A 57,671-nucleotide genomic window follows, 5' to 3' on the forward strand; every position below is an offset into this window, starting at 1 on the left:
GGGGATTCGGCGGGCGGTTCCGCCAAGCAGGCGCGCGATCGCGAATATCAGGCGATCATGCCGCTCAAAGGTAAGATCCTTAACACCTGGGAAGTCTCTTCCGATGAAGTGCTGGCCTCGCAAGAGGTGCATGATATTTCCGTGGCGATCGGTATCGATCCGGACAGCGACGATCTGAGTCAGCTGCGCTACGGCAAGATCTGTATCCTGGCGGATGCGGACTCCGATGGTTTGCATATCGCTACTCTGCTTTGCGCGCTGTTTGTCAGACATTTCCGCGCGCTGGTGAAGAATGGTCATGTCTACGTCGCGCTACCGCCGCTATACCGTATCGATTTGGGTAAAGAGGTCTATTACGCGCTGACGGAAGAAGAGAAGGCGGGCGTACTGGAACAACTGAAGCGTAAGAAAGGCAAGCCGAACGTACAGCGTTTCAAAGGCCTGGGTGAAATGAACCCGATGCAGTTACGCGAAACCACGCTTGATCCAAATACTCGCCGCCTGGTGCAGCTCACCATTAGCGATGAAGACGATCAGCGTACTAACGCGATGATGGATATGCTGCTGGCGAAGAAACGTTCTGAAGATCGACGCAACTGGCTACAGGAAAAAGGCGATCTCGCGGATCTCGACGTGTAACGGTTGTTGCACGCTTTATCCGGTCTGCATGCCGCAGGCCGGATAAGCGAATCCGACATGACGCCGCAGCCTGATGGCGACACTTGCGCATCGCATCAGGGCGACGTCAGACGAGGGTAATAACTTAAACGCCGGATTCCAGAATACGAATATTCATTTCCAGCACATCGTCTTTTACCGCGTCGCTGTAGGCTTTCATATGCGGGGTTTGCAGATGCGCCTCAAGGTGCGCAACGCTTTCCCACTGTTCAATCATCACGATCGAGTCAGGCGCCAGAGTCTGAAAACTCACGCCCGCGGCATGATCCACCATCGGCGCGTAACCGTGGCACCCCTCTTCTTTAAGAACGGTTGGAATAATTTTCGCAAACTGGTCGAGGACGGCCTGACGGTGATGTTGGCCCGGACGCGTGCGAATTTCGGCAATGACGGTAAGCATGGTTAACTCCTTCTAATTCCAGGATGACCAGTTAAGCAAAAATTTCGCTCAGATGCTTGCGATATTCTGCGGTATAGCGCGGAACATCCGGCATTTTAATCACGTCGTTGGCAATAAACGTTGGCAGCGCGTCCATGCCCAGGAACTGGTTGGCTTTATGGAATGGCAGATAGACGCCATCTACACCTACGCCGTGGAAAAACTGATCTTTTTCGGTAAATGCTTCCATCGGCGCGTTCCACGTCAGTGACAGCATATATTTTTTCCCCTGCACCAGACCGCCGGAACCGTACTTTTTAGCGGCATCGGAACGCGTGCGGCCATCGCTGGCATAGAGCGTGCCGTGACCTTCGGTAAAGACATCATCCATATATTTTTTTACGGTCCATGGCGCGCCCATCCACCAGCCAGGCATCTGCCAAATCACCACGTCAGCCCAGACGAAATTCTGCACCTCTTCTTTAATGTCATAGTCGCTGTCGGCGCGGACGATCTTAACCTGATGACCCAGATCGCGCAGCAGCCCATCGGCAACTTCGGTCAGGGTGTCATTCAACTGGCCGTTGGAGTGCGCGAATTTTTTCGCCCCGTTGATAATCAGGATGTTACTCATTTTGTGTCCTCAAGAAATGCGTTTGCTGCTGATTCTACGCTCACGGGCGGTACGGTGAAATTAGCAAAATGTGCAAAGTCTTTTGCGTTTTTGGCAAAAGTCTCTGCTACCAGCGTACTACGGCCTCAAATCCACCTTCCGCGGCGTTGCCAAACGACACCGTCATGCCGTGCAGCGTAGCGATGCGACGGACGATTGATAATCCCAGACCGCTGCCGGTCACACTTTGGCCTGGCGGGCGATAAAAACGCTCGCCGATATGCGTCAGAATCTCTGGCGCTACGCCGGGGCCATTATCTCTGACGGTGAAGCTGCGGGCATGTAAGGTAACATCGACGACGCTGCCCTGCGGACTGTAGCGAATCGCATTATCCAGCAGGTTACGCACTAACAGGCTTAAGAGTAGCGGCTGGCCGGTACGTATGACGTCATGGGCGTTAAGCTGTAAACGCACGTCGATATTCGCCTGCTGCGCCGGATGATAAATATCCATTACCGCGGACTGCAGCAGCTCTTCCAGCGAAATCTCCGCTACATCCTGCAAATTATTGAGCGAGTCGAGGCGCGACAACGTCAGTAGCTGATCGACCAGCCGTGTGGCGCGATCGATCCCCGCATGGAGCTGGGTCAGCGCTTTATCACGCGATAGCGGATCGTCGCCCGAGAGCTGCGCCACCTCGGTTTGTACTTTCAGCGCGGCCAGCGGGCTGCGCAATTCATGGGCGGCGTCGGAGGTAAATCGCCGTTCGCGCACCATCATTGAGTGGATGCGGCTAAAAAGCTGATTAAGCGCTTCGACCAGTGGGCGAACCTCGCTCGGTACGCCTTTGGCGTCGAGCGGTGTTTCCGATTCCGGCGACCGGAAGCGTAGCGCCTGCGCCAGTTTTTTCAACGGTCTGAGCTCGCGGTGAAGCAGGAGTAATAAAATCAGCAGCATGAAGGGAAGGGCGATCAGCCACGGCGTTAATTGCGCCGCCACGATCGCCAGCGCCATATCTTCGCGGTAATCCCACTCCTGACCGACGACGATACGATACTTGCCGTCCGCCGAGTTCAACCACAAAAAACGCCAGAGGTCGTTGTCATCCTTCAGATAGCCATTGTCGAAACCTTCCCGGCGATAGCGATACGGAATATCCTGGCCGTTGTCGCCATCATGCAGCAACATTTTGCCGTCAGCGGAAAAGATGGCGAACGCCAGCGCATCGTCATCGATATGCCCATGTTTTAATTTCTTTGGCGTATGCGCCATGCGCTGCGGGGCGTTGATCTCGTTAAGATCGAGGGTGCTAAGCCGTCTGGCGAACAACATCAACTGTGTGTCAAACAGCTCGTCGACATTATCCGTCGTCTTTCTCCAGGCCACAAAACTGGAAATTGCCCAAGTGATGGAGACCAGAATCAGGAAAATAAGCGTCAGCCTGACGCGCAGGCTGAGACGTTGCGTCAATTTCATGCGTCACCCAGGGTGTAGCCGATGCCGTGTACGGTGCGAATAAATTCGCTGCCGAGCTTGCGGCGTAAATGATGAACATGGACTTCCACTGCATTGCTGGACACGTCGTCATCCCAGTTATACAGCTTCTCTTCAATAAGCTTGCGCGGTAGCACGCGACCTTTGTTGCGCAGTAAGAGTTCCAGCAACGCGAACTCTTTTGGTTTTAGGGCCAGCGGTTCGCCGGCAAGCGTCGCGACGAGATTGCCTGGATTGAGCGTCACCTGGCCGTGGCGCAATTCGCTACTGGCCTGACCGCTGGCGCGGCGTACCAGCGCCTCCAGACGGGCGGCGACCTCAATGAGCGCGAAAGGTTTACATAAATAGTCATCGGCGCCCAGACGTAGCCCCTCGACGCGCTCTGCTAACGCGTCGCGCGCCGTCAGGATCAGTACCGGTTCCTGTTTACCCTTTTCGCGCCATTCGCGCAAAATATCCCGTCCGTCCATTCCTGGCAGCGTTAAATCTAAAATGACCGCATCATAAGGCGCGCTGTAAAGCGCCTCTTTCCCCGGACGTCCCTCGGTAAACCAGTCGACGCTGAAACCCATTTTACTCAGACCTGCTTTTATGCCATCGCCAATAAGTGTGTCATCTTCTACCAGTAAAATTCGCATCTGTTCTTCCTTGCGGTAACTCGCGTTGCCGTCAGTTAACCTTGTCGCCGCAGGCGATGTACAGAAAAAAAGAATCTTTTTTTGCCTTAAGAAGTTGTTAAGGATTACCTTATTAAATGGATCTGAAACGACATGAAAGGGAAAAGTAATCATGAAAAAATTAGCTGCAATCGTTGCCGTTATGGCACTGTGTTCTACCCCGGTTCTGGCGGCTCAGCAGGGCGGTTTCTCCGGCCCGTCGGCGACGCAAACGCAAGGCGGCGGATTTGTCGGCCCGAACGGCAGCAGCACGACGGTAGAGAGCGCTAAATCGCTGCGTGACGATGCGTGGGTAACGCTGCGCGGGAATATCGTCGAGCGCATTTCCGACGACCTGTATGTGTTTAAAGATGCGACCGGTACTATCAATGTGGATATTGACCACAAGCGCTGGAACGGCCTGACCGTAACCCCGCAGGATACCGTTGAAATTCAGGGTGAAGTGGATAAAGACTGGAACTCTGTCGAAATCGACGTAAAACAGATTCGTAAAGTGAATCCGTAATCCCACATTGCGCAAGATCGGTCAGGATTCACAGCCGCCCGGTGGGCAGAATAGGCCACAAGGAGGCAGTGATGAATGACCTGATCAGCGCGGCTTATTCCGAACGTCTGCGGCGCATTTGCGACCACATTGAGCGTCATCTGGATGAGCCTCTGTCGATTGAGGCGTTAAGCCGGATGGCGCACAGCTCGCCGTTTCATTTTCACCGGCAGTTTACTGCCTGGAGCGGGCTTCCGCTCTATCGCTATATCCAGTGGCTGCGTTTGCGCCGGGCGTCATGGCGGCTGGCGTTTAACCCGCAAGATAAAGTTATCGATATCGCGCTGGATGCCGGATTTCAGAATCCGGAGTCGTTCACACGTGCTTTCAAAACCGCGTTTGGTCAAAGCCCGCGCCGGTTTCGGCAATCGCCGGACTGGCTGGTCTGGCACCAACGCGTTCCTAAACTTGCGTTACAGGAGCAGCATGTCATGGACGTAAAAATCGTTGAATTTCCACCTACCCGCGTCGCGATGCTGACGCATCTGGGGCATCCGGATAAGGTCAACGCCAGCGCGGCGAAATTTATTGCATGGCGGCGCGAAACGGGGCAGTCGCCGATTGCCAGCAGTCAAACTTTTGGTATTGCCTGGCACGACCCGCAGACGACGCCGCCGGATCAATTCCGCTTTGATATCTGCGGCAGCGTCCACCAGCCGATAGCCGAAAATGACGTTGGTGTGGTGAATAGCGAGATTCCTGGCGGGCGCTGCGCGGTGGTACGCCATCAGGGATCGCTCGACAGCCTCCCGGAGAGCGTGTGGTATTTATTCCGCGAATGGCTACCGGCCAGCGGCGAGACGCTGCGCGATTTTCCGGTCTTCTTCCAGTACCTGAATTTCGTCAATGAGGTGGCGGAACATGAGCTGCTGACGGATATCTATCTGCCGCTTCGTTAACTTCCTCGTCACCTGGCTCACGGTTTGTGACTCAGACCGTGAGATAGGGTATTATCTGCGGCAATATTGCCGTCCGAACGGTCAGCATGCAGATTGAGGATCCCCTGTTAATGAGCGATATGGCAGAGCGCCTTGCGCTACATGAATTTACGGAAAACGCCTACTTAAACTACTCCATGTACGTGATCATGGATCGTGCGTTGCCGTTTATTGGCGACGGCCTGAAGCCGGTACAGCGCCGCATCGTCTATGCGATGTCAGAGCTGGGGCTGAACGCCAGCGCTAAATTTAAAAAATCCGCCCGTACCGTCGGTGACGTACTGGGTAAGTATCATCCGCACGGCGACAGCGCCTGCTATGAAGCCATGGTGCTGATGGCGCAGCCGTTCTCTTACCGTTACCCGCTGGTCGATGGCCAGGGGAACTGGGGCGCGCCGGATGATCCGAAGTCATTCGCGGCGATGCGTTATACCGAATCCCGCCTGTCCAAATACGCCGAGCTGCTGTTAAGCGAACTCGGTCAGGGGACGGCGGACTGGGTGCCAAACTTCGACGGCACGATGCAGGAACCGAAAATGTTACCGGCGCGTCTGCCGAACATCCTGCTGAACGGCACCACCGGTATAGCGGTGGGGATGGCAACAGATATCCCGCCGCACAACCTGCGCGAAGTGGCGAAAGCGGCGATTACGCTGATTGAGCAGCCGAAAACGACGCTGGATCAGTTGCTGGATATCGTCCAGGGGCCGGATTACCCGACCGAAGCGGAGATCATTACCCCACGTGCGGAAATTCGTAAAATTTACGAAAACGGGCGGGGCTCCGTGCGTATGCGCGCGGTATGGACCAAAGAAGACGGCGCCGTGGTGATCACCGCGCTGCCGCATCAGGTGTCTGGCGCGAAAGTGCTGGAGCAGATTGCTGCGCAGATGCGTAATAAAAAACTGCCGATGGTGGACGATCTGCGCGATGAATCAGATCACGAAAACCCGACGCGTTTAGTGATTGTGCCACGCTCCAACCGTGTGGATATGGAACAGGTGATGAACCATCTGTTCGCCACCACCGATCTGGAAAAAAGCTACCGTATTAACCTGAACATGATCGGTCTGGATGGTCGTCCGGCGGTGAAAAACCTGCTGGAGATCCTCACCGAGTGGCTGGCGTTCCGCCGCGACACGGTGCGCCGTCGTCTGAACTATCGTCTGGAGAAAGTGCTTAAGCGCCTGCATATCCTCGAAGGTTTGCTGGTGGCGTTTCTCAACATCGATGAAGTGATCGAGATTATCCGTAACGAGGATGAGCCGAAACCCGCGCTGATGTCGCGTTTCGGCATCAGCGAAACCCAGGCGGAAGCGATTCTCGAACTGAAACTGCGTCATCTCGCCAAACTGGAAGAGATGAAAATTCGCGGTGAGCAGGACGAGCTGGAAAAAGAGCGTGACCAGTTGCAGGGCATTCTCGCGTCCGAACGCAAAATGAATACCTTGCTGAAAAAAGAGCTACAGGCAGATTCCGACGCCTATGGCGACGATCGCCGTTCTCCGCTGCGTGAGCGCGAAGAAGCTAAAGCGATGAGCGAACACGATATGCTGCCGTCCGAACCGGTGACTATCGTACTGTCGCAGATGGGCTGGGTGCGCAGCGCCAAAGGTCATGATATTGATGCGCCGGGGCTTAACTATAAAGCGGGCGACAGCTTTAAAGCCGCGGTGAAAGGTAAGAGCAATCAACCGGTGGTGTTTATTGATACCACCGGGCGCAGCTATGCTATTGATCCCATTACGCTTCCGTCGGCGCGTGGGCAGGGCGAGCCGCTGACCGGCAAACTCACGCTGCCGCCGGGGGCGACCGTAGAGCATATGCTGATGGAAGGCGATGACCAGAAACTGCTGATGGCGTCGGATGCGGGCTACGGCTTCGTTTGTACGTTTAACGATCTGGTTGCCCGTAACCGTGCCGGTAAGGCGTTGATTACACTGCCGGAAAATGCGCACGTCATGCCGCCGCTGGTGATTGAAGACGAGCACGATATGCTGCTGGCGATTACCCAGGCCGGACGGATGTTGATGTTCCCGGTAGACTCTCTGCCGCAGCTGTCGAAAGGCAAAGGGAATAAGATCATTAATATCCCCTCTGCGGAAGCGGCGAAAGGCGATGATGGACTGGCGCACCTGTACGTGCTGCCGCCACAAAGCACTCTGACTATCCATGTCGGGAAGCGCAAAATCAAACTGCGCCCTGAAGAGTTACAAAAGGTGGTCGGCGAACGCGGACGCCGTGGCACATTAATGCGCGGCCTGCAGCGTATCGATCGCATTGAGATTGATTCGCCGCATCGCGTAAGTCATGGCGACAGCGAAGAGTAAGAGAGGGGCGCCCGTAGGCCGGACAAGGCATCTAAGCCGCCATCCGGCGCTCTGCCGTTGCCGGATGACGACGCAGTAGCGTCTTATCCGGCCTACGGTTTCAGATCGGATTAACATTAAAATTTCCCGTAAAACCGTTGTTTATTCGTGCATTGCGATTAACAATACGTTTTTCCAGAGAGCCACACTTACCAAAATCCTAACCTGAATTTCAGGTGACGTAGAATGCCGGGCTCTTAGGCCTTCAGAGGTTGTTATGCTATATATTTTTCGTCTTATTGTTACCGTTATTTACTCCATTCTGGTCTGTGTTTTCGGTTCTATTTACTGCCTTTTCAGTCCACGTAACCCAAAACACGTGGCGACGTTTGGACATATGTTCGGTCGTCTGGCCCCGCTGTTTGGCCTGAAAGTGGAGTGCCGCAAACCCGCCGATGCGGAAAACTATGGCAATGCTATCTATATTGCTAACCATCAGAATAATTATGATATGGTCACGGCGGCGAATATTGTGCAGCCGCCAACGGTGACGGTGGGGAAAAAAAGCCTGCTTTGGATCCCGTTTTTTGGGCAACTGTACTGGCTGACCGGTAATCTGTTGATTGACCGTAATAACCGCGCCAAAGCGCATAGCACCATTGCGGCAGTGGTTAACCATTTTAAAAAGCGCCGTATTTCTATCTGGATGTTCCCTGAAGGTACGCGTAGCCGGGGACGCGGTCTGCTGCCGTTTAAAACCGGCGCGTTTCATGCGGCTATCGCGGCTGGTGTGCCGATCATTCCTGTCTGCGTTTCCAACACCTCTAACAAAGTCAATCTAAACCGCCTGAACAACGGACTGGTTATTGTGGAAATGCTGCCGCCAGTCGACGTCAGCGAATATGGTAAAGATCAGGTTCGCGAGCTGGCGGCCCACTGCCGTGCGTTAATGGAGCAAAAAATCGCGGAACTTGATAAAGAGGTTGCGGAACGTGAAGCGACCGGTAAGGTTTAAGCAGTCTTACTCTGTTATTGTAGAAATCATTTTTTCAGGCACAACTCTTTAGCCTGTTTTACATGGAGCTTATATGTCATTCAGTCGGCGTCAGTTTCTTCAGGCATCGGGAATCGCACTATGTGCAGGCGCGATTCCCCTCAGGGCGAATGCTGCCGGTCAGCAACAGCCGTTGCCTGTTCCGCCGTTGCTGGAGTCCCGTCGCGGGCAGCCGTTGTTTATGACGCTACAGCGAGCGCACTGGTCCTTTACGCAAGGCACGCGCGCGCCGGTCTGGGGAGTGAACGGTCGTTATCTGGGGCCGACAATCCGCGTCTGGAAAGGTGATGACGTTAAACTCATCTATAGCAACCGCCTGGCGGAAAATGTCTCCATGACGGTTGCTGGTTTACTGGTGCCGGGGCCGCTGATGGGTGGCCCGGCACGTATGATGTCGCCGAACGCGGACTGGGCGCCGGTGTTGCCGATTCGTCAGAGCGCCGCGACGCTGTGGTATCACGCTAACACGCCTAACCGCACTGCGCAGCAGGTGTATAACGGCCTGGCCGGAATGTGGCTGGTCGAAGACGACATTAGTAAAACGCTGCCCATTCCGAACCATTACGGCGTGGATGATTTTCCCGTCATTATCCAGGATAAACGGCTGGATAACTTTGGGACGCCGGAGTACAGCGAACCGGGAAGCGGTGGTTTTGTCGGCGATACGCTGCTGGTGAACGGCGCGCAAAGCCCCTATGTCGAAGTGTCCCGCGGCTGGGTGCGGTTACGGTTGTTGAACGCCTCGAACTCGCGGCGCTATCAGCTTCAGATGAGCGATGGCCGGGCGCTGCATGTGATTTCAGGCGATCAGGGCTTTTTACCTGCGCCGGTTTCCGTCAAACAGTTGTCACTGGCGCCCGGCGAGCGACGTGAAATCCTGGTTGATATGACCAACGGCGACGAAGTCTCGATCACCTGCGGGGAAGCGGCCAGCATAGTCGATCGGATTCGCGGTTTCTTTGAGCCTTCCAGTATTCTGGTTTCTACCCTGGTGCTGACGTTACGGCCAACCGGATTGCTGCCGCTGGTGACCGATAATCTGCCGATGCGTCTGTTGCCGACGGAGATCATGAGCGGCGCGCCTGTCCGCAGTCGGGACATCAGTCTTGGCGACGATCCGGGGATTAACGGCCAACTGTGGGATGTGAATCGCATTGATATTACCGCCCAACAAGGCACCTGGGAGCGCTGGACGGTACGTGCCGATATGCCGCAGTCGTTCCATATTGAGGGCGTCTCTTTCCTGATTCGTAACGTCAACGGCGCTATGCCGTTCCCGGAAGATAGAGGCTGGAAAGATACCGTCTGGGTGGATGGGCAAGTCGAACTGCTGGTCTATTACGGTCAGCCGTCCTGGCCGCACTTCCCGTTCTATTTCAACAGCCAGACGCTGGAAATGGCTGACCGCGGCTCGATTGGGCAAATGCTGGTGAATCCGGCGTCGTAAAGGCGAACCAGGGATATTCGATGAGAATCAATGAAGAGGGATGGCGGCTACTGACGTTCTGGATGTTTACTACAGGCGGCTATCTTATTCTGCTCTTCGTTGTTATTTGCCTGGCTTTTTTGTTCCAAACGCCTCGTCGCGTGTTGCTGTGGATGGCTTTGCCATAGATTGCGCTGGTTCTTTTGCTATGGTTTGCTGCGGATGATGAAACGCTTTTCTTCCCGATTGGCGCAGGGTGGATGCTGGGGCTCAGTTTATTGCTGGCGCTACTGGTTAGCCACCGATTACGCCAACCACACCATCTTTGGGCCGGGTGCCATGTGGTCGTATTGCTGCTGTTGTTGGCGCACATGGGGGATATTCTCGATAGGCATCATCGGCGCGATGCCTATCAGGCACAGCAGGTGGCGGAAGAAACGCTGTTACGAAAAATCGATACGACTGATGACCGCGTTTTTTTAAATCATTTGATGTCGCAAGCCATGCAGCCGCAAAACGCAGGGGATTGGGGGACGAATAGGCGGATTGAGCATCTCGCAAAACGCATTTCCCCTTTTGATATTGCGGACGGAACTGAAAAAATTTGGTTGGTTTTGGCCATCGACCGGCTTAATCGTCCTGCTGTTGGGGCGTTTTCCTCTTGGTTTATTGGCGATTCTGTACAGGCAAAGCAATATCGGCATCAGCTCTTACAAAACAATCCATTATTGGACCTACTGAATCGTGTTTTTAATGATAGTACGGCTGATGAACAAACTTTTCTGCAACAACAACTTTTGGCGCGAGATATTTGTACCAGTTTGATTAGCGTCGTGCCGGAATTATTGACGGACGAACTGTATGCACAAGCCGTTGCCTTTGATAATAGCAACAAACCGGAACCTTTCTCATGGCAGTTTGAATTTGATGTGTTTTATCATCGGAAAAAATAGCGGGCAATAATGAATTTGGGAAACGGATGGAGTTTGTTGTTGATGATAATATCCACCGTGCCGGGCAATATATACAATCATTGTATTCACTATAGTTATTATTGCGTTTAGCTCGCTGTGTTATCGGAAAATAGGACCGAGGAATTTGAACTCAGTAATGAGCATGGAAAGTAAGGATACTTTATGGGTGAATCATTTGCGTGGATGATGTGGGATTCAGTAATATTGATGAGCGCGTGGGGTATTTATGGCGTTGTATTATTGAGGTTAATTGTCGGCGCATTTGATTCTTTGCGCTATCGGCGGGTTTTCTTGCGTGTTGTTCTTCCGCAGGTGAGCGTTGTCTGTGTAGTGTGAGGAGGATTATTCTGGATTGATTCAAAAGATATTTATATCGTATATTTATTGATATCAGGATTGCTGCCCTCGATAATAATTGCTATTTTTTCTAGTCGAGAGTCTCCATTTTTTATACTGGGAACTATCGTGTCCCATACTATTTTTTTGTTCGTTTTCGTTTATGTGATGGACGGCCCGCGATTATGGCACCACATTGGTGAAGACTGGGATAACTATAAAATTACCCGACTGTTTGAGCGCGCGAAGGGGGATGTTCAGGTTTTGCAGGATGCATCTTGTTATCAATTGGCAAGTGTTTTGAATCTGGCTGCAGAACACCGCGATACACCGGAAAATTTATTGCGTTATCTGGCTAAAATACGAGGTATTTCGCCATTTTTGGCAGCGGCAGAATCTTGCCCTGAAGCGGCGATCCCGAACGCCGAATTTCTTTATACGCCATTTGCTACCGCTCTTCGCCAACATAACGTACCGATAGTACGCTTTTTTAGCCAGCAACTGGTGGGCGAGACATCTTCCGCCAGAGAGAATCGCAATATTGTTGCTCGTAAAGAAAATCCACTGCTGACGCTTTATAAATCTAACTATATATCACAGTATCGCGAGCAGTACAGACTAGAAATTAGTCAGCTATTGCTGAATATTATGCCAGAACTGTTGAATGATACTGTCTATATTTATCCCATTATCCAACGTAACACTGAGTTGGTTGCTTATTTTTGGCAGAAACATCCGCCCACTATTCCTCTGCGCAGGCTCGAAGCGATGGTGTTGTTAGCCAAAACGGAATCGCTAATAAGCGAGGTAACCCATAATCCAGAAATATTGATCACACCGCCGATTGAGAGGTGGGATCGTGAAAACCTACTCACTTTCATACTGAGCAATGGCGATCTGGTAATGATTCAGTCGCTTATTGATGCAAACGTAGTGGACTGGAAACGAGCAATGGAAGACGGAAATAATGAGCCTCTGCATCAGGCCATATTACGACTGCGTGGTGGAGCGTTAGAGAACGCATTGCTGATACAGATCATTAAGGCGATGCAAGCGCAGAAAGCGTTATCCAACGAGCAAATCGCCCACTATCTTCCCTGGACACCGACGTTTCCTGCCGCTTTTTTACAGGCTGGGCTTTCCTGTGAGCAATTGCGTGAGGTGTTGAATGCATCAGTAGCGGGGAGTGAACAAGTACTACACGATACGCGACAAAGGCTGAATGCGCTGTGTCCAGTAAAGGAATAGTAAATGGATTATATTAATCGATGGCTTGGCTCTGAACTGCTGACGTTTTGTATTCTACCGTGGGGGTATGCCGCTGCGGTGGCATCACTACTGATCCTGATGTTTTCCAAAAAACGCAGCCGACAGATTTTGCTGTGGGTATTACTACCACAGTGGGCATTCGTGGTATTGCTGTTACTCACGTTGCAGTACACCCAGTTGTTGAGCCAAACAGGCACGGTATGGATGTTGATGCTCCTGTTGCCGATTCTGAGTTGGGCGGGCTTGCTGCCCGCGCTGCTGGTGGGAACCTGGCTGCGCAAGCCGTGGCCCGCATGGCTACTGTGTCATATTGTGTTCATTGGGGTACTGTGCCCGGTGATGCCGGAGCTGTGGCGTGCTATTAGCCATCAATGGCAACAGCAAAATATTGCGCAGTTGCTCAGGCAGGTTCAGTCTGGCGACTTGGGTCAGTTAGAGAGCATTCATGATAACAGTATGTTGGAACAGACACTGGTTCAGGCGGTAAAAGCGCCAGGCATATCAGAAAAAAACTTGCGCGATCTGACTGCACGTGTGGCATCGCCTTTTAGGTTCTCGCGGGAAGATGGCTATTTCGTCAATGCGCCATTTTTTGCAGCTTTTGAGAGTGGCAATATCACTGCGGTGCGTATTTTTAGCGAGCAGCTCACGGGCGACTCCCCGCAGACGCAGGCAAATCGCACCATCGTACGGCGGCAAAATCCGTTGGAGTATCTCCCCACGCCCCGTTTTAAACCTGAGGGATTTCGCCAGACTTTTTTTGAGATGGCCGACATTCTGCTACGGGTCATGCCCGATCTCCTCACCGATGAAGCCTATTCGGGGGCGATACAGCTTCAGGATAAAGAGACACTGGCCTTTTTCTGGCAGCGGCGTGAAGCGCAAAATCCGCTGTATCGCGCATATTATTTCTTGTTGCAGGGGCAAACTAAAGCGCTGCTTGCCCAGATAAAACTGACGCCGCAGGTGCTGGGGCAGTCGGTCTATCCGAATAAAAATCTGCTGGCGTCGCTGTTTATTGATGCGGATGGCGAGACGCTGCGTGCGTTGGTGAAAGGGCAGATGCTGAACTGGCAGCACATCCCTCAGGATAAGTTGACGGACGGCTGGAATTTCCTGATTTCACGCACATTGCATACAGCCTCGAAAGAGGACGCGCTGCCGCCGGATATTCTGGCGGGGATACTGCAAAGTATGCAACAGCAACATACGGCGTTGTCGGAAGCCCTTATTGTCGCCAGCCTTGATTACCAGGATGAAAGGCATAGCCTGATGACTGCCTACCGGATGGCCTGGTTGGACTGTAACAAGCTTAACGCAATGATCGATAAGGTGTATCCACCAGAAGATACGCGGCGTACCAATGTGCGTATAAAATTAGCACAGCAGTGCGCCGATTTAGACTGATATGCCGTGCTCTGATAATTAAAATTACATTGATTGTTAAGAGAGATACAGGGAGTGGTAAATAATGAAAAAATGTTTTTTATTTATATTTATGTGCCTGTTTATCTTCTCAGCTAATGCGGAACTAAAATTCCGCCCTGAGATCGAAAATAAAAAAATCTATTTTCAGGGCAAGGTCACAGACTACACGCTTAATGACTTTATCTTTTTCGGTGACAGTCGCGAACCCTTTTATGGCAGCGAAAACGATGATTATACCGCCACTGCAGATGAGTGGCTCGGGTTTTACGCTGAGTTGCCCGACGTTCGAAAATGGCAGCGCGTTGTTCCTGACGATTTTTCTATGATGAGTGGCGCGCCGTGGTGTGACATCCAGTTTTTTGAACAAGAGAATGACCATTCGGTGATTACTGGAAGTGAGCATACGCGCTGTATCGATTTTCTCGTGACGCCTAAAAGGAAAGGACTCATTCCCATGGGGACGAAGGGAACTCTGTTGGATTACGGCAGCTATCTTGCTTTTGCACCGCAGATAGAGCACATCACGCTGGAAGGCCGATTTCCTGAAGCCTCGCGGACCTGGCTTCAGGTAAGAAGCGTGCAAACCAGCGCAACCTCGATAGCCGATCTTAAAATTATGCTTAATGAGATTTATGCTCGTCACGGTTATATTTTCAGACCGGGCGGTGAGATGGATCGGTACTTCCGACAGCAGCCGTGGTATCGCCCACGCTATGCGAACGTTGATTACCTCATTACCGAGACAGAGCATCGTAATATCAAACTCCTCAAAGAGCTGCTTTCTCCTGAGTCACAGCGTAAAAAGGCGCTGTATATTCAGAACACAACCGATTTTTGTGAGGCGCTGAAAGCGAATAATATCAAATATGTCATGGACAATACGGCAGAATACCTTACGACTGGTGCAGATCAGCCAATCAATTTAGAAAAAGTATGGCAAAAATACAGAGACTTAATGATCAATGGCGGCGGAAACTGTCAACGCGATATCGAGAGCTATAAGCGCTACTCCTTTTTATACAGCGAACCTTTAGGTATTTATTACAATTCCACTTTTGAGTTTGATGAAAAGAAAGGGAAATATGTTCTCGCTTATGTGAACTTTGATTCTTCCTGCAACAAAGAGGGTGACACGATTGAACTGGAAGGTATGATGGTCAAACGCGAGCACGTCATTGAAGATAATCAAGGCCAACACTCGGATAAAGATCTCGAATTAAAAACAATAAACCTTCAGTGTGTGGCAGGGGCCATGATGGACCAACCTGACTGGGATCGCTATGTCCAGCTCATTCTTCCGCCTGAAAAATACAATTATTATCAACGGTTTATAGGGAAGAAAATCACCCTGCGAGGGAAAGTCATGATTGCAGAATCCATGTATCATGTCACGCCGGTACTGTTGAATTTGCTCGAAGAACAAAATCCTATTATCAAAGTAGCAGATATGCCTGCTCGTCCATAAGTACGATAACCGACGGGGCAGGCAATCGGCCCCGCTACAGAGTGCAGCCTCACCAATCAATTCGATTTCTCTTCCATTCCAGCTTATAATCCCCGACCTTTGATTATTTTTTTGCCAATCGTTTTGGAAGCAATATGAGCGCTATCTCCCTGATCCAACCGGATCGCGACCTTTTCTCCTGGCCGCAGTACTGGGCCGCCTGTTTTGGGCCGGCGCCGTTTTTGCCGATGTCACGTGAAGAGATGGATCAACTTGGCTGGGATAGCTGCGACATCATTCTGGTGACGGGCGACGCGTATGTCGATCATCCGAGCTTCGGCATGGCGATTTGCGGCCGTATGCTGGAAGCGCAGGGCTTCCGCGTGGGGATCATCGCCCAGCCGGACTGGAACAGCAAAGACGACTTTATGCGTCTGGGTAAACCGAACCTGTTCTTCGGCGTCACCGCTGGCAACATGGACTCGATGATCAACCGTTACACCGCTGACCGTAAGCTGCGCCACGATGACGCCTACACCCCGGATAACGTCGCGGGCAAACGCCCGGACCGCGCCACGCTGGTCTATACCCAGCGTTGCAAAGAAGCGTGGAAAGATGTCCCGGTGATCCTTGGCGGCATTGAGGCCAGTCTGCGCCGTACCGCGCATTACGACTACTGGTCTGATACTGTGCGTCGTTCAGTGTTAGTCGATTCCAAAGCCGACATGCTGATGTTTGGCAACGGCGAGCGTCCGCTGGTGGAAGTGGCGCACCGTCTGGCAATGGGCGAAACCATCGATCAGATTCGCGATGTGCGTAACACTGCGATTATGGTTAAAGAAGCTCTGCCTGGCTGGAGCGGCGTCGACTCCACTCGTCTGGACACGCCGGGTAAAATCGATCCAATTCCCCATCCCTATGGCGAAGACCTGCCGTGCGCCGACAACAAACCCGTCGCGCCGAAAAAGCAAGAAGCCAAGGCGATTACCGTGCAGCCGCCGCGTCCGAAGCCGTGGGAAAAAACCTATATCCTGCTGCCATCCTTTGAAAAGGTGAAAGGCGACAAGGTGCTGTACGCCCATGCGTCGCGTATTCTGCATCACGAAACTAACCCTGGCTGCGCGCGGGCGCTGATGCAAAAACACGGCGACCGCTATGTCTGGATCAACCCGCCCGCCATACCGCTCTCCACTGAAGAGATGGATAGCGTGTTTGCGCTGCCGTATCAGCGTGTGCCGCACCCGGCTTACGGCAATGCCCGTATTCCGGCCTATGAGATGATCCGCTTTTCGATCAATATCATGCGCGGCTGCTTTGGCGGCTGCTCTTTCTGCTCGATCACTGAACATGAAGGGCGCATCATTCAGAGCCGCTCGGAAGACTCTATTATCAACGAGATCGAAGCGATCCGCGACACGGTGCCGGGGTTTACCGGCGTGATCTCCGATCTGGGCGGTCCTACCGCGAACATGTATATGCTGCGCTGTAAGTCGCCGCGTGCGGAGCAGACCTGTCGTCGCCTGTCATGCGTCTATCCGGATATCTGTCCGCATATGGATACTGACCATACGCCGACGATCAATCTTTATCGCCGTGCCCGTGAGCTGAAAGGCATTAAGAAAATCTTAATTGCCTCCGGCGTGCGCTACGACATCGCCGTAGAGGATCCTCGCTATATTAAAGAGCTGGCGAGCCATCATGTGGGCGGCTATCTGAAGATTGCGCCGGAGCATACTGAAGAAGGGCCGCTGTCGAAAATGATGAAGCCGGGGATGGGCAGCTACGATCGCTTTAAAGAGTTATTTGACCTTTACTCTAAACAGGCCGGAAAAGAGCAGTATCTGATCCCGTATTTTATCTCTGCGCATCCGGGCACGCGGGACGAGGATATGGTGAATCTGGCGCTGTGGCTCAAGCGCCACCGCTTCCGTTTGGATCAGGTGCAGAACTTCTACCCGTCGCCGTTGGCGAATTCGACCACCATGTATTACACCGGCAAAAACCCGCTGGGTAAAATTGGTTATAAGAGTGAAGATGTGGTGGTGCCGAAGGGAGACAGGCAACGTCGCCTGCATAAGGCGCTGCTGCGTTATCACGATCCGGCGAACTGGCCGCTGATTCGTCAGGCGCTGGAAGCGATGGGCAAAAAGCACCTGATTGGCGGTCGCCGTGAGTGTCTGGTGCCTGCGCCGACCATTGAAGAGATGCGCGAAGCGCGTCGCCAGAACCGCAACACGCGCCCGGCGTTGACCAAGCATACGCCGGTGGAACATCAGCGGCAGGGGCTTGCCGCTAATAAGAAGCGCGGGAAAGGCGCAGGGCGTTAAACGGTTTTACAGGTACCCTGTCAGGCTGGATAAGGCGAAGCCGCGATCCAGCGATTATTTTGCCTGATGGCGCTGTGTTTATCAGGCCCACAGATCGACCCAGGCCGAACACCATCCGGCAGAAGTGCTCCGTATTTATGCCTCACGAATTCTGGCCGCCAGCGCGGCCAGTTTTTCATCATCAGCCCGTTCATGATCGTGTGACGACAGATATCCTTCATACTGTTCGAAAAATTTATTCTGCCGCGATTCAATCGGTTTCCAGTGGGCTAAATCGCCAGTACCGTGCATGGGGCTTAATTTACTGTGCACATGGTCTACGCCGAAACCTTCGAAGAACATTCCCGTACGACTGACATCCGGGAAAGCCTTATCCAGTTTCTTAGCCACTTTTTGGGTCGCCAGCATCAGGTCCGCTAACGCCTGCGGCGGTAGATCGAACGCGTAGCTGGGGTAATGTTTTTTCGGGATCACTACGGTAAACCCATCGGTATTCGGAAAAATCGACAAAAAAGCCAGGTGATGCTCATCTTCCCAAACTTTATGACAAGGTGCTTTACCTTCAACTATTTGACAGAAAATGCAGGTCATTCCATTTCTCCGTTAACCGAGGGGGTTATCGATGCGTTAAGCGTTTAATACAACCCTAACACTTTCCACCATGCGAGGCCGACTGTCAAAAAGACCGCCTGGTTAAAGAGGCTGATAATAAATCCCGTTCGCCACCAGACGCCCGTCGGTACATAGCCGGCGCCAAAAAGAATGGGGCCGCGTGCGTGGGTATACTGCGTAAGAGAGCAGTACAGGCTGCTGGTAAACGCCAGCATGAGCGCCATCGGCACCGCCGGTATATTCAGATGCAGGCCGACACCCAGAAACACCGCATACAGCGCGGCGATTTGCGCGTTGCCGCTGGCGAAAAAATAGTGGGTATAAAAATAGGCTGCGTTAAGCAGCAGCAGGATGATTATCCAACTGGTTCCATGCATCGTACTGCCGATGCTGTCGCCAATCAGGTTGCCAAACCAACTGGTGAATCCTAGTTTCTTCAACTGGTTAGCCATCATCAGCAGCGCGGCAAACCAAATCAACGTATCCCAGGCGCCTTTTTCGCTTTTAACGTCTTCCCAGGTGAGCACGCCGCTCAGTAATAAAATAGAGAGACCGACAAAAGAGGCCGTCGTGGCATCCACGCCGAGCGAGCTGCCAAAAATCCATAGCACCAGCAACACGCCGACGGTCGCCAGCATCAGCCACTCGCCGCGCGTCATACTGCCCATTTGCGCCAGCTCTTTGCGCGCCAAATCCGGCGCATCCGGCGTATGTTTAATTTCCGGACGCGTCAGCCAGTAGACCAGCAGCGGGACGATAAGAAAAGAGACCAGGCAAGGCAGGAGCGCGGCGATAAACCAGCTTCCCCAGCTCAACGTAACGCCGGCGTTCGCCGCCAGTTTTACCGCCAGCAGGTTACCCGTATAACCGGTCATAAACAGTGCGGCAGTGACGTCGTTAACATTGCCAATACAGGTGATCAGAAAGGTGCCGATTTTGCTGCGAGACTCATCTTCCGGATGTGAATCAAAGCTGCGCGCCAGCGAGTCGGCGATCGGGTAAATCACGCCGCCGCAGCGCGCGGTGTTACTGGGCATCGCGGGGGAGAGGATCAGATCGGCAAACGCCAGACCATAAGCCAGACCCAGCGTTCGTTTACCTAACAGACGGATCATTTGTAGGGCGATACGCCGACCCAGCCCGGTTTTGATAAACCCACGGGCAATCATAAAGGCGACGACGATAAGCCAGATCAGCGAACTGTTCAGCTCGCTCAAGGCCGTGGTAATCGCGCCGCTGGCCGTTTTGTCGCCGGCAGCATAGGCGAGCGCAAAGACGGTGATGCCAATAATACCGACCGCGCCAATAGGCAGCACTTTCGCCACGATAGAGGCGATCGTCGCGACAAAAATAATCGCGGAATGCCAGGCCGGCGCGCTTAACCCGGAAGGGGGCGTTAGCTGCCACAGTCCGGCGGCGATAACCAGAATAAGAATTAATGGGAGCCATTTGACGCCCTGAGATTTTTTTTCCGCCACAATCACACATCCATAAATATTTTATATACATTAAGTAAATTGATAATAATTATGAATAAATATTCATAAAATCAGAATAATTCTGCACTTGTGTGTGGGGGAAATATACTGTTAAATGCGCGTAATTGTTTCTTAATATTTCTAAATGAAAAAAAGCCCGACGACATCGTCGGGCATGGCGTGCGATAAATCCGGCTTAACCGCCGAACTGATCCGGATCGGGGCCGAGGCGTTTTCCTTGATCCAGTTTTGCGATCTCGCCTAATTCATCTTTATCGAGACGGAAATCCCAGACAGCAAAGTTTTCCGCGATACGGGAAGGGGTGACGGATTTCGGAATGACGACCAGCCCGCAGTCCAGATGCCAGCGAATAACAATCTGGGCGGGCGTTTTGCCGTATTTATCCGCCAGTTCGCGAATCACTTTCTGATCGAATACGCCTTCGCCACCCTGCGCCAGCGGGCTCCAGGACTCGGTCTGGATTTTATGCGTCGCATTCCACGCATGTAGCTGGCGCTGTTGCATCAAGGGGTGAAGCTCGATCTGGTTGATCACAGGGGTAACGCCGGTTTCATCGATCAGACGCTGGAGGTGATGGATCTGAAAGTTACAGACCCCGATACTCTTTACCAGCCCCTCTTTTTGCAGCGCGATCATGCCCTTCCAGGCGTCGACATAGTGATCGATAGCCGGTACGGGCCAGTGCATCAGATAGAGATCGAGATAATCAAGTTGCAGTTTTTTCAGACTCTCCTGCAGGGCTTCGCGGGGACGTTTTTGATCGTCATTCCACAACTTAGTGGTGATAAACAGCTCTTCCCGCGCCACGCTCGCTGCTTTTAGCGCTTTGCCGACGCCTTCTTCATTCTGATATGCTGTGGCGGTATCAATCGATCGATAGCCCACCTCCAGCGCTTTATGAATCGCCGCGATCACCTCTTCATTGCTTGCTTTCCAGACTCCCAGCCCAAGTTGTGGCATTACGTTGCCATCCTGTAGCCTGATAATGGTTGGATTAGCCATGATGTGTTCCTCTTTTAATTGGCTCGCCGGAGTCGGGTCCGGCGAGACTAAGTGACTTAAGTCTGGACGAAATGGCCAAAAACGAAAGTCAGAGGCGAAAAAACCTTAGCGCGCCGCTTCATAAATCCGACGGCTGACATCCAGCGTAATATCCTGATTTTCACCTAAATTTGTGCATCCATGCGCCTCAAGTTTAGCCAGTAGCGCCGGAATAGTGCTGCCATCCAGACCGTAATCGGACAAGTGGGTAGGCACGCCCATCTGTTCGAAGAAACGGCGGGTGGCGGCAATGGCGGCATCAATACGCTCGTCGTCGGAACCGTCGGTGATATTCCATACACGTTCAGCGTATTGCAGGAGTTTTGCGCGTTTAACGTCTCGTTTTTCGTTCCATAGCGCAGGCAGAATGATAGCCAGCGTCTGGGCATGATCGAGACCGTGCATCGCCGTAAGCTCATGGCCCAGCATATGCGTCGCCCAGTCCTGCGGAACACCAGCGCCAATCAGGCCATTCAATGCCTGAGTAGCGGCCCACATCACGTTAGCGCGGACGTCATAGTTTTCAGGCTCTTGCAGCGCTTTGGGACCTTCTTCGATCAGTGTGAGTAAAATACCTTCGGCGAAACGATCCTGAATTTTGCCGTTAACCGGGTAAGTGACGTACTGCTCAACGGTATGGACGAAAGCATCCACGACGCCGTTCGCAACCTGGCGCGGCGGCAATGTATAGGTGTAGACCGGGTCCAGTACGGCAAACACCGGTTGCACGAACGAGGAGTGGAAGGCCTGTTTGTCGCCAGTGGTTTTACGGGAAATGACTGCGCCGGCGTTCGATTCTGAGCCGGTTGCCGGTAGGGTCAGCACAGACCCCATCGGGATTGCGCTACGAATCTCAGTACCGCCGGTTTCCAGAATGTGCCACGGATCGACGCCGTCCGTATACTGCGCCGCTGCGGCGATAAATTTGGTGCCGTCCAGTACGGAACCGCCGCCAACGGCCAGCAGGAAGGTAATATTTTCGTCGCGCACAAGCTGCACGGCCTTCATCAGCGTTTCATAGGACGGGTTCGGTTCAATACCGCCAAACTCCCGAACATCCAGTCCTTTTAACGCTTCCTGAACTTGCGCCAGTACGCCGGTCTTTTTCACGCTACCGCCGCCATAGGTAATCAGCACGCGGGCGTCCTGCGGGATCTGATCGCGAAGATCGACGATAGCGCCTTTACCAAACAGAATGCGGGTAGGGGTATGTAATTTGAAATTGTTCATTGCTCATTCCCTTATGTGGGTAAAAAGAGGGCAGGCGGCTGTCTGCCTGATGGTCATCATTGTGGTCTTGTGAGGGATGTCTCTCAATGCACATTTCTGCCAATGTTTTGCCTATTTCTCCAGAATGCTGGAGAAAATCGCTAAAAATGCGCACAATCCAGCGGAGTGGATTTGATGAAAAAATGGCGCGTTATGAATCGTGAAGCAATTTGCTTACAGTTGGCGGATAAAATTAATCATTTAAAAAATAATGATAAAATAATCAGCGAGCGGCTGGCGGGCATTCGTCTGTTGTATGGTGTTGAACCGGGGCCGCGCACGCCGGTCATGTATCAGCCTGGCATCATATTTCTCTTTTCCGGCCATAAAATTGGCTATATTAACAAGCGCAAGTTTCGTTATGACGCTAATGAATATCTCTTACTGACCGTGCCGCTCCCTTTTGAATGCGAGACCTGGGCGACGCCGGAGGTACCGTTGGCCGGTATTCGGCTCGACATTGATGTGCTGCAACTGCAAGAGTTGCTCATGGACATTGGCGAAGATGAGCGTTTCCAGTTGCCGATGGCGGCCAGCGGGATTAACTCCGCCACGTTGTCGGACGAGATTTTATGCGCGGTGGAAAGATTGCTGGATGTGATGGAACGCCCGCTGGATGCGCGGATTCTGGGAAAACAGATTATTCGCGAAATTCTTTATCATGTGCTGATGGGGCCGCGCGGCGGGGCGCTGCTTGCGCTGGTTAGTCGCCAGACGCACTTTAGCCTGATCAGTCGCGTACTTAAACAGATCGAAATGAAATACACCGAGAACCTGAATGTTGAGCAACTGGCGGCAGAAGCGAACATGAGCGTGTCGGCGTTTCACCATAATTTTAAGGCGGTCACCAGCACCTCGCCGTTGCAGTATTTAAAAAGCTACCGACTGCATAAAGCGCGGATGATGATGATTCACGACGGTATGAAGGCCAGCGCCGCGGCGATGCGGGTCGGCTATGAGAGCGCATCGCAGTTTAGCCGGGAGTTTAAACGTTATTTTGGCGTTACGCCGGGCGAAGATGCGGCAAGAATGCGGACAATGCAAGGGAGCTAAGTGGGGCATCCCGCCACGGGTCAACGAAGCGTAACCGGGCCATCCTGGCCGATTATGGATACGTCAGGCGTTACAGTATTTCTTTTTAATCACCACGACCAGAGTACCTAACAGCCCGGCGACCAGTAGCGCGACGGGAAGGATCATTAAAAATGTCATTACCTGGTCTTCATGGCGCTTAACAAACGGGATCATACTGAGCGCGTAGCCGAAGCTGGTCACGACAGTCACCCACAGCAGGCCGCTTAACCAGTTAAAAAACTGAAACCGGCGGTTGGACAGGCCGGAAATACCCGCCATTGTTGGCAGCAGAGTGCGGACAAACGCCAGAAAGCGCCCGGCAAGCAACGCTAACAAACCGTGACGGTCAAACATACAGGTGGCGCGCTGATGATATTTTGCCGGAAGCTGCGCCAGCCAGCCTTTGACGGTACGCGTATTACCGAGCCAGCGTCCCTGGATATAACTTAGCCAGCAGCCGAGACTGGCCGCGGCGGTGAGAATGCCAATCGTCGGCAAAAAATGCATCACATCCTGGGCGATCAACGCGCCTGCCAGTAGCAGCAGACTATCGCCAGGTAAGAATGATGCTGGCAGCAGACCGTTTTCTAAAAATAGCGTGGCGAACATGACAAAGTAGACGACGCTAACAACGTGTGGATTCGCCAGCGCGGCAAAATCATGTTGCCAGAGCGCAGCGATAATATCTTGAATGACAGCCATGAACTTTCCTGTGGAACAGCATTTATGCTTTTATTCGCCTATTGTACTCCTGAATCGTCCGGGATGCCTTGATCCCGGACGCAACAAACGCAGACTTTTCCACGGAAATTGTCTGCATATATGTCCATCCCCGGCAACTTTACACAATTCTGGCGAAGCCGGCGGCTAAATCAGCGATCAAATCATCAACACTCTCTAAACCAATATGCACCCGAACCAGCGTACCGGTAAAATCTACGCCGCCTGCGGGACGAATCGCGGCGATCTGTTCCGGCTGATTAGCAATAATCAGCGATTCGTAGCCTCCCCAGGAGTAGGCCATACTGAACAGCGAAAAGTTATCCAGATAGGCTGATAATTCTGCCTCGGTCAGCTTTTTATTGAGCACAAAGGAGAACAGACCGCTGCTGCCTGTAAAGTCTCGTTTCCAGAACGCATGACCTTTGCTACCCGGCAGGGCAGGATGATTAACGCGCGCGACCTGAGGATGGTTCGCCAGCCACGCGGCGATTTTGAGGCTGCTTTCTTGATGCTGGCGCAGTCGGACGCCGAGCGTGCGCAGACCGCGGCTGGTCATATAAGCCGTGTCGGCGTCGAGCATTTGCCCCATCAGATAGGCGTTTTCCCGCAATTGTTCCCAGCAGCGCGCATTTGCAACGGCAGTACCGACCATCGCATCAGAATGACCAATCAGATACTTAGTGCCCGCCTGGATAGAGATATCAATATCGAATTCCAGAGCTTTGAACAGAACGCCAGCCGCCCAGGTATTATCAATCATGATGACGGCTTCTGGCGCGACGCGTCTGACCGCACTAACAATGGTCGGAATATCATGTACTTCCATGGTAATAGAACCGGGGGATTCCAGAAATACGACTTTCGTGTTCGGCTGAATATGTTGCGTGATATCAGCGCCGATGAGCGGGTCGAACCAGCTTGTCGTCACGCCCAGTTTGCCGAGAATTTTGCTGCAGAAATCCTGGCTGGGTTCATAGGCTGTGTTGGTCATCAGGATGTGGTCGCCCTGCTCAACGAATGCCAGAATGGTGTTGGCAACCGCCGCCGCGCCGCACGGGAAGAGCGCGCATCCGGCGCCGCCTTCCAGTTCACACATGGCTTCCTGGAGCGAAAAGTGGGTCAGCGTTCCCCGGCGTCCGTAAAATAATTCGCCGTTGGCGCGATTGCGGGTAGCGTGTTTTTTGGCCTCGACGGTGTCAAACACCAGTGAAGAAGCGCGTTGAATCACACTATTCACTGAGCCAAGCGTGTATTTTTTGCTGCGTCCTGCGTTTACCAGTTTGGTATCCAACTGTTTATCCGTCATGTTGCGTTTCCTGATTTTAACCGTCTGGATGTCTAAACTAGCATGAATATAACCATCTGCACCCTGGCGACGTGTGATACAGATGAAAATTTTGCCAAAATAAAAACAGGTGGCTTTTTTAATGCGTAAGCGCAAAGAAAAAGCAGTAAAGGTGCGGCAGTATGTAAATAGTAATGAGAACGACTATCAATTCGACGTTGTTTTGATATTATTATGCTCAGATTTTGTGATTTGCGTCCTGGAGATACAGAGTGGGTAATAATTTGATGCAGACGGATCTTTCCGTCTGGGGCATGTATCAGCACGCCGATATTGTCGTGAAGTGCGTGATGATTGGTTTGATTCTGGCGTCAGTCGTCACCTGGGCTATCTTCTTCAGTAAAAGCGTTGAATTTTTCACGCAAAAGCGCCGCTTAAAGCGCGAACAACTGCAATTAGCCGATGCGCGCTCTTTAGATCAGGCTTCCGACATTGCGGCAGGTTTCAGCGCAAAAAGCCTCAGCGCACAGCTCATCAATGAAGCGCAGAATGAACTGGAACTCTCTCAGGGCAGCGAAGATAACGAAGGGATTAAAGAACGTACCGGCTTCCGTCTGGAACGTCGCGTCGCAGCGGTTGGCCGCTACATGGGACGAGGCAACGGTTATCTGGCGACGATCGGCGCCATTTCCCCCTTCGTCGGGTTGTTTGGCACCGTATGGGGCATTATGAATAGCTTCATCGGTATTGCGCAAACGCAGACCACCAACCTGGCGGTGGTCGCTCCTGGTATTGCGGAAGCGCTGCTGGCGACGGCGATTGGGCTGGTAGCCGCGATCCCGGCGGTCGTCATTTACAACATCTTCGCACGTCAGATAGGCAGTTACAAAGCGACGCTGGGCGACGTGGCGGCGCAGGTATTGCTGCTGCAAAGCCGCGATCTCGATCTGAATGCGAGCGCCAGTGCGCAGCCGGTACGCGCCGCGCAGAAATTACGGGTAGGGTAATGCGTCATGGCAATGCGTCTTAACGAGAACCTGGATGACAACGGCGAAATGCATGAAATCAACGTGACGCCGTTTATCGATGTCATGTTGGTTCTGCTGATTATCTTTATGGTGGCTGCGCCGCTGGCGACGGTGGACGTCAAGGTGAATCTGCCCGCTTCTACCAGTACGCCACAGCCGCGTCCGGAAAAACCGGTTTATCTGTCGGTGAAAGCGGATAACACCATGTTTATCGGTAACGATCCGGTGACGGATGATACGATGATTGCCGAGCTAACGGCCCTGACGGAAGGGAAAAAGGATACTACGATTTTCTTCCGTGCGGATAAAACCGTAGAGTATGAAACCCTGATGAAAGTGATGGATATGCTGCATCAGGCGGGCTATCTCAAGATTGGTTTGGTCGGCGAAGAGACCGCGAAAGCGAAATAAATATTCTGCTGATACTGTAGGCCGGGTAAGGCGAAGTCGCCACCCGGCTTTTTTTATTGCCTAAGATGGCGCCTTGCTTAACAGAATTGCGCCACCTTAATCGACTTCATGCGTTAGCCTAAATGTTCCCCGCCGCACACGCCGTGCACTTCTGCGGTAACGTAACTTGATTCCTGGCTTGCCAGATAGACATACACCGGCGCCAGCTCTGCCGGTTGACCGGCCCGCTTCATTGGCGTCTGCTGGCCAAACTGCGGAATTTTATCCTGTGTTTGGCCGCCGGAAATTTGCAGCGCTGTCCAGATAGGGCCAGGCGCGACAATATTCACGCGAATTCCTTTTTCCGCCACCTGTTTCGCCAGGCCGCGGCTGTAATTAAGGATTGCCGCCTTGGTTGCCGCATAATCCAGCAGGTGCGGACTGGGCTGATACGCCTGGATAGACGACGTTGTGATAATACTGGCGCCTTTTGGCAGCAGCGGAATCGCTTCCTGGGTTATCCAGAACAGGGCAAAAACGTTAACGGCGAAGGTTTGCTGAAATTGCTCGCTGGTCAGATCTTTTATCTCCGGGATTGCCGTCTGTTTACCGGCTACCAGCGCCAGAATGTCCAGCCCGCCCAGCGCTTCACGCGCCTTATGGACCAGCGAACGGGCGAAAGATTCGTCGCTAAGATCGCCTGGCAATAACACCGCTTTACGGCCGCACTCCTCAATCAGCGCTTTAACCTGCTGAGCGTCCTCTTCTTCCGCTGGCAGGTAGTTGATCGCGACATCTGCGCCTTCACGCGCGTAAGCGATAGCGGCAGCGCGCCCAATCCCGGAGTCGCCCCCTGTCACCAGCGCCTTACGATCTTTAAGGCGACCACTGCCGACATAACTTTTTTCACCACAGTCAGGAACAGGCGTCATTTTCGCCTGGACGCCGGGCGCCGGCTGTTTTTGCTTAGGATACTCGCCGGTGTAATACTGCGTGGTAGGGTCGTATAGATGAGACATTGAGCTTCTCCCTTCAGGTTGAACACCCTTTAAGCGTAGACACTTTTACTACCGTAAGAGGGAGAATCAGAACGATCCTTATGCTTCGCCCGTATTCACAACAGAGTTAACTAGCCATGAAGGTTATTTTTCTTGCCGTGCGACGGTGGTGACGTTGCGCGTCCGGTAGTCGCCATCGGAAAGCTTACGCATCAGACGTAAGGTTGCCGTCTCGCGAGCCAGCAGATGCTGCCAGTCACTTTCAAGACGAGACATAATTTTGTCTCGTAATTCAGGATGCTGCTCGATAATGGCATTGATGGTCGCGCCATAAATCTCCTCTTTGACCTGTAACGCATACATCTCCCGTCGGTTTTGCCACTTCAGGCGCACTAACGCCGCCGGTATGGATACCTCCTCCTGCGTTACCTTTTCCAGGGTGGCATTTTTACTGGCGATTAGTGCTGCAAGATTTTGCTTTAAGATAAATTCATCACTTTTATGGTTGTCTAAAGCCAAATAAACGTTATTGTCTTCAACTTCTTTCATCTTTATCTTCCAGTGAATAAAATAGCGGCATATTGGTTTCGCGAGTGATTAAATTAAGCCAAATGGCATTGCCTTTTTCATTTATCATTGCGGTTTTATCCGCCAGTATTTTACTTAGCGTTTGGGCATCAATATCGCCTTCTGCCTGTAGTGCGTTTATCAGGCGGGCAAACGTTTCAATTTTAGCCACACAATACAGACGTTCTTTAATATGACGGTCGCGTTCTTCAAATAATACGTTTCTGTGTTGCCCGGCAGCGTTAGCGCTAATTAAAATATCGGGCTCGTAATCGCTGAGTTTTGTCTTTCCCTTAGGCAAATTTTTACTGTTTTCTGTGGCTTCAGGGGGCGGCGATGACAGGCGAAAATGAGAGGAAACCAGATGCTCAGGAAGCATGACTAAATATCCTTTACGATCAGTGGTATACTATTTTTAATAGTGTAGGTTTCGTTGACAATAACATGGCGTAATTTTAAAATCAAAAAAAATGGAGCCTGCTATGAACAGTATTTTTTATTCTGTTATTATATTGCTATTACTGACCGGCGCGATACTCTTCCTGATGTGGGAGGTTAATAAAAAACGTCCTGGTGGAAAAATCGTAAATTTAAATCAAACTGAACCCATGACAAAGGAAGAGGGCGAAGATCATTTCTCAGTATTAATGAATTCGATAACGCCGGTATGGTACTGGCGCGTTAACCATGAATATATCGATTTCCTTCATGCAACGATAAAACGAATGACAATGACTGAGTTGAATGAAACGCCTGGATTATTTGACGCACAGCGTCGTTGCAGCGACCTTAACTCTGCCGTTTATAAGTATTACGACAATATTAAGAAGCGTTGTCTGAACGGAGAAAAGGTGCCGTATTCGGATTTGGACGTCCTTAATTTACGCCAGTGTTTTCGCGAGTTCAGTCTTGAAGCCTACCCGGCATTGGTCGCGCTGGTATGGCCGGAATATCAGCGCCCGCAGGTTAACCCGGATGAGATTTAGAGCCTATCCCATTAGGGCTATTTTACTTGCCATTTTGGACCTGGGCAGTGCTCGCCAAAACGCGTTAGCGTTTTGAACGCCGCTTGCGGCGGCCCGAAGGGCGAGCGTAGCGAGTCAAACCTCACGTACTACGTGTACGCTCCGGTTTTTGCGCGCTGTCCGTGTCCAAACTGGCTGCGCCAATAACGCCTGGTGGGATAGGCTCTTAACTGGCATGTTGATCTGATGTTGCATGGTTGAGATATACTGTTGCTGGTTTTAGTTACCTGACAGGTCCCTATGGAACGCTTTCTTGAAAATGTAATGTATGCGTCTCGCTGGCTGCTCGCGCCGGTGTATTTTGGCCTCTCTTTGGCGCTGATCGCTTTAGCGCTAAAATTTTTCCAGGAAATTCTACACGTTCTGCCGAACGTTTTTGCCCTGGCGGAGGCCGATCTGATCCTGGTGCTGTTATCGCTGGTTGATATGACGCTGGTTGGCGGATTGCTGGTAATGGTCATGTTCTCCGGGTATGAGAATTTTGTCTCTCAGCTGGATATCTCTGCGGGCAAGGAGAAGCTGAACTGGCTGGGGAAAATGGATGCGACGTCGCTAAAAAATAAGGTGGCGGCATCGATAGTCGCTATCTCTTCCATTCACCTGTTACGCGTGTTTATGGATGCGAAAAACGTCCCGGATAACAAATTAATGTGGTATGTCATCATCCATCTGACCTTTGTCCTGTCGGCGTTCGTTATGGGCTATCTGGACAGATTGACGCGGCATAACCATTGAGCCGCCGTCAACGGCGGGGCAGTCGGGCAAAGGACGCTGAGCCCGGCTGTAAAACAGCGCTTCTTTAACGGCGGATAACCGTCTCCCTGCAGCCTTACGCAATATTTTTACTACATCTATTCATTTACTCAGTAATAAGACTAAAAGATTTTCTCTGTGTTCACAGATATATAACATCTGCGGGTACGTAAACGGCGATAACTGTAAAAAAATGGAGAATGCATTATATATTCTCCGCGCCTTGCCGATAACGAGAGTGCGTCATCATCAGATGACTAATCTCTTATATTCAGCAAGGAAATTCATATGCGTTTGCTGCAAAACTTTACTATTCGTATGGTCATGCTGACGATACTGGGACTTTTTTGTCTACTCTGGTCGGGGGTGGGGTTATACAGCGTCCATGCTTTATCCGAAGTTTCGGAAGGAAATGATATTGACCGGCATCTTGTGCGGCAAATGACGGTGCTAAGCCAGGGTAACGATCAATATTTCCGCTTTGTTACCCGCCTTAGCCGCGCGATGGATGTAAAAATCGGCGGCGGCACGCCCGATTTTGCGCCCGCCCGGCAGTCGCTCGAGAATATGCGTCAGAAGCTGGAGGAGATGAAAGCGCTATCGCCAGGGCCGATGAACCCTGATATCTCAAGGGAGGTCTTGTCCAACTGGCAGGCCTTGCTGGAGAAAGGCGTCGTTCCTCAAATGCAACTGGCGCAGCAAGGATCGCTAACCGCCTGGAGCGAACATGCCAGTACGGTCACGCCCGCACTCAGTCGCGCGTTCGGCGCCAGCGCGGAACGGTTTAGTCATGAAGCTGGCGCCATGCTGGATAACACCCGCGTGATGGTCGATGGTAAAACCTATACCATCCGCATCCTGCTTATCACGGCGGTGATTCTGGGCATTGCTATCCTGATTTTTACCGATCGCTATCTGGTTGCAATGATGGTGAAACCGCTGGAGCGCATCCGTCAGCAATTTCAGCGCATCGCGCAAGGCGATCTTAGCCAGCCGATTGAAGCGTTGGGGCGTAACTGCGTAGGCCGGTTGGTGCCGCTACTACGCGCGATGCAGGACAGTTTACGCGAAGCCGTGAGTACGATCCGCGCCGGAAGCGACAATATCTGGCGCGGCGCGACGGAAATTTCTACCGGTAATAACGATCTCTCTTCCCGAACGGAAGAACAGGCCGCCGCGCTGGAAGAAACTGCCGCCAGCATGGAACAGCTTACCGCAACGGTGAAAATGAACGCCGAACACGCTCGCCAGGCGAGTCAGCTTGCGGATGCCGCCTCGCTAACGGCAGGAAAAGGCGGTGAACTGGTTTCCGATGTGGTAGAAACAATGGACGGTATTTCCGCCAGTTCGCAGCAGATCGCCGAAATTACTACCGTGATTAATAGTATTGCTTTCCAGACCAATATTCTGGCCTTGAACGCAGCGGTAGAAGCGGCCAGAGCGGGCGAGCAGGGACGTGGCTTCGCGGTGGTCGCCGGTGAGGTACGTAACCTGGCCAGCCGCAGCGCGGGGGCGGCGAAAGAAATTGAAGCTTTAATTGGCGAATCGGCACGTCGCGTAGCGCAGGGCGCGCAGTTGGTCCAGGAGACCGGCGCGACGATGGACGCCATCCTGCGCGGCGTCACGGAAGTGACGACGATTATGAAACAGATCGCGTCCGCCTCCGAAGAACAGAGTAAAGGTATTTCTCAGGTTGGCGTGGCGATCACGCAAATGGATAGCGTTACGCAACAAAACGCCGCGCTGGTTGAGCAGGTTTCCGCGGCGGCGGCGGCGCTGGAACGGCAGACGGAGGATTTGCAACGCTCCGTACAGCAGTTCCGGCTTTCCGCTAGTGAGCCGCAACAACGCGTAACGGCGAAAGCGGCGCCTGGCGTTCAGAGAATGGCGTCGGCTCCCGCACAGTCTACTGATGAATGGGTTGCCTTCTGATGTGAAGCAAAAAAGCGCGTAATGCGCTGGCCTTCATTTAACCAGTCGCTATATAATTTATTATATAGCGACTAAGGAGGTCAGATGAATAATCATTTTGGGAAAGGGTTAATGGCCGGGTTGCACGCGCCATATGCATATAGCGCGCATCATGCGGTGAATTTCTGTTCTGAGTATAAACGTGGCTTTGTATTGGGTTTTACACACCGTATGTTCGAAAAGACCGGCGATCGTCAACTTAGCGCGTGGGAGGCCGGAATTCTGACGCGTCGCTATGGTCTGGATAAAGAAATGGTGATGGATTTCTTTAAAGAGAATCATTCCGGGATGGCGGTTCGCTTCTTTATGGCCGGTTATCGACTCGAAGGTTGATCCAACAGGGGTATTATCTTGCTTTAATTAATTACACTATCGCCTCTTCCCTTCGTTTTACTGTTCCGTCGAAGTATTATGGCGCACATAACCATAAAAAAAGTGTGGTAAATGGCGTACCGATCGCAATAACTTCTTCGCGAACAGTGCAAAATAAAAGCCAGGTCTTCGTAACGGAATAACTATAAAATGACTGGAGATAATACTCTCATCACTTCTCACGGCATTAACCGTCGTGATTTCATGAAGCTTTGTGCAGCACTGGCCGCTACTATGGGGCTCAGTAGCAAAGCCGCCGCAGAAATGGCAGAATCGGTATCCAATCCACAGCGTCCGCCCGTTATCTGGATTGGCGCTCAGGAGTGTACCGGTTGTACCGAATCACTGCTTCGTGCTACACACCCAACCGTTGAAAACCTCGTTCTGGAGACCATCTCTCTGGAATACCACGAGGTACTTTCCGCCGCATTCGGTCACCAGGTCGAAGAAAACAAACATAACGCTCTGGAGAAGTATAAAGGGCAATATGTTCTGGTGGTGGATGGTTCTATCCCACTAAAAGATAACGGTATCTACTGCATGGTTGCCGGCGAGCCGATCGTGGATCACATCCGCAAAGCCGCTGACGGCGCAGCCGCGATTATCGCTATCGGTTCCTGCTCGGCATGGGGTGGCGTTGCTGCGGCTGGCGTAAACCCAACCGGCGCTGTCAGTCTGCAGGAAGTCTTACCGGGCAAAACGGTTATCAATATTCCAGGTTGTCCGCCAAACCCGCATAACTTCCTGGCGACCGTCGCGCATATCATCACTTACGGCACGCCGCCGAAGCTGGATGCGAAAAATCGTCCAACCTTTGCCTATGGCCGTCTGATTCATGAGCATTGCGAACGTCGTCCACACTTCGACGCAGGCCGTTTTGCCAAAGAATTTGGCGACGAAGGCCACCGTCAGGGCTGGTGTCTCTACCATCTTGGCTGTAAAGGGCCGGAAACCTGGGGCAACTGTTCTACGTTACAGTTCTGTGACGTTGGCGGCGTCTGGCCAGTGGCGATCGGTCATCCTTGCTATGGCTGTAACGAAGAAGGTATCGGCTTCCATAAGGGCATTCACCAGCTTGCTCATGTCGAAAACCAAACTCCGCGTTCAGAGAAACCTGACGTCAATATGAAAGAAGGCGGCAATATCTCTGCGGGCGCTGTCGGTCTGCTTGGCGGCGTAGTCGGTCTGGTTGCCGGCGTCAGCGTGATGGCGGTACGTGAACTGGGGCGTCAGCAAAAGAAAGATAACGCTGACTCACGGGGAGAATAACCGTGAACAGACGTGACTTTATTAAAGCAGCCTCCGGTGGAGCATTGCTGTTGGGCGCCGCGCCGTCTGTCAGCCATGCGGCTGCAGAAAACCGTCCGCCGATTCCAGGTTCGCTGGGTATGCTGTATGACTCCACTCTGTGCGTGGGCTGTCAGGCCTGCGTCACAAAGTGTCAGGATATCAACTTCCCGGCGCGTAACCCGGAAGGGGAGCAGACCTGGTCGAACAACGACAAGCTGTCGCCGTATACCAATAACATTATTCAGGTATGGCGTAGCGGTACGGGCGTGAACAAAGATCAGGAAGAGAACGGCTATGCCTACATCAAGAAACAGTGTATGCACTGCGTCGATCCTAACTGCGTTTCCGTTTGTCCGGTGTCGGCGCTGAAAAAAGATCCGAAAACCGGCATCGTCCACTATGACAAAGATGTCTGCACCGGCTGCCGTTACTGTATGGTCGCCTGCCCGTACAACGTACCTAAGTACGACTACAACAACCCGTTTGGCGCGCTTCACAAGTGTGAGTTGTGTAACCAGAAAGGCGTTGAGCGTCTGGATAAAGGCGGTTTGCCTGGGTGCGTGGAAGTTTGTCCGGCAGGGGCCGTCATTTTCGGTACTCGTGAAGAGCTGATGGCGGAAGCGAAAAAACGTCTGGCCCTCAAACCAGGCAGTGAATATCACTATCCGCGCCAGACGTTGAAAACGGACGACACCTATCTGCATACGGTGCCTAAATACTACCCACACCTCTACGGTGAAAAAGAGGGCGGTGGTACTCAGGTGCTGGTGCTGACAGGCGTTCCTTATGAAGATCTGGATCTGCCGAAGCTGGATGACCTTTCAACCGGAGCGCGCTCCGAGCATGTTCAACACACGCTTTATAAAGGCATGATACTACCCCTGGCTGCGCTGGCGGGCTTAACCGTGCTGGTTCGTCGTAATAGCAAAAACGACCATCACGATGGAGGAGACGATCATGAGTCATGATCCAAAACCGCTGGGCGGAAAAATCATCAGTAAACCGGTCATTATTTTTGGACCGTTAATCGTCCTGTGTATGCTCCTTATCGTGAAGCGTCTGGTCTTCGGGTTGGGCTCCGTTTCCGACCTGAACGGCGGTTTCCCGTGGGGCGTCTGGATTGCCTTTGACCTGTTGATCGGCACCGGCTTTGCCTGCGGCGGTTGGGCGTTGGCATGGGCGGTGTATGTCTTTAACCGTGGGCAATACCATCCGTTGGTGCGCCCGGCGTTGCTGGCAAGCTTGTTTGGTTACTCGCTGGGCGGCCTGTCGATCACTATCGACGTCGGTCGTTACTGGAACCTGCCGTACTTCTACATTCCAGGTCACTTCAACGTGAACTCGGTACTGTTTGAGACGGCGGTCTGTATGACCATCTACATCGGCGTGATGGCGCTGGAGTTTGCGCCTGCCCTGTTTGAACGTCTGGGCTGGAAAGTGTCGCTCAAGCGTCTGAATAAGGTGATGTTCTTTATTATCGCGCTGGGCGCGCTGTTGCCGACGATGCACCAGTCCTCAATGGGGTCATTGATGATCTCGGCGGGCTATAAAGTGCATCCGCTATGGCAAAGCTATGAAATGTTGCCGCTGTTCTCGGTTCTGACCGCGTTTATCATGGGCTTCTCCATTGTCATATTTGAGGGTTCGCTGGTTCAGGCAGGTCTGAAAGGAAACGGTCCGGATGAGAAAAATTTGTTTGTTAAGCTGACGAATACCATCAGCGTGCTGCTGGCGATTTTCGTCGTCCTGCGCTTTGGCGAACTGATTTATCGCGACAAGCTGTCCTATGCGTTTGCCGGCGATTTTTACTCCGCTATGTTCTGGATTGAAGTCGTCCTGATGGTCTTCCCGTTAGTGGTGCTGCGTGTGGCGAAACTGCGTAATGACTCTCGTATGCTGTACCTGTCGGCGCTGAGCGCGCTGTTGGGCTGCGCGACGTGGCGTCTGACCTATTCGCTGGTGGCATTCAACCCGGGTGGCGGCTACCACTACTTCCCAACCTGGGAAGAATTGTTGATTTCTATTGGTTTTGTGGCCATTGAGATTTGTGCATACATCGTACTCATTCGTCTACTGCCGATACTTCCTCCTTTAAAACAAAACGATCATAATCGTCATGAGGCGAGCAAAGCATGAGCCAGAGAATTACTATTGATCCGGTAACCCGTATTGAGGGTCATTTACGCATTGACTGCGAAATTGAGAACGGCGTCGTATCCAAAGCATGGGCGTCCGGCACCATGTGGCGCGGTATGGAAGAGATCGTGAAGAACCGCGATCCGCGCGATGCGTGGATGATTGTGCAGCGTATTTGCGGCGTTTGTACGACAACTCACGCGATCTCCTCCGTTCGTGCGGCAGAAAGCGCGCTGAATATTGATGTTCCCGTCAACGCGCAGTATATCCGTAATATTATTCTGGCGGCGCATACCACCCATGACCACATTGTCCATTTCTACCAGCTCTCTGCGCTGGACTGGGTGGACATTACCTCTGCGCTGAAAGCCGATCCGGAAAAAGCTTCTGCGATGCTGGATGGCGTGTCGAGCTGGCACCTGAACAGCGCGCAAGAGTTCACGAAAGTTCAGAACAAGATCAAGGATCTTGTCGCCAGCGGTCAGTTAGGTATTTTCGCCAACGGCTACTGGGGGCACCCGGCAATGCAGTTACCGCCGGAGGTCAACCTGATTGCGGTCGCCCACTATCTGCAGGCGCTGGAATGTCAGCGTGACGCTAACCGCGTGGTGGCGTTGCTGGGCGGTAAATCGCCGCATATCCAGAACCTGGCGGTCGGTGGGGTGGCGAACCCGATCAATCTCGACAGCATCGGTACGTTGAACCTTGAACGCCTGATGTACATCAAATCGTTTATCGATAAGCTGAGCGATTTTGTCGAGCAGGTGTATAAAGTGGATACCGCAGTCATCGCGGCCTACTATCCGGAATGGCTGGAGCGTGGCAAAGGCGCGGTGAACTACCTGAGCGCGCCGGAATTCCCGACCGACGGTAAAAACGGCAGTTTCCTGTTCCCGGGCGGTTACATTACCAATGCCGATCTGTCGACATACCGTCCGATCACCTCTCACTCCGACGAATTCCTGATTAAAGGTATTCAGGAGAGCGCGAAGCACGCCTGGTACAAAGATGAAGCGCCGCAGGCGCCGTGGGAAGGCACTACGATCCCGGCTTACGACGGTTGGTCGGATGACGGTAAATACTCATGGGTCAAGTCGCCGACATTCTACGGCAAAACCGTCGAAGTCGGGCCGCTGGCGAACATGCTGTGTAAACTGGCTGCAGGTCGTGAATCCACCCAGACCAAGCTCAATGAAATCATTGCGCTTTATCAGAAGCTGACCGGCAAAACGTTGGAAATGGCGCAACTTCACTCTACGCTGGGTCGTATCATCGGGCGTACCGTTCACTGTTGTGAACTGCAAAACATATTGCAGGATCAATACAACGCGCTGATTGTAAATATCGGCAAAGGTGATTACACCACGTTTGTAAAGCCGAACATTCCGGCGACGGGCGAGTTCAAGGGCGTGGGCTTCCTGGAGGCGCCGCGCGGTATGCTGTCTCACTGGATGGTGATTAAAGACGGTATTATCAGTAACTATCAGGCAGTGGTGCCATCGACCTGGAACTCAGGTCCGCGTAACTTCAACGATGACGTGGGGCCGTACGAACAGTCGCTGGTCGGTACGCCGATCGCCGATCCGGCGAAGCCGCTGGAAGTGGTACGTACCATCCACTCCTTCGACCCTTGCATGGCGTGCGCGGTACACGTGGTGGACGCCGATGGCAATGAAGTGGTCTCGGTGAAGGTTTTGTAATGCGGATATTAGTCTTAGGGGTCGGCAATATTTTGCTGACCGATGAAGCCATCGGGGTGCGTATTGTTGAAGCGTTAGAGCAACGATACACCCTGCCGGATTTCGTTGAGATTCTGGATGGCGGTACGGCGGGAATGGAACTTCTTGGCGATATGGCGAGTCGGGATCATTTGATCATTGCCGACGCCATCGTGTCGAAAAAGAACGCGCCGGGAACCATTATGGTACTGCGCGACGATGAAGTTCCAGCGCTGTTCACCAACAAAATCTCCCCCCATCAGCTTGGACTGGCCGACGTATTGTCGGCCCTCCGCTTTACCGGCGAGTTTCCGAAGAAGTTGACCCTGGTCGGCGTTATTCCACAGTCGCTGGAACCGCACATCGGCTTAACGCCAACCGTCGAGGCGATGATTGAACCTGCGCTTGAGCAGGTTCTTGCTGCGCTGCGTGAATCCGGCGTCGAAGCAATTCCTAAGGAGACGGCGCATGTCTGAAACGTTTTCCGGATTCGACACGGCGCCCGTCGCCCGGGTTCAGGCGGCGTTTGAAGAGATAGCCCATCGTTCGATGCACGATCTTTCGTTTCTGCATCCGACTATGCCTGTGCATGTCTCTGATTTTACGTTGTTTGAAGGACAATGGACGGGCACGGTAATTACGCCGTGGATGTTAAGCGCATTAATCTTCCCTGGCCCGGACCAGATCTGGCCCGGGCGTACCGTCGGTGAAAAACTCGGTCTGCAACTGCCTTATGGCACGATGACCTTTACCGTTGGCGAACTGGAAGGCGTTTCGCAATATCTTGCCTGCTCGTTGATGTCGCCGCTTTCCCGTAGCCTGTCGCCGGAAGAGGGCGTCCGGCTGGCGGATGACTGCGCGCGGATGCTGTTATCCCTGCCGGTAAGCAATCCTGATGCGCCGCAGACAAGTCGACGTGCGTTGCTGTTTGGCCGTCGGAGCTGTGAGAATGCATGAGCTGTCTCTTTGCCAAAGCGCCGTTGAAATTATTCAGCAGCAGGCAGAACAGCACGGCGTGGCGCGCGTCACCGGCGTATGGCTGGAGATAGGCGCGCTTTCGTGCGTTGAAGAGCGCGCGGTTCGTTTCAGCTTTGACATCGCCTGCCAGGGGACTTTAGCGCAAGGGTGCGAATTGCACATTGACTACAGACCGGCCCAGGCCTGGTGCTGGGATTGCAGTCAGGTGGTGGAAATTCTCAGGCATGACGCGCAATGTCCGCATTGTCATGGCGATCGCCTGCGGGTGGATACCGGCGATTCGTTGAAAGTAAAAAGTATTGAGGTCGAATAACCCGCATTTTATTTCAGGTGGTTAATTATGTGTATTGGCGTCCCCGGTCAGGTGCTGGCCGTCGGAGATGATATTCACCAGCTTGCGCAGGTGGAAGTGTGTGGCATCAAACGTGATGTCAATATTGCTCTGATTTGTGAAGGTAAGCCAGCCGATCTGGTAGGGCAATGGGTATTGGTACACGTTGGTTTTGCGATGAGCATCATTGACGAAGACGAAGCGAAAGCCACGTTAGATGCGCTGCGCCGCATGGAGTACGACATCACCAGCGCGTGATCCCTTAATCACCTCTATTATATCGCTCTATAATCGTTGTATAATTATTTATATATCGATTGTGGGGCGAAACCTATGAATAAATTTTTGCGCCAGCTCTCTCTGCTGGCGTTGCTTTTTTGCTGGCCGTTAATGTCACAGGCGGCGCGTACTTTTACCGATCAACTTGGCCGCCAGGTCACGGTTCCGGACACCGTCGACAGAGTGGTGGTGCTCCAGCATCAAACGCTCAATCTCCTTGTACAGATGAATGCCACTGACAAAATCGTTGGGGTCATGGCGAACTGGAAACAGCAATTAGGCGACGGCTATGCGCGTCTGGCGCCGGAACTGGCACAAAAAGTCTCGCTGGGCGATCTAACGCACGTTGATCCTGAAAAACTGGTGGCGCTGCGCCCGCAGGTGGTGTTTGTCACGAATTACGCTCCGCAGGAGATGATCGACAAGATCAGCCGTCTTGGCATTCCGGTAGTGGCGATTTCGCTGCGCCATGATATTGCTGGCGAGCAGGCTAAAATGAACCCGACCCTGGCCGATGAAGAGCAGGCTTATAATCGCGGGCTGCGTGAAGGAATAACGCTGATTGGCGATATCGTCAATAAACCGCAAGAGGCGAAAGCGCTGATTGAGGCGATGGATAAAGGTCGCAAGATGGTCAGCGACCGTTTGCAGTCGGTTCCTGAAAATGAGCGGGTTCGCGCCTATATGGCGAATCCGGAGCTGACCACCTACGGTTCCGGTAAATATACCGGTCTGATGATGGCCCATGCGGGGGCGCTGAATGTAGCGGCATCCTCGGTGAAAGGCTTTAAGCAGGTGACAATGGAGCAGGTGATCGCCTGGGATCCACAGGTGATCTTTGTCCAGAATCGCTATCCAAAGGTCGTCAATGAGATCCTGCACAATCCCCAGTGGCAGGTCATTGACGCGGTGAAGCATCATCGGGTTTACCTGATGCCGGATTATGCCAAAGCCTGGGGATATCCGATGCCGGAGGCGGTGGGAATCGGCGAACTGTGGATGGCGAAAAAACTCTATCCGGAAAAATTCCACGATATTGACATGCAAAAGGCCGCTAACGACTGGTATCAACGTTTTTACCGTACTGACTATCAGGGCGTACAGTGATGCGAATACTGGCTGCGGGGAGCTTGCGCGTCGTCTGGCCGCAGCTAATGACGGCGTTTCAGGCGGATGCGGTATGTGATTTCGGTCCGGCGGGGCTGTTACGTGAACGCATCGAAGCGGGCGAAGCGTGCGACTTTTTTGCTTCGGCGAACCTGGCGCATCCGCAGGCGCTGCTGGAAAGCGGGCGGGCGCTGCGGGTCGCGCCTTTTACGACGAACCGTTTGTGTCTGAGCGTGCGGGCACAGGCGATGCGTGAAGGCGAGGACTGGCTGTCGCTATTAACCCGGCGGGATCTGCGGATCGGCACCTCAACAGCAGGTTGCGATCCTTCCGGCGATTATACGCAGCAGCTTTTTTCGCGGATGGGCAAGGAGGGCGAAGCGGTCCGAAAACGCGCGGTAGCGCTGGTTGGCGGCAGGCAGACTTTGCCGTTACCGGCGGGCCGGCTGGCGGCGGAATGGCTCATCAATCATGATTACACCGATATCTTTATCGGCTATGCCAGCTATGCTCCCAGGCTACGGCAGGTTAATTTGCTGCGAGTGGTTGATATCCCGGAACCTTATAATCCCGTGGCTGAATATGGCTTTGCCTGCCTGAGCGAGCAGGGAAAAACGCTTGCCGACTTTTTACTGTCAGCACGGGCGAGGTTGATTCTCATGCAACATGGGTTTAGTGAAGCGCCGAATATGACACACTCGCAGAACTGATAAGCGAAGCGTCAGCAGGGAATACCATGCCGGATGACGACATTACTACCTCATCCGGCATCATGGTTTAACTTTGACGTTTATCTTCGGTATTGTTTTCGAAGTCGCTGGCGTCATGGCGTTCGTGAAGCTGTTCGTTCAATGGGCCGTTGGTCCGGTTGACAATGCGCCCCCGCTTTACCGCCGGACGTTCGGCTACCTGCTTCGCCCAGCGTTGTACGTTTTGATAACTTCCGGCATCCAGAAACTCCGCTGCATCATAGACATTCCCCAGCACCACGTTGCCGAACCACGGCCAGATGGCCATATCGGCAATAGTGTACTCTTCTCCCGCGACATACGGGTGGTGAGCTAACTGCTTATCCAGCACGTCCAGCAGACGCTTGGCTTCCATGGTGAAGCGATTAATGGCGTACTCAATTTTTACCGGCGCATAATGATAGAAATGACCGAAACCGCCACCGAGGAACGGCGCCGCGCCCTGTAGCCAGAACAACCAGTTAAGGGTTTCTGTGCGCTTAGCCAGATCCTGCGGCAGGAAATGGCCAAACTTATCCGCCAGATAAACAAGAATTGCGCCCGACTCAAAAACTCGAATCGGCGGGTTGTGTGAGTTATCGCGCAGCGCCGGGATTTTTGAGTTCGGATTGATGTCAACAAAGCCGCTGGAGAACTGATCGCCCTCGCCGATGCGAATCAACCAGGCGTCATATTCGGCGCCGGTCACGCCCAGCGCCAGGAGCTCTTCCAGCATAATAGTCACTTTCTGGCCGTTAGGCGTCCCCAGCGAATAAAGCTGTAACGGATGTTTGCCGACGGGCAGCGTTTTGTCGTGCGTCGGGCCGGAAACCGGGCGATTAATGTTAGCGAACGCGCCGCCGCCGGATTTATCCCACGTCCAGACTTTTGCGGGTTGATAAGTATTATCTGCCATATTGACCTGCCTTCACAGTGGTGGTGTTGAAGCAGTGTAGCAGCTTGCTAGTCGGACATTTAACCGATTGGGACATTCCGGCGAGTGAAATTTTAACCTTCTGGCCTCAGTGTGCCTTATTGAGGTGTATGATTATGTCGACCTCTGTCCGGTTAGTGTCACAGAGCAGACAATCAGAGCGAAATCACGCCAGGCTGCTCAGGCGGTCTTGTTTTGAGGTAAGTGCATGAGCAAAGGAACCACCAGTCAGGATGCCCCCTTCGGGACATTATTGGGTTACGCCCCCGGCGGCGTAGCGATCTACTCTTCAGATTACAATTCCCTCGATCCGTGGGACGACGACGACGCAGCTTTTCGTAGCTACATCGACGATGAATACATGGGGCATAAATGGCAGTGCGTGGAATTTGCCCGCCGTTTTCTCTTTCTGAATTATGGCGTTGTTTTTACTGACGTCGGCATGGCCTGGGAAATTTTCTCGCTGCGTTTTCTGCGCGAGGTCGTGAATGACAATATTTTGCCTTTGCAGGCCTTCCCGAACGGTTCGCCGCGCGCGCCGGAGGCCGGGGCGTTGCTCATCTGGCAAAAGGGCGGCGAGTTTAACGAAACCGGGCACGTCGCGATTATCACCCAACTCCTGGATAACAAAATTCGCATTGCTGAGCAAAACGTTATCCACACGCCATTGCCGCCAGGGCAGCAGTGGACTCGCGAACTGGAAATGGTCGTAGAAAACGGGTGTTACACCCTGCGCGACACCTTTGATGACACGACGATTTTAGGCTGGATGATCCAGACCGACGACACGCAATACAGTTTGTCACAGCCTGACATCGCGAATCAGTCGCTGGCGATTCGCAGCGCAAGACTGCCAGAGAAAGGTCAGTTTGACGGTCCGTGGCTGGATGAGCGCGATCCGTTACAAAAAGCCTATGTACAGGCGAACGGACACGTTATCAATCAGGACCCGTACCAGTATTTTACCATCACCGAGAGCGCTGAACAGGAGCTTATCAAAGCGACCAATGAGTTGCATTTGATGTACCTGCACGCCACGGACAAAGTTTTAAAAGACGATAATCTGCTGGCGCTATTCGATATCCCCAAAATTCTTTGGCCGCGCCTGCGCCTCTCCTGGCAGCGTCGTCGTCACCATATGATCACCGGTCGTATGGATTTCTGCATGGATGAACGCGGGCTGAAAGTCTATGAATACAATGCCGATTCCGCATCATGCCATACCGAAGCGGGATTAATTCTCGAAAAATGGGCTGAGCAGGGCTATACCGGTAAAGGGCATAACCCGGCGGAGGGCTTAATTAACGAGCTGGCAGGCGCCTGGAAACACAGTAAAGCGCGTCCTTTCGTTCATATCATGCAGGATGATGATATCGAGGAGGACTATCACGCGCAGTTTATGCAGCAGGCGCTGCATCAGGCCGGTTTCGCGAGCAAAATTCTCCGCGGGCTGGGCGAGTTGCGCTGGGATGACGCCGGGCAGTTGATCGATGGCGACGGACGGCTGGTAAATTGTGTCTGGAAAACCTGGGCGTGGGAAACGGCGATGGAGCAGATACGCGAAGTCAGCGAGACGGAGTATGCCGCAGTGCCTATTCGTACCGGGCACCCGGAAAATGAAGTCCGGCTGATTGATGTATTACTGCGCCCGGAAGTGTTGGTGTTTGAACCGCTGTGGACGGTGATCCCGGGTAACAAAGCGATCCTGCCCATCCTGTGGTCGCTCTTCCCGCATCATCGCTATTTGCTCGACACGGATTTTACCGTTAACGATGAGCTGGTGCAGACCGGCTATGCGGTAAAACCGATTGCCGGACGTTGCGGTAGTAATATTGATTTGGTGAGCCATCAGGAAGAACTCCTGGATAAAACCAGCGGCAAGTTCGCCACGCAGAAAAATATCTATCAGCAGTTGTGGTGCCTGCCGAAGGTCGCCGGGAAGTATATTCAGGTCTGTACGTTTACCGTGGGCGGTAACTACGGCGGTACGTGCCTGCGCGGCGATGATTCATTAGTCATTAAAAAAGAGAGCGATATTGAACCGTTAATCGTCATCAAAGCGTAACGGGGTCATTCTCGTCGGGATATCGGCGTTGGCGCCGATATCCCGCCTGTTGTGTTTACCAACGAACGGCTGTCAGCTTGCCATTTACTGGTAACATATGAGAAATAATATCACAAATTATTCTTAACTTTTCTGACGCAGGCGGTGACGCTCGCCGCGTTGGCGCATCCGTTTCCTGATTTTCGTCTAATCGGTACTTTTGCGGCTGGTTACGCCGCCCCTATCCCTTTGGATTTCGGTCATGCCTGTTTGGCTGGTAAACGGACAGCATAATATATTGATGAGTCCAAATGATATTATTGGTCATATAAAAAGTTTACGTTAGGTTATTTTTCTATTGCAAAAGTTTGCGTTTAAACCCTGTCTGCAATCTTCGGGCCGAGATATAGATACACCTAAGTAAATGCAGTTAATTATTATTCAGCTATTATTGTCAGCCTTGTAAATAATATTCCCGTATAAAGCGAAGCGACTTCCATCATGACTATTAATGGTATTGTTGAATAGTTTACCTTGTAATTATTTAAGTTTGGTGGACGTTTTGTCTTATTCTGGTGAACGTATGGTTATGGCAGGTGACAGCCGATTTTTCATTATGTTAGCATGAGTTGATAATACTTTATCCAGGCATAGATCAGGATGTCCACATATAATAAGGAGAATGGTATATGTTTAAAAAAGTATTAGGCTTGCGCCACTGGAATAATAATGTTGTAAAAATACCGCCGCCAGCAGAATCTGGCGCTAATGCGTCTGACGTGGTGGTGGATACTCCTGAGCCTTATGAGCGGATACTGTGTCAAAAAATTCTGATGGGGATCTCGACGATCGATATCATTCGTAATGCCATCATTAAGTCCTGTGAGCAGCTCAACATTGAAAAAGAACGCATTAATGAACTTAACGAACAGAATGATAAAGCCAGAAGTTCATTAAAATCGCTCGTGGAATTTATCACCGAAATTGGCACGACTTCATCGGATATTGGCTGTCGTATGGGCGACTTAAATACCTCCTTAACGCAAATTAATGCGTGTATTAAAGAGATACAGAAGATCGCTAACCAGACCAATTTGATAGCGATTAACTCCGCGATCGAGGCCGCGCGCGTAGGGGATGCCGGGCGTGGTTTTAGCGTTATTTCGAAAGAGGTGAAAAACCTGTCCGAAGATGTTAAACACAGTTCGAAAAGCGTCAGTACGTTAACCTCTGTAATCAAAGATAATACGGCCAGAGTGAGTGAGGTGCTGGATAACCAACAGCCGGTTATTGATAATATTACGACTAACATAAATCAAATTGTGGAGTCTATTGGCATCGTCATCGATAAATCGCTGAGCATGAAATCGGTCATGCAGTACATCTCTACGGTGCAGTTTTTGAATATTGTCAAAGTTGACCATGTTATCTGGAAAATGGAAGTCTACAAATTACTCTTAAATAAAGACATAAACAGTAAAATAACGATGCACGATCAGTGTCGGCTGGGGAAATGGTACTACGGTTTTGAAGGGCAGCAGTTTAGCAATTACTACAGTTTCCGTAGTCTGGAAGCGCCGCATAAAGAGGTGCATACCGCTGGTCACTCTGCGCTGAACTATTTTGCCGCAGGCGATATGAATGCGATGTCGCAAGAACTCGACAGAATGGAGCGATCCAGTAATGAGGTGGTTAACCAGCTGGAAATGCTGGCTGTCGATTTATTAAAAGAAACCACACTGTGAAGTCATGAGTTATTACCGTATAACCAACAGGAGCCATCATCAACAGGACTGATGTATCACACTTTCTGCACTGGAGTTATTCCGGACAGAGAAAAGAAGCATGACGCAGAAGATGGCTGTGTTTGTTCACCCGAATCACTTACCTTAGTAAGTGATTCGGGATTAATCAGCAACCTCTTTGCTTTTTATCGGCGGCCAGACTTTGGCTGGAAAAGTGCGTTACTGCTAAATTTCTCACTCTCTTACCGCCTTCCTGCCCCTCGAAATACCTGAAACCTGTGCTCACAGATTAATAGCGATTATTTAATCGTGAAATAACGCTGGGCATTATTGAAGCAGATATCCTGAACCATACGGCTTAGCATCGCTTCATCATCAGGAATCTCTCCGTCCTGCGCCCACTGTCCCAGCAGGTTACAGAGAATACGACGGAAATATTCATGTCGCGTATAAGAAAGGAAACTGCGGGAGTCGGTCAGCATCCCGACAAACTGACTTAACAGTCCCATTTGCGACAGTTGCTCCAGTTGGCGCAGCATCCCGTCTTTCTGATCGTTAAACCACCAGCCGGAACCAAACTGCACTTTTCCGGCAATTCCCGGCCCCTGGAAGTTACCGATCATGGTCGCCAGGACTTCGTTATCACGTGGGTTCAGGCAATAGAGGATAGTCTTGGGCAGTTCATTGGTCACATCCATACTGTCGAGCAAACGGGAGAGCGCCCAGCTAATGTTATTATCGCCAATGGAGTCAAAGCCGGTATCCGGCCCCAGCAGGCGGAACATACGGGTATTATTGTTACGGATCGCGCCAATATGTAGCTGCATCACCCAGCCGCGCGCGGCGTACTGACGGCCCAGCCAGACCAGCACCGCCGTGGTAAACTGGGCGATCTCAAGTTCGCTCAGCGTTTCGCCAGCCAGACGTTTGCCCAGAATGGCGTCAAGCTGCGCGTCGTCGGGCACCGGCGCAAATCGCAGCGTTTCAATGCCATGATCCGACGCGCGGCAGCCGCAGGCGGCGAAATGGTCGAGACGGCGAGTGAGCGCCTGACGTAAATCGTCGAAACGGGTAATGCTGACATCTGCCGCCGCTTCCAGTTTCCCCAGATAATCGACAAAGCCGTCCAGTTCGATTTTGAAAACTTTGTCGGGGCGCCAGCTTGGCGCGACTTCAATATCAATGCTGTCGTCGGCGGCTATCTGGCGGTGATATTCCAGAGAATCTATCGGGTCGTCGGTGGTTCCGACCATCCGCACATTCATCTGCTGCATAATACCACGCGCGGAAAAGGCCGGTGTCGCCAGTTTCTCATTACACTGCGTCCAGATACTTTCCGCGGTATCCGGTCCGAACAGCGTACCTGTAATGCCAAATGGACGGCGTAGTTCAAGGTGCGTCCAGTGATACAGCGGATTACCCAGAGTTTTTGGTACGGTATTGGCCCAGGCCATATATTTTTCATAATCGCTGGTCTCTTTGCCGGTGATCAGCGACTCATCCACGCCTGCGCTTCGTAGCGCTCGCCATTTATAGTGGTCGCCTTCCAGCCAGATCTGACCGAGGTTATCGAAACGGCGATCGTCGGCGATTTCCTGCGGACTTAAATGGCAGTGGAAGTCATAAATCGGCATGGGCGCGGCGTATTTATGGTACAGCGTGCGGGCAATGTCGTTTTTCAGTAGAAAATCTTCAGTCATAAACGTAGCCATGATTTATCTCCTTACTTAGCCAGCGCTTCTACCGTGGCTTTCGCGCCATTCTGCAATAGCTGTTGGTAAGCGTCGGTAACGGCTTGCACAAATTCGTGGTTCTTCGGCAGGTCGTTGCCAAAGATAGACTCGATGGCCAGTAGCCCGCGAACGCGTTCTTCCGGCGTCTGATATTGCTGATGAATCGCCTGATACTGTGCAAGCAGCGGATCGACGACATCAATGGTTTTACCTTGCTCATCGACACCGCCGACATAACGCATCCATCCGGCGACGCCCAGCGTCAGGCGGCGATAGTCATCGCCCTGTTGCAAGTGCAGACGTACCGGGTCCAACAAACGCTGCGGCAGTTTCTGACTGCCATCCATCGCGATCTGCCAGGTGCGGTGTTTCAACGAGGGGTTAGTGAAACGCGCGATCAACAAATTCGCATACCCTTCCAGATCGGTGCCTTCCGGCATTGATAACGTCGGCGCTTGTTCATCAAGCATCAGCGCCAGCGCCGCGCGACGGTAAGCCGGGTTGGTCATGGTATCGGCGATAGTGTCATACCCGCCGAGATAACCCAGATAGGCGAGGAAAGAGTGACTGCCGTTAAGCATACGCAGCTTCATCATTTCAAACGGTACGACGTCTGCAACGAATTGCGCGCCGACGGTGTCCCAGTCCGGGCGACCATTCACAAAGTTATCTTCGATGACCCACTGGCGGAAGGGTTCGCAGGCGATAGCGCAAGGATCATAAACCCCTAACTGGTCGGCAACCAGCTGTAGCGTCTCTTCGGTCGCCGCCGGAACAATGCGGTCAACCATGGTGCAGGGGAAGGTCACATTGTCGGCAATCCATGCGGCGAGGGCGGCATCGCGAGCTTTCGCCAGGCCGAGGACGGCAGCCTTCGCGACGTGACCATTCTCGCGCACGTTATCACACGACAGCACGGTAAAAGCTTTCAGTCCTTGCTCCCGGCGCATGTTTAGCGCTTCGACAATATAGCCAATGGCGGATTTAGGCTGCTGTGGATGGGCAAGATCGTTTTGGATCAGCGGGTTATTGACATCAAGCTCGCCGCTGGCGGGGTCGGTGCAGTAGCCTTTTTCGGTCACGGTTAAGGAGACGATGGCGGTTTCCGGGCGCGCCATTGCCGCCAGAATCCCTGCATGGCCGTCGAATTCAGGGTGCAGCGCTTCTTTCATTGAACCGATAATTTTCAGTTCGGTGCTTTCTGCGCCGCGTTCTGCAACGGTGTACAGCAGATTTTGCGCTTTCAGGTTCGCGATCAGCCGCGCGTCGTTACCCGGCATCAGGTTCACTTCACAAATGCCCCAGTCGCTGTCGCTCTTTTCCAGTAGATGATGGGTAAAGAGCGCCTGGTGCGCGCGGTGAAACGCCCCGCAGCCCAGATGCACAATACGGGATACCAGACGTGATTTGTCCCAGTTTGGGCGGGCGACGGAAACCTGGGCGGTGGCGATATTCTGTTCCATTGCAAACTCCTGTCATTCGACGTCTTCGCCCGCGATCTCCGGGGCGAGGCATGTTGCTATTGCATTGAGTAGGGGAAATCGCATGACGCGTCGCGCCATGCGAAAGAAGGTTATTTGCTAAAGAAAGCGCGCTGGATAGCCAGTTCGACGCCGCGGACTTCCGCAAGCCCTTTCAGACGGCCAATGGCGGAATAACCCGGATTCGTTTTCTTCTTCAGATCGTCCAGCATCTGATGACCGTGGTCCGGGCGCATTGGGATCAGATCGTCGCTACCTTCGGCTTTACGACGGTGCTCTTCTTCCACAATCGCTTTAACGACTTCATACATATCCACATCGCCGTGCAAATGGGCGGCCTCGTGGAAGGTCTTCGGATTCTCTTCGCGCAGCGTAGAACGCAGATGCGTAAAGTAGATGCGCGGACCAAATTGCTTGATCATATCAACCAGATCGTTGTCGGCGCGCACGCCGTAAGATCCGGTACACATGGTGAAGCCGTTCGCCATGCTATTAACGGTTTCCACCATCCATTGCATGTCTTCAATGGTAGAGACAATGCGCGGCAGGCCGAGAATAGGGCGCGGCGGATCGTCAGGGTGAACGGCCATACGCACGCCAACCTCGTCGGCAACCGGAATAATGGCTTTCAGGAAATAGGCAAAATGTTCACGCAGTTTTGCTTTATCGATATCTTTATACGTCGCCAGGTGTTGACGGAACTGATCCAGCGTATAGCCTTCTTCCGCGCCAGGTAAACCGGCAATAATGTTGCGGGTCAGACGTGCTTTGTCTTCCTCGCTCATGGTGGCGAAACGCCGCTCTGCCTGAGCAATCTCTTCTGCCGTATAGTCGGCTTCTGCTCCCGGACGCTTCAGGATGTGCAGTTCGAACGCGGCGAATTCAATCTGGTCAAAACGCAACGCTTTGGAACCATCCGGTAATACGTATTCCAGATCCGTACGTGTCCAGTCCAGCACCGGCATAAAGTTATAGCAAACCGTATAGATACCGCATTGCGCCAGGTTACGTAGCGTTTGCTGGTAGTTTTTGATCCATAAATCGTACTGACCGGTGTGGGTTTTGATGTCTTCGTGGATAGGTACGCTCTCTACCACAGACCACTCCAGACCCGCCTCTTCAACGATAGCTTTACGTTTCTGGATCTCGTCTACCGACCAAATTTCTCCATTCGGGATATGGTGTAACGCCGTTACCACGCCGGTTGCGCCAGCCTGGCGTACATCTGACAGCGTTACCGGGTCGTTAGGTCCGTACCAGCGCCAGGTTTGTTTCATATCTCGTTTCCTCTTCTTGCGATAACGTCTTCGTGGTTGACCCATTGCCAGCCAACATCGAAACGTGCTTTGTAAACCCGTTCTGCCCCCTAAATTCAACCAAAATTTTTCTCATGTCAACCTTGTTGTCTAAATTGGCTAACCAAATCACAAATATCATCATTCACGGTCTGCCAATTTTATTTATTTGATCTGTGTCAATTTTTGCTGGGTGAAAAGCATTCACCATTCAACTTGAAATGAGTTGATGTATTTATTTCAAGAATATTAAGGGCGGGAGTTGCCGCCAGATTTTGACCGGTCCGGATGAGAAAATATTGATTGGTCAACCAATTTTTGTGATTTCAGTTTTCCCGCTACAGGTCAGACGGCGCGGAGCTAATGTTTTTTAACGAGGCTTTATCATGAAGATGACAAAATTAAGATGGTGGATTATCGGCCTGGTCTGCGTAGGGACCATCGTAAACTACCTGTCCCGTAGCTCGCTTAGCGTTGCGGCGCCAGCGATGATGAAAGAACTCCATTTTGATGAGCAACAATATTCCTGGGTGGTGAGCGCCTTCCAGCTTTGTTACACCATTGCGCAGCCGATCACCGGCTATTTGATGGATGTCATCGGACTGAAAATCGGCTTCTTTATCTTTGCCTTGTTATGGTCGCTGATTAACATGGCGCACGCGCTGGCCGGCGGCTGGATAAGCCTGGCATTTCTGCGTGGTCTGATGGGGCTAACCGAAGCGTCAGCGATTCCTGCCGGGATTAAAGCCAGCGCCGAATGGTTCCCGACGAAAGAACGCGGTATTGCGGGGGGCCTGTTTAATATCGGTACTTCGATTGGTGCGATGCTGGCGCCGCCGCTGGTGGTCTGGGCGATGCTGACCTTTGCTGATAGCGGCATCGGTACTGAAATGGCGTTTGTGATTACCGGTGGGATCGGCGTGCTGTTCGCCATCACCTGGTTCCTGATTTATAACTCGCCAAATAAACACCCGTGGATCACCCACAAAGAGCTGCGTTATATCGAAGACGGCCAGGAAAGCTATCTCCAGGACGATAATAAAAAACCGGCCGTTAAAGAGATCGTTAAAAAGCGTAACTTCTGGGCGTTGGCGATTACCCGTTTTCTGGCTGACCCGGCATGGGGAACGCTGAGTTTCTGGATGCCGCTGTATCTGATTAACGTGATGCATCTGCCGTTAAAAGAGATCGCCATGTTTGCCTGGCTGCCGTTCCTGGCGGCGGACTTTGGCTGCGTTGCAGGCGGTTTCCTGGCGAAGTTCTTCATGGAAAAGATGCACATGACCACGATCAATGCGCGTCGTTGTAGCTTTACCATCGGCGCTGTTTTGATGATTTCGATCGGTTTTGTCAGCATTACGACTAACCCGTATGTCGCCATTGCATTGATGAGTATTGGCGGTTTTGCGCACCAGACGCTGTCTACCGTCGTGATTACCATGAGCGCTGACCTGTTCAAGAAAAATGAGGTCGCGACGGTTGCCGGTCTGGCAGGATCTGCGGCATGGATGGGACAGTTAAGCTTCAACCTGTTTATGGGGGCATTGGTCGCTATTATCGGTTACGGCCCGTTCTTCATTGCACTCAGTCTGTTCGATATTATCGGCGCCATCATCCTGTGGGTACTGATTAAAGATCCAGAAAAGCACCACCCGGCAATGACGGAACAGCCGCTGGCGTCTCACCGCTAAAGCTGTCTCGGTTTCACTGGCCTGATAAGCGAAGCGCTACCGGGTTCTAACGGCCACCTTCGGGTGGCCGTCTTCATTACCCTTATCGGTAAAAATACGCGTTGGTTTTATACCAGCGCGTTATCATTTAGTTTGCCTGATTATTTTCAGATGCTGAAAATAATATTGTGGTAAGGGTTATTGTTTTTCGCCTGGATTTTTATCGACTCTCTGTCTCGCTGCGATCATCGATAAAGTCCCCTTTATGTAAATAAAGGTTCAATGCTTCTACTCTTTTCTCCATATATTTTGCGCAGCTTCACAAAAAATAACCTGATGTCGTAATGTCCACTCCCTAATATTCTCCATGCGCTATACGTTAATTTAAGTTTAAATTTCATGCCGGGGATATCACGATGTCACGTAATTTTACTGTTTCAGCCTGTCAGTATATTGTTACCGAAATAAACACTTTTGAAGATTTCATAACAAAGGTAAGGATACTTCTTAATAAAAGTCAGGGGGCTGATGTCGTTATCTTCCCGGAGCTATTTACCATTGAGTTATTTACATTATTGAAAAAATGGCAAGAAAGACCCATTTCACACCTTACTTTAATTGATCAGTTCACGGATGCCTATAAGCAGCTTTTTCAACAGGAAGCGAAAGAAAGAGGACAGTTCATTATTGCTGGCTCTCATCTGGAGCAGACTGGAGCAGATCGCTATGAGAATGTTGCGCATATATGGGGACCCGATGGCGAACATTATGCTCACAGTAAGACGCATATCTTCCCGGCTGAACGGGGTTGGTATACTCAGGAAGGCGATAAAATGGCTGTTTTTCAACTGCCATTTGCAAAGGTGGGTTTTAATATTTGTTATGAAGCAGAAATACCGGAGTGTGCCGCGACGCTGGCGGAACAGGGTGCGGAGTTAATTTTAACGCCTTCCGCTACGTTTACTGAACAGGGATTTTGGCGAGTCAGGCATTGTTGCCACGCACGTTGTATTGAAAATCAAATTTATCTTGTTCACTGTTGCCTGGGCGGAAACCCGGGCGGGCCACTGCCTGGCTGCTGGGCCCGAAGTTCAATTTTAAGCCCCTGTGATGTCGTGTGGAAAAATCCACAAGGTATTATCGCAGAGGCGCACGTCAATCAAGAGGATGTCATTTCAGGAGAAATTAACCTCGATGTTCTATATGAAAATAGACTTGGGGGGGCAGCAACAACGTTCAAGGACAGACGCAGAAAAGCAGGCATATATAATATCTGGCCATCACACATTAAATAACAGAATGTGTCCCTTCTATGTATTAGCTGGAGGTCGTTATGGGATATTTAAAATTACCTGAGGGTAAAAGGATTGCGGTCAATCTTGGTGTTGATGTAGATGCTCAGTCTTTATGGCTGGGCGGATTTAATCGACCGTCGCCATCCTTTATGTCACGAGGAGAGTTTGGTGCACAAGTTGGCGTACCAAGGCTTCTGAAATTGTTTAAAGAAAATAATATCAAAACCACCTTTTTTATTCCCGGACACACTGTAGACACCTTCCCGGAAATCAGTAAAGCGATTTTTGATGCCGGGCATGAAATCGCTCACCATGGCTACTATCATGAAAATCCGACTCTGGTGAATCGTGATACAGAACGCCGACTTATGGATCTGGCGTTCGCCTGTTATAAAAGACATTTCGGCATACGTCCTGTGGGATACCGTTCTCCCTATTGGGATTATAGCGAGAATACGCTGGATCTTCTGGAGGAAGCCGGTTTTCTCTATGACAGTAGCCTGATGGCGAGAGATCTTGTGCTTTACCATCCTCAACGTTGGCAGGTGAATTGGGAAACGGGAAATATCGCAGGCCCGGCCAGCGCGATTCTGGAAATTCCTGTTAGCTGGTATCTGGATGATTTTCCCGCACTGGCGTATACCGGCAACCAGGAGGGGATGAGCGATACTGACGGTGTTCTGCGACGCTGGAAGGATATTTTTACCTATGCTTATAACCATCAGGAAAACGGCTTATATGCGATGGCTCTTCATCCGCAGATAATCGGTCATGGGCATCATATGATGATGTTGTCACGTTTGATTGAACATATTAAAGGGCATGATGGCGTATGGTTTGCAACCTGTGAAGAGATAGCCAGTGTCTGGGTGGATGACGAAGAGGATCGACAAAAAATGCTCCGTCCTGATGTTCGTGGCGTAGCGCCGGTTCCGGATGATTATGGCTGGCCGGGCAAATGATATCACCTCATGACAATGTTAATATCAGTCGGGTAACGGATTACCCGGGCAGAAGTTACCTGTTTGCCCGCTTGTTAATGCATATTGTCCATCAGAAAGGGAGACTATCCCGGGACGTATAAAATCTTTTTTATTTCGGTCAAAACGTTAATCAACGAGAATAGTTTGTTTTTTGATTTAAATCATTTTTTAGTGTTCACAGGAAAATAAGCAAATAATATTTATAATGTGAGCATTAAGAAAAATAAAATTTCCATAGTGATTAATTTTTACGTAACGCTTTGATTTTTAATGTTTTTGTGTGTGTTAATTGATGTAAATCAATTTGTATTTTTTTATTAAATAAGTAAAAATTAAGTTGATATTTGCTTTTTGATGTGTTTTTTATATATAGCTGATTATTATTCTGGAATGTCAATTTTTGAATAACGACGCTGTGATACCGGCACCAGGGATACTTTGCGATAAAAGGGATTGAATATGGCAGAGAGCGTTCAGTATAACCTCAATTGTATTTGGCCACAGCGGGCCAAAACCTTCTATTGCATTGCAACCAGCGGAATAACGTTCATCAGACGTGGGTAAACGTTGGCAAAATCCCTGCAAACCTGGCGCTTTTCACGCTGTGTTTTTTGGTCGTTGCGCTTTTAATAAGAGTCACAAGCGTTGGCCGCCGATATTCGTCTGGCTGCTGAACTGCCACTTGATCAACAAGGAGATAAATCATGGATGCGATTTTTTTAAAGCTCGACAATATCAAAGGCGAAAGCCAGGTTGAAGGCTTTGAAGATCAGATAGAGATCATGTCTTATAGCCACAATGTGGCAATGCAGGTAAATAACGATGTTAGCCTCACCGAGCGGACCTCCGGGCGTGCGCATGTTGGTGAAATGTCGCTCACCAAATTTGTCGACCTCGCCACGCCTGTGCTCAATGAGTACTGCTGTAGCGGGAGGCTAATTAGAACAGCGGTGCTGACGTTGTGCCGCAATGACGGCGGCAAAATGCGGTCGCTTATCGTTTATACCCTGACAAACGTGCTGATATCACAACTCAGTGTTAGCGGCGGCGCCGGCGGTAAGCCGGTGGAAACGATGTCGCTGAACTTCACGAAAATCGAATGGCAAATCACTGCCGAGAAATCAGACGGCGCTCAACAGGAGTCCAGAACGTCAGTATGGGATCTGGCGATGGACCAGATAGGGAAATGATGATGACGCCAACCATTCCGGTCGCGCTATTCGACAGGCTCTTGGTTGAGGGGATAAGCCCACATGAATTGGTACGACGCAAGTTAATGTGTTTATTCAACTCTTGCGTCGTGCCAGGTGGCGAGACATTACCGCCGCTGCTCACTCGGGGTATGCCGGAATGGCACGAGGTGAATGTGGGTGACAAACGGGTTCTCAACTGGTTTTGCCGTGAGCTTCGCGCTGCTATTTTACGTTATGAACCGAGCATCAACATGCTGAAAGTCAGTGTAAAAGATGCCCATCATCAGACGCTGGCGTTGTCTTTGGAAGCGATGTTACAGGATGAGTCTGAACCGTTAAGGCTGGAGATAGCCTACTCTAACGGTAGATGGCGCTAGTAATGCAGGAAGGAACGCCGGGCCGGGCGTTTAACATTACCCACAAGCAAAAAAACGCAGCGAGCGAACCTGATAATCAGGCAGACAGTCCACCTTTCGGTATGGTTGATCTGCCTGCATCATTTTCAGGATGGTTAATAACGGACCATGACCGATTTAAGTTCGGTATAGTCATCAATAAACGCGCTGCCAAATTCACGACCAATGCCCGATCCTTTCATCCCTCCAAAGGGTACCGCGGGATCGAGGAAGGTATGCATATTGACCCACACCATGCCAGCATCAATATCTTCAGCGTAGCGTAATGCCTTAGACATATTTTCCGACCACACACTTGCAGCAAGGCCGAATGGCGAAGCGTTGATATGCGAAAGCGCCTCTTTTTCATTCTGATAACCGATAAAGCTACAGACAGGGCCAAAGGTCTCCTCGTGCATCAGCGTACTGTTTTTACTACGCACTTTTACCGCCGTCGGCTGTAAAAAGTACCCTTCGCCGGGTAAAGTTTCACCGCCGTAAACAATAGTATCCCCTTCTTCCCGTGCGCGTTGAATCAGATGCAGCACTTTTTCAAGCTGAACCTGATTCGCCAGCGGGCCCATCACCGTTTTTTCATCTAAAGGCGAGCCGGGCACGATCTCCGATAACCGTTGTCTGAGGAGCGTCATGACCGTATCCAGTTTTTCCTGGGGCAGATAAAAACGCTCTGCGGCAGCACAAATCTGTCCTTGATTCAGATAGCCGGCTTCAAGAATACCGTTGACCATGGCTTGTGCCGTGAGATCATTGAGAAACAGCGCCGCATTTTTCCCTCCCAGTTCGAGGGTAACGCGTTTTCCTGACGATGTTGCCGAACGCCGGACTTTCTCACCTGTCGCGACTGACCCGGTGAAACTCACTTTGGCGCAATCTGGATGCGCGATCAGCTGTTGCGCTATCTCACCGCCAGCACCGTTTACCACGTTAATTACGCCATCAGGGAAACCTGCCTCTTTAGCCAGTTCAGCGACTCGCAGCAGTGTCAGCGGGGTATATTCACTTGGTTTAATGACGATGGTGCAGCCACATACCAGCGCTGCGGCCAGCTTCCAGATAGCAATCATAATGGAGAAATTCCACGGCACAATACCGACGACCACACCAATGGGTTGGCGTTGGGTAAACGCGGTGTATCTCTCTTCTCCCATTGATGGCAGGGAGACATTCAGCGTTTCACCGGTTATTTTTCCTGCCCAACCGGCAAAGTAACGCAGGAAGGCCACTGACTGATCGAGTTCAAGACCGCGCGACAGCGTAATCGTTTTACCTGAACAGACGCTTTCCAGTTGAGCTAACTCTTCACGATGAGCGGCAAGAATATCAGCCAGTTTCAGCAGTAATGCGCCGCGTTGTAACGTTGGCATTTTACGCCAGACATCAAACGCCCGTCTGGCGCTCTGCATGGCCTGTTCTGCCTGCGCAGGGGTTGCCGACACAACGTCGGCGATGATTTTGCCGGTGGCTGGGTTAGTGACCGAGAAGTTCGTGCCGTTTCCGGCCTGACGTTCACCTGCAATAAATTGTCCGTGTCGTTGGCGTAAAAAAGTCGTTACTTCGGCAAGTAATGTCACGTCGCTCATCAGAAGTGCCTGTAGGTCAGGAATGTACGTTTTTCCATCCCAACATACTTTTTCGGAACTGAATATCGTTCCAAAGAACGTCATTCTTCCGGACGATATTTTGTAAAACGTTACCGTGCTGTGATAGCGGTCTTAGTCAAGCGTGATGACAAGGTAACGCGATGAATACAAAAATCGATGCGTTGAATTACTACGGCGCGACGAAAAAATACCCGTTGCATTTTCCTGCTCTGCAA

The 57,671-nt window shown here is 51.8% G+C and carries 55 protein-coding genes and 1 pseudogene (2 of these 56 running past the window's edge); 38 read left to right on the top strand and 18 right to left on the bottom strand.

Going from position 1 to position 57,671, the window contains the following annotated elements; translation table 11 throughout:
• A protein-coding gene (gene parE / locus NA197_RS05485) for a DNA topoisomerase IV subunit B (RefSeq protein WP_000195312.1) crosses the window boundary here: on the top strand, positions 1 to 639 show its end. It extends 1,254 nt beyond the left edge of the window; the window shows 639 of its 1,893 coding nt (coding positions 1,255-1,893); the start codon falls outside the window, past its left edge; the stop codon is at positions 637 to 639.
• A 124-nt stretch (positions 640 to 763) separates the two neighbouring features.
• Here parE and NA197_RS05490 read toward each other — a convergent pair whose 3' ends face one another.
• The 4 genes from NA197_RS05490 to qseB form a co-directional block, all read right to left on the bottom strand.
• Positions 764 to 1,078, bottom strand: a complete 315-nt coding sequence (locus tag NA197_RS05490; protein ID WP_000958587.1) for a putative quinol monooxygenase — start codon at positions 1,076 to 1,078, stop codon at positions 764 to 766.
• 31 nt (positions 1,079 to 1,109) lie between these two features.
• A complete protein-coding gene (locus NA197_RS05495) occupies positions 1,110 to 1,691 on the bottom strand; it encodes an NAD(P)H-dependent oxidoreductase (protein ID WP_000065416.1) in 582 nt (193 codons plus the stop codon).
• Positions 1,692 to 1,797: 106 nt separating this feature from the next.
• The gene (qseC, locus tag NA197_RS05500; protein WP_000779327.1) at positions 1,798 to 3,147 is read right to left on the bottom strand and encodes a quorum sensing histidine kinase QseC; all 1,350 of its coding nucleotides are present in this window, start codon (positions 3,145 to 3,147) and stop codon (positions 1,798 to 1,800) included.
• Positions 3,144 to 3,803 (bottom strand): quorum sensing response regulator transcription factor QseB, encoded by a 660-nt coding sequence (gene qseB, locus NA197_RS05505; protein WP_001221574.1) that lies wholly within the window; start codon positions 3,801 to 3,803, stop codon positions 3,144 to 3,146. Before qseB ends, qseC begins: the two co-directional genes overlap by 4 nt.
• Before the next feature lie 151 nt (positions 3,804 to 3,954).
• Here qseB and NA197_RS05510 point away from each other — a divergent pair, with 151 nt between their 5' ends.
• From NA197_RS05510 to NA197_RS05565, 12 genes are all read left to right on the top strand, one after another.
• Entirely contained in the window at positions 3,955 to 4,347 is a 393-nt protein-coding gene (locus NA197_RS05510) for a YgiW/YdeI family stress tolerance OB fold protein (RefSeq protein ID WP_000731552.1), read from the top strand.
• A gap of 71 nt (positions 4,348 to 4,418) precedes the next feature.
• Positions 4,419 to 5,285 (top strand): AraC family transcriptional regulator, encoded by an 867-nt coding sequence (locus NA197_RS05515; protein WP_064042842.1) that lies wholly within the window; start codon positions 4,419 to 4,421, stop codon positions 5,283 to 5,285.
• Positions 5,286 to 5,395: 110 nt separating this feature from the next.
• Positions 5,396 to 7,654 (top strand): DNA topoisomerase IV subunit A, encoded by a 2,259-nt coding sequence (gene parC, locus NA197_RS05520; protein WP_001281861.1) that lies wholly within the window; start codon positions 5,396 to 5,398, stop codon positions 7,652 to 7,654.
• Between the two features lie 256 nt (positions 7,655 to 7,910).
• Positions 7,911 to 8,648, top strand: a complete 738-nt coding sequence (gene plsC / locus NA197_RS05525) for a 1-acylglycerol-3-phosphate O-acyltransferase (protein WP_000965730.1) — start codon at positions 7,911 to 7,913, stop codon at positions 8,646 to 8,648.
• A 73-nt stretch (positions 8,649 to 8,721) separates the two neighbouring features.
• Positions 8,722 to 10,134 (top strand): cell division protein FtsP, encoded by a 1,413-nt coding sequence (ftsP, locus tag NA197_RS05530; protein ID WP_000010658.1) that lies wholly within the window; start codon positions 8,722 to 8,724, stop codon positions 10,132 to 10,134.
• A 20-nt stretch (positions 10,135 to 10,154) separates the two neighbouring features.
• On the top strand, positions 10,155 to 10,301 hold the full coding sequence (locus NA197_RS05535; protein WP_170872874.1) for a hypothetical protein: 147 nt from the start codon (positions 10,155 to 10,157) through the stop codon (positions 10,299 to 10,301).
• A gap of 15 nt (positions 10,302 to 10,316) precedes the next feature.
• Entirely contained in the window at positions 10,317 to 11,066 is a 750-nt protein-coding gene (locus tag NA197_RS05540) for a hypothetical protein (RefSeq protein ID WP_226996197.1), read from the top strand.
• A gap of 183 nt (positions 11,067 to 11,249) precedes the next feature.
• On the top strand, positions 11,250 to 11,423 hold the full coding sequence (locus tag NA197_RS05545; protein WP_193393468.1) for a hypothetical protein: 174 nt from the start codon (positions 11,250 to 11,252) through the stop codon (positions 11,421 to 11,423).
• A 342-nt stretch (positions 11,424 to 11,765) separates the two neighbouring features.
• The gene (locus NA197_RS05550) at positions 11,766 to 12,671 is read left to right on the top strand and encodes a hypothetical protein (protein ID WP_226996198.1); all 906 of its coding nucleotides are present in this window, start codon (positions 11,766 to 11,768) and stop codon (positions 12,669 to 12,671) included.
• Positions 12,672 to 12,674: 3 nt separating this feature from the next.
• Positions 12,675 to 14,099, top strand: a complete 1,425-nt coding sequence (locus NA197_RS05555) for a hypothetical protein (RefSeq protein ID WP_064042843.1) — start codon at positions 12,675 to 12,677, stop codon at positions 14,097 to 14,099.
• A 64-nt stretch (positions 14,100 to 14,163) separates the two neighbouring features.
• Entirely contained in the window at positions 14,164 to 15,585 is a 1,422-nt protein-coding gene (locus NA197_RS05560; protein ID WP_048591998.1) for a DUF4459 domain-containing protein, read from the top strand.
• A 134-nt stretch (positions 15,586 to 15,719) separates the two neighbouring features.
• Positions 15,720 to 17,891, top strand: coding sequence for a YgiQ family radical SAM protein (locus NA197_RS05565; protein WP_001274469.1), 2,172 nt, complete (start codon positions 15,720 to 15,722; stop codon positions 17,889 to 17,891).
• A gap of 135 nt (positions 17,892 to 18,026) precedes the next feature.
• Here NA197_RS05565 and NA197_RS05570 read toward each other — a convergent pair whose 3' ends face one another.
• From NA197_RS05570 to yqhD, 4 genes and pseudogenes are all read right to left on the bottom strand, one after another.
• Positions 18,027 to 18,482: an HIT family protein gene (locus NA197_RS05570; protein ID WP_000128238.1), complete on the bottom strand. Its 456-nt coding sequence runs from the start codon at positions 18,480 to 18,482 to the stop codon at positions 18,027 to 18,029.
• A 44-nt stretch (positions 18,483 to 18,526) separates the two neighbouring features.
• Positions 18,527 to 20,012, bottom strand: a pseudogene (locus NA197_RS05575) (DASS family sodium-coupled anion symporter).
• 165 nt (positions 20,013 to 20,177) lie between these two features.
• A complete protein-coding gene (dkgA, locus tag NA197_RS05580) occupies positions 20,178 to 21,005 on the bottom strand; it encodes a 2,5-didehydrogluconate reductase DkgA (RefSeq protein ID WP_000013100.1) in 828 nt (275 codons plus the stop codon).
• Positions 21,006 to 21,110: 105 nt separating this feature from the next.
• Positions 21,111 to 22,274 (bottom strand): alcohol dehydrogenase, encoded by a 1,164-nt coding sequence (yqhD, locus tag NA197_RS05585; protein ID WP_001058720.1) that lies wholly within the window; start codon positions 22,272 to 22,274, stop codon positions 21,111 to 21,113.
• A gap of 192 nt (positions 22,275 to 22,466) precedes the next feature.
• On the opposite strand from yqhD, the gene NA197_RS05590 reads away from it, so the two are divergent.
• Complete coding sequence (locus NA197_RS05590) at positions 22,467 to 23,366, top strand: AraC family transcriptional regulator (protein ID WP_001078198.1); 900 nt, start codon at positions 22,467 to 22,469, stop codon at positions 23,364 to 23,366.
• A 63-nt stretch (positions 23,367 to 23,429) separates the two neighbouring features.
• Here NA197_RS05590 and yghB read toward each other — a convergent pair whose 3' ends face one another.
• Together yghB and metC are read right to left on the bottom strand one after the other, a co-directional pair.
• On the bottom strand, positions 23,430 to 24,089 hold the full coding sequence (yghB, locus tag NA197_RS05595) for a DedA family general envelope maintenance protein YghB (protein ID WP_000268441.1): 660 nt from the start codon (positions 24,087 to 24,089) through the stop codon (positions 23,430 to 23,432).
• A gap of 139 nt (positions 24,090 to 24,228) precedes the next feature.
• On the bottom strand, positions 24,229 to 25,416 hold the full coding sequence (metC, locus tag NA197_RS05600) for a cystathionine beta-lyase (protein ID WP_000130270.1): 1,188 nt from the start codon (positions 25,414 to 25,416) through the stop codon (positions 24,229 to 24,231).
• 251 nt (positions 25,417 to 25,667) lie between these two features.
• On the opposite strand from metC, the gene exbB reads away from it, so the two are divergent.
• A complete protein-coding gene (gene exbB / locus NA197_RS05605) occupies positions 25,668 to 26,402 on the top strand; it encodes a tol-pal system-associated acyl-CoA thioesterase (RefSeq protein WP_000527859.1) in 735 nt (244 codons plus the stop codon).
• Between the two features lie 6 nt (positions 26,403 to 26,408).
• Positions 26,409 to 26,834 (top strand): TonB system transport protein ExbD, encoded by a 426-nt coding sequence (exbD, locus tag NA197_RS05610; RefSeq protein WP_001251476.1) that lies wholly within the window; start codon positions 26,409 to 26,411, stop codon positions 26,832 to 26,834.
• A gap of 113 nt (positions 26,835 to 26,947) precedes the next feature.
• On the opposite strand, the gene NA197_RS05615 is transcribed toward exbD, so the two are convergent.
• The 3 genes from NA197_RS05615 to NA197_RS05625 form a co-directional block, all read right to left on the bottom strand.
• Positions 26,948 to 27,832: an SDR family oxidoreductase gene (locus NA197_RS05615; protein WP_000019032.1), complete on the bottom strand. Its 885-nt coding sequence runs from the start codon at positions 27,830 to 27,832 to the stop codon at positions 26,948 to 26,950.
• A gap of 123 nt (positions 27,833 to 27,955) precedes the next feature.
• Entirely contained in the window at positions 27,956 to 28,360 is a 405-nt protein-coding gene (locus NA197_RS05620) for a hypothetical protein (RefSeq protein ID WP_021294050.1), read from the bottom strand.
• Complete coding sequence (locus NA197_RS05625) at positions 28,347 to 28,757, bottom strand: hypothetical protein (protein ID WP_000936446.1); 411 nt, start codon at positions 28,755 to 28,757, stop codon at positions 28,347 to 28,349. The genes NA197_RS05620 and NA197_RS05625 overlap by 14 nt, the downstream gene beginning before the upstream one ends.
• A gap of 103 nt (positions 28,758 to 28,860) precedes the next feature.
• Here NA197_RS05625 and NA197_RS05630 point away from each other — a divergent pair, with 103 nt between their 5' ends.
• From NA197_RS05630 to NA197_RS05695, 14 genes are all read left to right on the top strand, one after another.
• The gene (locus NA197_RS05630) at positions 28,861 to 29,364 is read left to right on the top strand and encodes an ESA_00282 family adhesion-associated protein (RefSeq protein WP_001519110.1); all 504 of its coding nucleotides are present in this window, start codon (positions 28,861 to 28,863) and stop codon (positions 29,362 to 29,364) included.
• 279 nt (positions 29,365 to 29,643) lie between these two features.
• Positions 29,644 to 30,138, top strand: coding sequence for a TIGR00645 family protein (locus tag NA197_RS05635; protein WP_000439335.1), 495 nt, complete (start codon positions 29,644 to 29,646; stop codon positions 30,136 to 30,138).
• Between the two features lie 306 nt (positions 30,139 to 30,444).
• The gene (locus NA197_RS05640; RefSeq protein WP_064043155.1) at positions 30,445 to 32,088 is read left to right on the top strand and encodes a methyl-accepting chemotaxis protein; all 1,644 of its coding nucleotides are present in this window, start codon (positions 30,445 to 30,447) and stop codon (positions 32,086 to 32,088) included.
• An 84-nt stretch (positions 32,089 to 32,172) separates the two neighbouring features.
• Positions 32,173 to 32,460: a DUF2623 family protein gene (locus NA197_RS05645; RefSeq protein ID WP_001059119.1), complete on the top strand. Its 288-nt coding sequence runs from the start codon at positions 32,173 to 32,175 to the stop codon at positions 32,458 to 32,460.
• Positions 32,461 to 32,649: 189 nt separating this feature from the next.
• Complete coding sequence (hybO, locus tag NA197_RS05650; RefSeq protein WP_000145429.1) at positions 32,650 to 33,768, top strand: hydrogenase 2 small subunit; 1,119 nt, start codon at positions 32,650 to 32,652, stop codon at positions 33,766 to 33,768.
• A gap of 2 nt (positions 33,769 to 33,770) precedes the next feature.
• A complete protein-coding gene (gene hybA, locus NA197_RS05655) occupies positions 33,771 to 34,757 on the top strand; it encodes a hydrogenase 2 operon protein HybA (RefSeq protein ID WP_001081721.1) in 987 nt (328 codons plus the stop codon).
• Positions 34,747 to 35,925 (top strand): Ni/Fe-hydrogenase cytochrome b subunit, encoded by a 1,179-nt coding sequence (hybB, locus tag NA197_RS05660; protein WP_000017678.1) that lies wholly within the window; start codon positions 34,747 to 34,749, stop codon positions 35,923 to 35,925. The genes hybA and hybB overlap by 11 nt, the downstream gene beginning before the upstream one ends.
• Entirely contained in the window at positions 35,922 to 37,625 is a 1,704-nt protein-coding gene (hybC, locus tag NA197_RS05665; RefSeq protein ID WP_000083044.1) for a hydrogenase 2 large subunit, read from the top strand. Before hybB ends, hybC begins: the two co-directional genes overlap by 4 nt.
• Positions 37,625 to 38,119 carry a HyaD/HybD family hydrogenase maturation endopeptidase gene (locus NA197_RS05670; protein WP_001221962.1) on the top strand — a complete coding sequence of 165 codons (495 nt, stop codon included), beginning with the start codon at positions 37,625 to 37,627 and terminating at the stop codon, positions 38,117 to 38,119. The genes hybC and NA197_RS05670 overlap by 1 nt, the downstream gene beginning before the upstream one ends.
• A complete protein-coding gene (gene hybE / locus NA197_RS05675) occupies positions 38,112 to 38,600 on the top strand; it encodes a hydrogenase-2 assembly chaperone (RefSeq protein WP_000004951.1) in 489 nt (162 codons plus the stop codon). The genes NA197_RS05670 and hybE overlap by 8 nt, the downstream gene beginning before the upstream one ends.
• Positions 38,593 to 38,934 carry a hydrogenase maturation nickel metallochaperone HypA gene (gene hypA / locus NA197_RS05680; RefSeq protein ID WP_000544945.1) on the top strand — a complete coding sequence of 114 codons (342 nt, stop codon included), beginning with the start codon at positions 38,593 to 38,595 and terminating at the stop codon, positions 38,932 to 38,934. The genes hybE and hypA overlap by 8 nt, the downstream gene beginning before the upstream one ends.
• Before the next feature lie 27 nt (positions 38,935 to 38,961).
• Entirely contained in the window at positions 38,962 to 39,210 is a 249-nt protein-coding gene (gene hybG, locus NA197_RS05685) for a hydrogenase maturation factor HybG (protein WP_000334889.1), read from the top strand.
• 75 nt (positions 39,211 to 39,285) lie between these two features.
• The gene (locus tag NA197_RS05690) at positions 39,286 to 40,338 is read left to right on the top strand and encodes an ABC transporter substrate-binding protein (RefSeq protein ID WP_064043154.1); all 1,053 of its coding nucleotides are present in this window, start codon (positions 39,286 to 39,288) and stop codon (positions 40,336 to 40,338) included.
• Positions 40,338 to 41,048, top strand: coding sequence for a molybdate ABC transporter substrate-binding protein (locus tag NA197_RS05695; RefSeq protein WP_064043153.1), 711 nt, complete (start codon positions 40,338 to 40,340; stop codon positions 41,046 to 41,048). The genes NA197_RS05690 and NA197_RS05695 overlap by 1 nt, the downstream gene beginning before the upstream one ends.
• A gap of 67 nt (positions 41,049 to 41,115) precedes the next feature.
• Here NA197_RS05695 and yghU read toward each other — a convergent pair whose 3' ends face one another.
• Positions 41,116 to 41,982, bottom strand: coding sequence for a glutathione-dependent disulfide-bond oxidoreductase (gene yghU / locus NA197_RS05700; RefSeq protein ID WP_000774853.1), 867 nt, complete (start codon positions 41,980 to 41,982; stop codon positions 41,116 to 41,118).
• Between the two features lie 226 nt (positions 41,983 to 42,208).
• Between yghU and gss the strand changes: the two genes are divergently transcribed.
• Positions 42,209 to 44,065 (top strand): bifunctional glutathionylspermidine amidase/synthase, encoded by a 1,857-nt coding sequence (gss, locus tag NA197_RS05705; RefSeq protein ID WP_017466052.1) that lies wholly within the window; start codon positions 42,209 to 42,211, stop codon positions 44,063 to 44,065.
• A 668-nt stretch (positions 44,066 to 44,733) separates the two neighbouring features.
• Positions 44,734 to 45,789 (top strand): methyl-accepting chemotaxis protein, encoded by a 1,056-nt coding sequence (locus tag NA197_RS05710; protein ID WP_000475253.1) that lies wholly within the window; start codon positions 44,734 to 44,736, stop codon positions 45,787 to 45,789.
• A gap of 299 nt (positions 45,790 to 46,088) precedes the next feature.
• On the opposite strand, the gene uxaC is transcribed toward NA197_RS05710, so the two are convergent.
• The 3 genes from uxaC to uxuA form a co-directional block, all read right to left on the bottom strand.
• A complete protein-coding gene (uxaC, locus tag NA197_RS05715) occupies positions 46,089 to 47,501 on the bottom strand; it encodes a glucuronate isomerase (protein ID WP_000190180.1) in 1,413 nt (470 codons plus the stop codon).
• 11 nt (positions 47,502 to 47,512) lie between these two features.
• Positions 47,513 to 48,985 carry a fructuronate reductase gene (locus tag NA197_RS05720; protein WP_000437132.1) on the bottom strand — a complete coding sequence of 491 codons (1,473 nt, stop codon included), beginning with the start codon at positions 48,983 to 48,985 and terminating at the stop codon, positions 47,513 to 47,515.
• Between the two features lie 110 nt (positions 48,986 to 49,095).
• A complete protein-coding gene (uxuA, locus tag NA197_RS05725) occupies positions 49,096 to 50,280 on the bottom strand; it encodes a mannonate dehydratase (protein WP_000815487.1) in 1,185 nt (394 codons plus the stop codon).
• A 404-nt stretch (positions 50,281 to 50,684) separates the two neighbouring features.
• On the opposite strand from uxuA, the gene NA197_RS05730 reads away from it, so the two are divergent.
• From NA197_RS05730 to iraD, 5 genes are all read left to right on the top strand, one after another.
• A complete protein-coding gene (locus tag NA197_RS05730; protein ID WP_064043151.1) occupies positions 50,685 to 51,989 on the top strand; it encodes an MFS transporter in 1,305 nt (434 codons plus the stop codon).
• Positions 51,990 to 52,384: 395 nt separating this feature from the next.
• Positions 52,385 to 53,263 carry a carbon-nitrogen hydrolase family protein gene (locus NA197_RS05735; protein ID WP_000089254.1) on the top strand — a complete coding sequence of 293 codons (879 nt, stop codon included), beginning with the start codon at positions 52,385 to 52,387 and terminating at the stop codon, positions 53,261 to 53,263.
• A gap of 38 nt (positions 53,264 to 53,301) precedes the next feature.
• Complete coding sequence (locus NA197_RS05740; RefSeq protein WP_064043150.1) at positions 53,302 to 54,225, top strand: polysaccharide deacetylase family protein; 924 nt, start codon at positions 53,302 to 53,304, stop codon at positions 54,223 to 54,225.
• A 725-nt stretch (positions 54,226 to 54,950) separates the two neighbouring features.
• Positions 54,951 to 55,436, top strand: a complete 486-nt coding sequence (locus NA197_RS05745; RefSeq protein ID WP_000338759.1) for an Hcp family type VI secretion system effector — start codon at positions 54,951 to 54,953, stop codon at positions 55,434 to 55,436.
• Positions 55,436 to 55,816 (top strand): anti-adapter protein IraD, encoded by a 381-nt coding sequence (iraD, locus tag NA197_RS05750; RefSeq protein ID WP_058116181.1) that lies wholly within the window; start codon positions 55,436 to 55,438, stop codon positions 55,814 to 55,816. The genes NA197_RS05745 and iraD overlap by 1 nt, the downstream gene beginning before the upstream one ends.
• A 134-nt stretch (positions 55,817 to 55,950) precedes the next feature.
• On the opposite strand, the gene NA197_RS05755 is transcribed toward iraD, so the two are convergent.
• Entirely contained in the window at positions 55,951 to 57,435 is a 1,485-nt protein-coding gene (locus tag NA197_RS05755; RefSeq protein WP_064043149.1) for an NAD-dependent phenylacetaldehyde dehydrogenase, read from the bottom strand.
• A 161-nt stretch (positions 57,436 to 57,596) separates the two neighbouring features.
• Between NA197_RS05755 and NA197_RS05760 the strand changes: the two genes are divergently transcribed.
• Positions 57,597 to 57,671, top strand: partial view of an NAD(P)/FAD-dependent oxidoreductase gene (locus NA197_RS05760; protein WP_001092814.1) — the 5' portion only. It continues 1,227 nt past the right edge of the window; only the first 75 of its 1,302 coding nucleotides appear in the window; the start codon lies at positions 57,597 to 57,599; the stop codon falls past the right edge of the window.

It is taken from the genome of Salmonella sp. NW884 (assembly GCF_051700745.1).
Lineage (GTDB): Bacteria > Pseudomonadota > Gammaproteobacteria > Enterobacterales > Enterobacteriaceae > Salmonella > Salmonella enterica.

Coding starts and splice junctions, on each gene's coding strand:
- parC (WP_001281861.1), top strand. CDS start 5,396: ATGAGCGATATGGCAGAGCGCCTTGCGCTACATGAATTTACGGAAAAC.
- NA197_RS05730 (WP_064043151.1), top strand. CDS start 50,685: ATGAAGATGACAAAATTAAGATGGTGGATTATCGGCCTGGTCTGCGTA.
- hypA (WP_000544945.1), top strand. CDS start 38,593: ATGCATGAGCTGTCTCTTTGCCAAAGCGCCGTTGAAATTATTCAGCAG.
- NA197_RS05645 (WP_001059119.1), top strand. CDS start 32,173: ATGAATAATCATTTTGGGAAAGGGTTAATGGCCGGGTTGCACGCGCCA.
- NA197_RS05615 (WP_000019032.1), bottom strand. CDS start 27,832: ATGTCTCATCTATACGACCCTACCACGCAGTATTACACCGGCGAGTAT.
- NA197_RS05690 (WP_064043154.1), top strand. CDS start 39,286: ATGAATAAATTTTTGCGCCAGCTCTCTCTGCTGGCGTTGCTTTTTTGC.
- plsC (WP_000965730.1), top strand. CDS start 7,911: ATGCTATATATTTTTCGTCTTATTGTTACCGTTATTTACTCCATTCTG.
- NA197_RS05635 (WP_000439335.1), top strand. CDS start 29,644: ATGGAACGCTTTCTTGAAAATGTAATGTATGCGTCTCGCTGGCTGCTC.
- NA197_RS05510 (WP_000731552.1), top strand. CDS start 3,955: ATGAAAAAATTAGCTGCAATCGTTGCCGTTATGGCACTGTGTTCTACC.
- qseB (WP_001221574.1), bottom strand. CDS start 3,803: ATGCGAATTTTACTGGTAGAAGATGACACACTTATTGGCGATGGCATA.
- NA197_RS05535 (WP_170872874.1), top strand. CDS start 10,155: ATGAGAATCAATGAAGAGGGATGGCGGCTACTGACGTTCTGGATGTTT.
- NA197_RS05710 (WP_000475253.1), top strand. CDS start 44,734: ATGTTTAAAAAAGTATTAGGCTTGCGCCACTGGAATAATAATGTTGTA.
- NA197_RS05735 (WP_000089254.1), top strand. CDS start 52,385: ATGTCACGTAATTTTACTGTTTCAGCCTGTCAGTATATTGTTACCGAA.
- NA197_RS05545 (WP_193393468.1), top strand. CDS start 11,250: ATGGGTGAATCATTTGCGTGGATGATGTGGGATTCAGTAATATTGATG.
- NA197_RS05560 (WP_048591998.1), top strand. CDS start 14,164: ATGAAAAAATGTTTTTTATTTATATTTATGTGCCTGTTTATCTTCTCA.
- NA197_RS05565 (WP_001274469.1), top strand. CDS start 15,720: ATGAGCGCTATCTCCCTGATCCAACCGGATCGCGACCTTTTCTCCTGG.
- NA197_RS05740 (WP_064043150.1), top strand. CDS start 53,302: ATGGGATATTTAAAATTACCTGAGGGTAAAAGGATTGCGGTCAATCTT.
- gss (WP_017466052.1), top strand. CDS start 42,209: ATGAGCAAAGGAACCACCAGTCAGGATGCCCCCTTCGGGACATTATTG.
- NA197_RS05630 (WP_001519110.1), top strand. CDS start 28,861: ATGAACAGTATTTTTTATTCTGTTATTATATTGCTATTACTGACCGGC.
- uxaC (WP_000190180.1), bottom strand. CDS start 47,501: ATGGCTACGTTTATGACTGAAGATTTTCTACTGAAAAACGACATTGCC.
- NA197_RS05515 (WP_064042842.1), top strand. CDS start 4,419: ATGAATGACCTGATCAGCGCGGCTTATTCCGAACGTCTGCGGCGCATT.
- NA197_RS05670 (WP_001221962.1), top strand. CDS start 37,625: ATGCGGATATTAGTCTTAGGGGTCGGCAATATTTTGCTGACCGATGAA.
- yghB (WP_000268441.1), bottom strand. CDS start 24,089: ATGGCTGTCATTCAAGATATTATCGCTGCGCTCTGGCAACATGATTTT.
- hybE (WP_000004951.1), top strand. CDS start 38,112: ATGTCTGAAACGTTTTCCGGATTCGACACGGCGCCCGTCGCCCGGGTT.
- iraD (WP_058116181.1), top strand. CDS start 55,436: ATGATGACGCCAACCATTCCGGTCGCGCTATTCGACAGGCTCTTGGTT.
- ftsP (WP_000010658.1), top strand. CDS start 8,722: ATGTCATTCAGTCGGCGTCAGTTTCTTCAGGCATCGGGAATCGCACTA.
- uxuA (WP_000815487.1), bottom strand. CDS start 50,280: ATGAAACAAACCTGGCGCTGGTACGGACCTAACGACCCGGTAACGCTG.
- exbD (WP_001251476.1), top strand. CDS start 26,409: ATGGCAATGCGTCTTAACGAGAACCTGGATGACAACGGCGAAATGCAT.
- NA197_RS05625 (WP_000936446.1), bottom strand. CDS start 28,757: ATGCTTCCTGAGCATCTGGTTTCCTCTCATTTTCGCCTGTCATCGCCG.
- NA197_RS05745 (WP_000338759.1), top strand. CDS start 54,951: ATGGATGCGATTTTTTTAAAGCTCGACAATATCAAAGGCGAAAGCCAG.
- NA197_RS05695 (WP_064043153.1), top strand. CDS start 40,338: ATGCGAATACTGGCTGCGGGGAGCTTGCGCGTCGTCTGGCCGCAGCTA.
- NA197_RS05570 (WP_000128238.1), bottom strand. CDS start 18,482: ATGACCTGCATTTTCTGTCAAATAGTTGAAGGTAAAGCACCTTGTCAT.
- NA197_RS05495 (WP_000065416.1), bottom strand. CDS start 1,691: ATGAGTAACATCCTGATTATCAACGGGGCGAAAAAATTCGCGCACTCC.
- yqhD (WP_001058720.1), bottom strand. CDS start 22,274: ATGAACAATTTCAAATTACATACCCCTACCCGCATTCTGTTTGGTAAA.
- NA197_RS05555 (WP_064042843.1), top strand. CDS start 12,675: ATGGATTATATTAATCGATGGCTTGGCTCTGAACTGCTGACGTTTTGT.
- hybC (WP_000083044.1), top strand. CDS start 35,922: ATGAGCCAGAGAATTACTATTGATCCGGTAACCCGTATTGAGGGTCAT.
- dkgA (WP_000013100.1), bottom strand. CDS start 21,005: ATGGCTAATCCAACCATTATCAGGCTACAGGATGGCAACGTAATGCCA.
- NA197_RS05590 (WP_001078198.1), top strand. CDS start 22,467: ATGAATCGTGAAGCAATTTGCTTACAGTTGGCGGATAAAATTAATCAT.
- qseC (WP_000779327.1), bottom strand. CDS start 3,147: ATGAAATTGACGCAACGTCTCAGCCTGCGCGTCAGGCTGACGCTTATT.
- NA197_RS05755 (WP_064043149.1), bottom strand. CDS start 57,435: ATGAGCGACGTGACATTACTTGCCGAAGTAACGACTTTTTTACGCCAA.
- NA197_RS05490 (WP_000958587.1), bottom strand. CDS start 1,078: ATGCTTACCGTCATTGCCGAAATTCGCACGCGTCCGGGCCAACATCAC.
- hybG (WP_000334889.1), top strand. CDS start 38,962: ATGTGTATTGGCGTCCCCGGTCAGGTGCTGGCCGTCGGAGATGATATT.
- NA197_RS05640 (WP_064043155.1), top strand. CDS start 30,445: ATGCGTTTGCTGCAAAACTTTACTATTCGTATGGTCATGCTGACGATA.
- hybO (WP_000145429.1), top strand. CDS start 32,650: ATGACTGGAGATAATACTCTCATCACTTCTCACGGCATTAACCGTCGT.
- NA197_RS05720 (WP_000437132.1), bottom strand. CDS start 48,985: ATGGAACAGAATATCGCCACCGCCCAGGTTTCCGTCGCCCGCCCAAAC.
- metC (WP_000130270.1), bottom strand. CDS start 25,416: ATGACGGATAAACAGTTGGATACCAAACTGGTAAACGCAGGACGCAGC.
- NA197_RS05620 (WP_021294050.1), bottom strand. CDS start 28,360: ATGAAAGAAGTTGAAGACAATAACGTTTATTTGGCTTTAGACAACCAT.
- hybB (WP_000017678.1), top strand. CDS start 34,747: ATGAGTCATGATCCAAAACCGCTGGGCGGAAAAATCATCAGTAAACCG.
- yghU (WP_000774853.1), bottom strand. CDS start 41,982: ATGGCAGATAATACTTATCAACCCGCAAAAGTCTGGACGTGGGATAAA.